Raw genomic sequence first — 54678 nt, 5'->3', positions numbered from 1 at the left:
GAAGACGGGCAGGATGATCGTGAAGAGGGCGCTCATGCGGCGGGGGGAAGATCGGGGGTCAGGGCGGTCGTCGTGATCTGCAGCCCGTCATGAGCGGGGGTGACATGGGCGGGCGTCGTGGCGGCGACCGTGGCATAGTCCATGTCGATATGCATGTTGGTCAGGATGGCCTGCGGGCTGCGCGACCGGGCGATCCAGTCCAGCGCCAGCGCCAGATGCGCGTGGCTGGGATGGGGCTGGGGGCGCAGCGCGTCGCAGATGAAGACCGGCGCATCCTGGATCAGCGGCCAGGCGGGCTCGGGGATGGCCGAGACGTCGGGCAGGTAGACGAGGCCGCCGATGCGGAAGCCCAGGGCCGTGATCTCTCCGTGCTGGACGCGGAAGGGGATCAGGGTGACGGGGCCGCCGGGGCCGTCGACGGTGATGCGCCCGGTGATCGGGTGCAGTTCGCAGATGGGGGGATACTGGCTGCCCTCGGGCGTCTCGAAGACATAGCCGAAGCGGGTGGTCAGCGCGTGGGCCGTGGGCGCGTCGGCATGCAGCGGCAGGATGCGGCGGGCGTTGAAGACCATCTGGCGCAGGTCGTCGATGCCGTGGACATGATCGGCATGGGCATGGGTATAGACGACCGCGTCCAGCACCGCCACGTCCGCATCCAGCATCTGCGGCACAAGATCGGGGCCGGTGTCGATCAGCACCCGGGTGGTGCCTTGGGGGCCGTCGCGCTCGATGAGCAGGGAGCAGCGGCGGCGGCGGTTGCGGGGATTGGCGGGGTCGCAATCGCCCCATCGGTTGCCAAGGCGCGGCACGCCGCCCGAGGATCCGCAGCCCAGGATGGTGGCGCGCAGCGTCGGGCCGCTCACCGGGCGGCCTTGGGAAAGAGGCGGTCGAAATTCGCCTCGGTCCGGGCGGCGAAATCGAGCAGGGCCAGCCCGAAGACCTGCGCGCCCACGGCCGCCGTGTGGGCGACATAGGCGGGCTCGTTGCGGCGCCCGCGATGGGGGGGCGGGGCCAGGTAGGGGCTGTCGGTTTCCACCAGGATGCGGTCCAGCGGCGCGGCCTTGAAGATGTCGCGCAGGTCCGAGGATCGCGGGAAGGCGGCGATGCCCGACATGGACAGATAGAAGCCCAGATCCAGCGCCGCCTGCGCCAGGGCCGGCGACGAGCTGAAGCAGTGCATCACGCAGCCATAGGCCCCGGCGCGATGTTCCTCGGTCAGGATGCGGGCCATGTCGTCATCCGCGTCGCGGGCATGGATGATCAGCGGCAGGCCGGTCACGCGCGCGGCCTCGATATGGATGCGCAGGCTGTCCTGCTGCAGGGCGGCCGTCTCGGCGGTGTAGTGATAGTCGAGGCCGGTCTCGCCGATGGCCACGAATTTCGGGTGATCGGCCAGGGCCACCAACTGGTCCAGCGTCGCCATGGGCTCGTCGGCCACGCTCATCGGGTGGGTGCCGGCGGCGTAGAAGACGCCCGCATGCGCCTCGGCCAGCGCGCGCACCTGGGGTTCCTGGCGCAGCCTGGTGCAGATGGTGACCATCCGGGTCACCCCCGCCGCATGGGCGCGGGCGATCAGCGCATCATGTTCGCCGTCGAAATCGGGGAAATCCAGATGGCAATGGCTGTCGGTCAGCGACAGGGGGGTCGCGTCGTGCATCGGTCATCCCTTGTGCGGCGGTGCGGCCTGGGCAGGCGGCAGCTGCGCCAGTTCCAGGACCATATCCATCACCAGCGCGGCAGGGTCAAGGTTGACCGCCCGGCCCGTGCGGGCGCGCGCCGACAGCCGGGCCTGCGCCTCGGCCCAGATCCGGGCGGCGCGGTCGTCGGGGGACAGCCGGGCCATCAGCGCGCCCTCTCCCTTCGCCGCCTGCGGCAGGGGGGCGCCCATCAGCCCGGCGCGCGCCATGCGGGTGAGGAAGCGGTCCAAGACCGTGATGGTCAGATCGAAGGGATCCCCGTCCGCGCCCGCCCGCCCCGCCGCCGCCTCGGCAAAGCGCGACGCGGCCAGCCGGTCCATCCGGGGCAGGGTGGCGAAAAGGTCCACCAAGTCCTGATAGCGGTCCAGCCCCCCCTGGCCCGCCAGCCGCAGTGCCTCGCCCACCGAGCCGTCCGACAGGGCCGCCAGCGCCTCGGCATCCTCGTCGATGCCCATGTCCGACAGGATGCCCGCCATCTGGCGCGGGGCCAGCGGCGTCAGGCGCAGGGTCCGGCAGCGCGAGCGGATCGTGGGCAGAAGGCCCGCCGGTTGATGCGCGATCATCAGGATCAGCGCGTCCTTGGGCGGTTCCTCCAGCACCTTCAGCAGGGCATTGGCGGCGGCGGTGTTCATGTCGTCGGCGGCATCGATGATGGCGACGCGGCGTCCGCCCTCGGCCGCCGAGAGGTGGAAGAAGGACAGAAGGCGGCGGATCTCGTCCACGGTGATCTCGGCCCGCAGGCGCCCGGCCTTGTCGTCCCAGGGGCGGCGGATCAGCTGCAGGCGCGGCTCGGACAGGGCGCTGATGCGCCGCACCTCGGGCGCCTCCCGGTCGACCGACAGATCGGCACTGTCGGCTCCGGCCAGAAGCCAGCGCGCGATGGCCCAGGCCAGGGTCGCCTTGCCCACGCCGCGCGGCCCGGTCAAAAGCCAGGCGTGGTGCAGGCGACCCCCGCGCGCGGCCTCGGTGAAGGCGGCGATGGCCGTGTCCTGTCCGATCACGCGGGGCGCGTGGCGCGGATGGGGGGCGCCGGGCACGCGGTCGGGTTCGGGAATGTCGGGGGCGTCGGTCTTCATGGGGCGGGCGTCACAGGGCGGCGCGGATGCGGGCGGCGACCTGATCGGGCGTGCCCGCGCCGTCGATCAGGCGCACCCGGTCGGGATATTCCCGAGCCAGCGCCCGAAACCCGGTGGCGAGGCGTTCCTGAAACCCAAGCCCCAGGCTTTCGAAGCGGTCCTCGGCCCCGCCGCGCGCCGCGCCGCGCAGCAACCCGGTGGCCGGGTCGATGTTGATGACGAAGGTCCGGTCGGGCTCGATGCCGATCATCAGACCATGCAGCCGGTCGACCAGATCCCGCAGATCGCCCCGCGCGGCGCCCTGATAGACCCGGGTGCTGTCGGCAAAGCGGTCGGTGACGACGGTGTGGCCTGCCGCCAGCGCGGGACGGATGGTGCGTTCCAGATGGTCGCGGCGGGCGGCGGTGAAGAGCAGGCATTCAGTCTCGGGCGACCAGCGTTCGCCCGCGCCCTCGACCAGAAGGCGGCGGATCTCCTCGGCGCCCGGGCTGCCGCCGGGCTCGCGGGTCAGCACGACATCGCGGCCCTCGGCGCGCAGGGCCTCGGCCAGAAGCCGGGCCTGGGTGGACTTGCCGCAGCCGTCGATGCCTTCGAAGCTGATCAGCATCAGCCGGTGACGGCGCTGATCGCGCGCTGGCCCAGCTGCATCACGGCGCCGCGCAGGCGGCCGACGAACCCGGCCTCGGGCACGTCCGAGGCGGCGAGCAGGGGCGTGACCGTGTCGGGGCGGCCGGGAACGGTGACCACCAGCCGCGCGACCTCGTCGCCCTGCGCGATGGGCGCGGGGATCGGGCCGTCATAGACGACCTCGACCCGGACCTGATCGCGCAGGGCGATCGGCACCAGCACGTTGACGCCATTCTCGGTCGTCAGGCCCACCCGCGTCTCGGTGCCCAGCCAGACCGGCGCCTCCAGCACCGTCTCGCCCGCCGGAACCAGCCGGTTCATGGCGAAATCGCGAAAGGCCCAGTTGACGATGCGTTCGGACTCCTCGGCCCGGGCGCGCTCGCTCTCCAGCCCCGAGATGACGAAGACGACCCGCCGCCCGTCCTGGATGGCCGATCCGACCAGGCCATATCCCGCCTCCTGCGTGTGACCGGTCTTGAGCCCGTCGGCGGTCCATTCGCCGGTGCCAAGCCGCAGCAGCGGGTTGCGGTTGTTCGCGTTCGAGGGCACGCGGCCCTTGTAGGTGTATTCGGTCATCGCGAATTTTTCGTAGAGTTCGGGAAATTCGCGGATCATGTAGGCGGCCAGCACGCCCAGATCATGCATCGACATGCGATGCTCGGGGTCGGGCCAGCCGGACGAATTGGTCAGGTTCGTCTGCGTCATCCCCAGCTGGGCGGCGCGCTCGGTCATCTGCCGGGCAAAGGCCTCTTCCGATCCGGCCATGCCCTCGGCCACCACCACGCAGGCATCGTTGCCGGAATTGACGATGATGCCGTGGATCAGATCTTCGACCGAGGGACGGTCGGCGGGTTCGACGAACATCTTCGAGCCGCCCATCCGCCAGGCCTTGACCGAGACGGGAAAGGTGCTCTCCATCGTGTAGCGCCCGTCATGCAGCGCCTCGAACAGCATGGTCAGGGTCATCAGCTTGGACATCGAGGCGGGGGGCAGGGGCACATCCGCGTTCTTTTCCATCAGCACGGTGCCGGTGGCCACGTCATAGACCCAGGCCGAAGTTGCGGCGGTCTCGAAGGCGCGGGCGGGGGCGGCCAGGGCCAGCGCGGCGGCGAGCCAGATCAGGAATGCGCGCATGAGATGTCCCTCTGCCTGTGTGGCGGCCTGTTTCGTCGATGGTTACATCAAGCCCCGCGCTCCCGCAACGCGTGCAGACCGGGCGCGCCCAGAATTGATCAGCCGCCCACGGCCTCGCGCCAATGCCTGCGGCAGAGCGAGACATAGGTCTCGTTGCCGCCGACCTGCACCTGCGCGCCGCGGGTGACGGCCTCGCCCGCGGCGTCGCGGCGGATGACCATGGTGGCCTTGCGCCCGCAATGGCAGATGGTGCGCACCTCGCGCAGCGTGTCGGCCAGCGCCAGCAGCGCGGTCGATCCGGGGAACAGCGCGCCCCGGAAATCGACGCGCAGGCCATAGCACATGACGGGGATGCCCCGATCGTCGACCACCCGGGCCAGCTGCCAGACCTGCTCGGGGGTCAGGAACTGGGCCTCGTCCACGAAGACGCAGGCGGGCTGCGGCGTGGCGGCGGCGATCAGCGCGTCCAGATCCGAGGCGCTGTCGAAGGTCATCGCCGCCTCGGCGATGCCGATCCGGCTGGCGATGCGGCCCATTCCGGCCCGGTCGTCCAGGGCGGCGGTCATCAGCAGCACCTCCATCCCGCGCTCGCGATAGTTGTAGGCCGCCTGCAGCAGCAGCGTGCTCTTGCCCGCGTTCATCGTGGAATAATGGAAATAGAGCTTGGCCATGACGCCGCCGCTTACCCGCCCGCCAAGATCGCGACAAGCAAAAGCCGCCGGAATGTCCTCCCGGCGGCTTCTTCTTTGTTCAAATACCCAAAAGGGCGTCGACGTTGCGCAATGCTCAGGCCATGCGGCTCTTGGGTGCGCGCGAGGGGCGGCGTGCGGGACGCCGGCCGGCGCCGGCATCCATGGGCTTGCCGCCCATCGGCTTGCCGCGTCCGCGCTGCGGCCCGCCGGGCGAACCGGCAGCGGCAGCGGCGGCGGCCGAAGGCACCTCTCCGCCGATCACGGGGATGGTGTTCTTCATCGCCTTCTCGATGGCGCGCAGCTCACCCAGCTCGGCGGGCGAGCAGAAGGCCACGGCGCGACCGTCACGGCCCGCCCGCGCGGTCCGACCGATGCGGTGGACATAGTTCTCGGGCACGTTGGGCAGGTCATAGTTGTAGATGTGGGCCACGTCCGGGATGTCCAGGCCGCGCGCCGCCACGTCGGTCGCGACCAGCACCTTGGTCTCGCCCTTGCGGAAGGCCTCCAGGGCGCGCTCGCGCTGGCCCTGCGATTTGTTGCCGTGGATCGCGGCGACCGCGAAGCCCCAGCTGTCCAAGAGCTTGGCCAGCTTGTCGCAGCCATGCTTGGTGCGGCCGAAGACCATCGCCATTTCCTGCGTGTGCTTGGACATGTACTCGGCCAGCAGCTTGGCCTTGTCGCCCTGGGTGACGAAATGCACGCCCTGCTCGATCTTCTTGGCGGCCTGACCCGGGGGGTTCACGGCGACCTTCAGCGGGTTCGTCAGGTAGGTGTCGGACAGCTCCGACATCAGTTTCGGCATGGTGGCCGAGAACATCAGCGTCTGACGCTCGCGCGGCAGCATGCGGGCGATCTTGCGCAGCGTGTGGATGAAGCCGATGTCCAGCATCTGGTCGGCCTCGTCCAGCACCAGATAGGTGGTGGCCTCGAGGCTGATGGCGCGACGCTCGATCAGGTCCATCAGGCGGCCCGGCGTCGCGATCAGCACGTCGACGCCGCGCGACAGGCGCTCGGTCTGGGTGTTGATCGAGGCGCCGCCCACGACGCGGAACGACCGGATCGGCGTGCCCTCGGCATAGGCGTCGATGTTCGTCGCGATCTGGGTGGCCAGTTCGCGGGTCGGCGCCAGGATCAGCGCGCGGCAGGTCCTGGGGTCGGGCTTCTTGCCATAGTTGATCAGGCGGGTCAGCATCGGCAAGCCGAAGGCCGCCGTCTTGCCGGTGCCGGTCTGGGCCAGACCCAGCACGTCACGCCCGTTCACGATGGCCGGGATGCCCTGTTCCTGGATCGGCGTGGGCGTGGTCAGGCCCATCGCGATGATGTTGGCGTTGATGCGGTGGTCGATGCCCATGTCGGCGAAGGGGCCGACGGTGACGGGTTCGCGGGCCGGGGCGCTGCGGCCCTCGTTGGAATAGCCCGCATGGGGGGCGCGGCTCGGCGTGGATTTGCCGCCACGGTTCGGGCGGCGACGGGTGTTGTTCTGTTCCATGAAAATCTTTCGTCCCCCGCATCCCTCGTATCGGATGCAAAGGCAGGGGCCACGCATCTGGGGGCGCGGCTCGTGGCAGGGGTGCAGGCGTGATACGAGGATGCCTGCTGCCTCCCCGCGTGAATGGGAAACTGGAATGAGTGTCGGCGTCGGTCGGGCAGGGCCCGTGGCTGCTCACGCGGCAGTTGACGGCGATGGGGGACAGATGGGGCAGACGGGCGCAAAAGTCAAGCGCCAAGCGCGGCGCCGCCCGGCAGGCAGGGGGGGGCCTTTCGGCAGATGGGGCCTCAGCGCGACAGGATGATGCCGATCACCACCATCATCAGCCCGATGGTCGAGGCCGCCAGCGCCGCCATGTTCACCGCCAGCACGCCGCGCATCTTCACACGCAGGGCGGCGTCGTCGATCCCCCGGCGGCGGGCGCGGGTGACGGTCAGGATGCACCAGACCAGGCCCGCAAGGCCGGCCAGGGTCAGGGCGGCTCCGACCCAGATGATCAAGTCGTAGGTCGTCATGGCAGGCTCCGTGATGAAGGGGTGGCGCGCGCCTGTCCCCTAGCGGCGATTGCACCGCGCAACAAGACCGCCTAACAGGCAGGCCGAACCGACAGGAAGGGATTTCTTTGATGCAGGACGACAAGGCTTACGGAGTCGCAGCCGACGAGCTGCGCCAGTTCATCGAGCAGTTCGAGCAGCTGGAGGCCGAGAAGAAGGACATCGCCGAGCGCCAGAAAGAGGTCATGGCCGAGGCCAAGGCCCGGGGCTATGACACCAAGGTGATGAAGCAGATCATCGCCCTGCGCCGCCGCGACAAGGACGACATCGCCGAGGAAGAGGCGATCCTGGACATGTACAAGGCCGCCCTCGGCATGGTCTGAGGCCCTCAGGGGTCTGACGTCGGGCGAATTGCCGGGTCGGGCCGCCCCGCCCGGCGATGCGCCTCTGCGGACTGCCCCGTCTGCGGACTGCCCCGGAATCAGGGCAGGATGAACTCCACCCCCGGCAGGACCGCGATCTCGGCCACGTCCGAGCGATAGGTCTCGGTCACCTGGTCGACCAGATCCTGGGTCCAGCCGGGCAGGTCGATCTCCTGATCCAGGGAGTCGGGCAGGGCATGGTCGCGCAGCAGATCGGCATGCAGCCGGCGGCGCTGCGCGATGTCCATCTGGTCGCGGTCGGCCATCGTCTCGCGCAGCGCGGCGATTCCCTTGTCGTCCAGCAGATCCTGCAGGAAGCCCAGGCCCCCGGTCAGCGGCACGTCATGGGGAAGGTCGCCCGTCAGGCGCACCACTTCGGGCCAGATCAGCGGCACGTCCTCGTGGCACCACAGCACCACGCGGCGTCCCTGCGCCGCCTGCAGCAGCCGGTGGATGGCATCGCGCCAGCGCAGCTCCAGCGGATGGCATCCCTGCATCAGGTCGTCATATCCGTTGCCGCTGAACTGCGGCAGCACCTCGGCCAAAAGCGTGGCGGGATTGCGGATCGCCAGGAAGAATTCGGTCTGCGCCGAGGGGAAGAGCTGCGCCAGGGCCGCCGTGCGCGCCCCGATCTTGGGATAGAGGCCGGTGCGCCCCACCGCCCGGCCCGGCGCCCCCTGGAAGGTCCAGGTCGACATGACCACGCGCGACGGATGGTCGCTGTCGAGGATCGCGTCCAGCATGATCTCTTCCATCTCGGGCGTCGCGGTGCCGCCGTCGAGCGAGCGCAGCGCATCGTCGAAGACGCTCTTGTGGCGTTCGGGAGGGACGACCTCGGTGCCGGCCATCTGCAGCCGGGCCTTGTTGTCCAGAAGGGTCTTCAGCAGCCGGTCGCCGTCGGTGCCGTGCACCCCCATGTGGAATACCATCTGCATCGCTGTCCCCGTTTCTTATTTCTTGGCGGTCGTGCCGGTTGCCGGCCCTGCCGGTCGCTCGCGCGCAGATTACGCCTCCGGCGTGGACAGTCAAACCGCTTTGGCATATCGCCGGCCCATGACCCGGACCGCGCCAGACCCGTCCCGCAGCGCCCATGCCGATCACGCCCTGCGCCAGGGCGGCGGGCGCGGCTGGTCGCTCGCCGCGGTGCTGGTGGCGGGGCTGGTCCTGCTGCCGGTCCTGTCGGTCGCCTGGCTGGCGCTGAATCCCACGGACAACATCTGGCCGCATCTGCTGTCGACCGTCATGCCGCGCTATTTCGGCAACACGGTCGCGCTGGCGCTTGGCACGGGGCTTCTGGCCGCCGCGATGGGCACCGGATCGGCCTGGCTGGTCAGCATGTACGATTTCCCGGGGCGCGGCGCGCTGCAATGGCTGCTGCTGCTGCCGCTGGCGGTGCCCGCCTATATCGGCGCCTATGCGCTGGCCGATTTCCTCGACTATTCCGGCCCCGTCCAGATCGCCCTGCGCGGCTGGTTCGGATGGGAGACGGCGCGCGACTACTGGTTCCCCCGCATCCGCTCTATCGAGGCTGCGATCGTGGTGCTGGCGGCGGCGCTTTACCCTTACGTCTATCTGCTGACCCGCGCGGCGCTGCATGAACAGTCCGGCAGCGCCTACGAGGTCGCCCGCGCGCTTGGCACCGGCCCCTGGGGACTGTTCGCGCGCGTGGGCCTGCCGCTGGCGCGTCCGGCCATCGTCGCGGGCAGCGCCATCGCGATGATGGAGGCGGTCGCGGATTACGGGGTCGTCAGCTATTTCGGCGTGCAGACGCTGAACACCGGCATCTTCACCACCTGGCTGGAGCGTCGGAATGCCGGCGGGGCCGCGCAGATCGCCTGCGCCATGCTGGCCCTGATCATGGTCCTGGCCCTGTGGGAGCGATTCGCGCGCAGGCGCGCCCGCTATCACCAGAGCGCCCGCCAGCCGCGCCCGATCCAGCGCCAGAGGCTGCGCGCCCTGCCGGGGCTGGCGGCGACGCTGGCCTGCGCGCTGCCCTTCGCCATCGGCTTCGTGCTGCCGGTGGCGGTGATCGCGACCTATGCGGCCTCCTATCCGCAGGGCTGGCTGTCGCCGGGGCTGGTGCGGGCGGCATGGCACACGGTCTCGCTTGGCGGGGTGGCGGCGGTGCTGACCGTCGGGCTGGCGCTGGTCATGGTCTATGGCGCGCGGCTGTCGGGCAGCGCGCTGCCACGCCTGCTGATGCCGGTGACGACCATCGGCTATGCCGCGCCCGGCGCGGTGCTGGCGGTGGGGCTGCTGATCCCGCTGGCGGCGCTGGACCACAAGGTCGCGGATGGCTGGCTGGCGCTGACCGGCACCGATCCCGGGCTGATCGTGACGGGCACCGGCACGGCCATCGTGCTGGCCTATCTGGTGCGCTTCTTCGCCATCGGGCAGGGGGCCATCGACGCGGCCTTCACCCGGGTGCCGCCCTCGCTGCCGATGGCGGCGCGGTCCCTGGGACGCGCCAATGCGGGCGTGCTGCGCGCGGTCTATCTGCCGATGATGCGCGGATCGGTGGGGGCGGCGCTGCTCCTGGTCTTCGTCGATTGCGTCAAGGAGCTGCCCGCCACGCTGCTGCTGCGCCCCTTCAACTTCGAGACGCTCGCCACCCGCACGCACGAGCGTGCCAGCCTGGAGGATCTGGGCAATGCCGCGCCCGCCGCGCTGCTGGTGATGGCGGTGGGGCTGCTGGCGGTGGCGCTGCTGGCGCGCACCAATCTGGGCGGGGGCGGGGCCCCCAGGGGCCACGCGTGACTTGCGCAAAGGCGCCTCTCGCGGTAACGGATCGGACATGCCGGCTTAGCTCAGTGGTAGAGCGTCTGATTTGTAATCAGGGGGTCGGGGGTTCAAATCCCTCAGCCGGCACCAAGTTTTCCCTTGCATGGTTAATCGGGTGGCGTTACTAAGCGGTGGCTACGTTAAATTCTCTGCATCCTGTCTGGTTCTGCCTTCAGTCTGCTTTGTTAATCTGACGGCCAAGCCACTGCATTCTGCGGGTGGTAACTTAGACAGGAGATCTCACGATGGCCAACGGCACCGTGAAATGGTTCAACAGCACCAAAGGCTTCGGCTTCATTCAACCGGAAGGCGGCCGTCAGGACGTTTTCCTGCACATCTCGGCTCTTGAGCGCGCGGGCCTGTCGGCTCCGGCCGATGGCCAGAAAGTGACGTTCGAGCTGGAGCGTGGCCGTGACGGTCGCGAATCGGCCACCAACGTGCAGTTCGTCTGAACCGACGCTGATTGCGAGCTAATGGAAAGGGCTGCCCTCGGGCGGCCCTTTTTGCTGTCTGCCGTCCGGGCAGGCGGATGGGTCGATTCTGCCTGTGCATGCGGGCTTGAGTTGCCCCGGGCTTTCGCCTAGCAGGGCGGCATGAAAATCCTTTTCCTTGGCGATGTGATGGGCCGTGCGGGCCGTCGGGCGATCACCGAACGGCTGGCGGGCCTGCGGGCGCGGCTGAAGGCCGATCTGGTGATCGTGAACGCGGAAAACGCCAGCGGCGGGCGAGGGGTCACCGCCGGTCACGCGCAACTGCTGCTGGAGGCCGGGGCCGATGCCCTGACCTTGGGCGATCATGCCTTCGATCAGAAGGACATGCTGACCTTCATCGAGCGCGAGCCGCGCATCATCCGGCCCCTGAACTTCGCCCGCGAGGCGCCGGGGCGCGGCCATGCCATCATCAGCGACGGGCGCGGGCGCAAGGCGCTGATCGTGCAGGCCTTGGGGCAGGTGTTCATGTCGCGGCCCTATGACGATCCGTTCTCGGCGCTGGACGGGGTGCTGCGCGCCCATCCTCCGGGCGGGATGGTGCAGGCGGCGCTGGTCGACATCCATGCCGAGGCCACCAGCGAGAAGATGGCCGTGGGCCATTTCTGCGACGGGCGCGCCAGTCTGGTCGTGGGCACCCATACCCATGTGCCCACCGCCGACACGCAGATCCTGCCGCGCGGCACCGCCTTCCAGAGCGATGCCGGCATGTGCGGCGACTATGACAGCGTCATCGGCATGGACAAGGCCGAGCCCCTGCGCCGCTTCATCACCGGCATGGCCCGCGACCGCTTCACCCCGGCCGAGGGCGAGGCGACCCTGTCGGGCGTGCTGGTCGAGACGGACGACCGCACCGGGCTGGCGCGCAGCGTCGTGCCGGTGCGCGATGGCGGGCGGCTGGCGGGAACGCATCCGGCCTGACATCGTCGGTGAACGCCCGGGAATACCGGCTTGCGGGACCTAGGCAGGGCCGGGTCTGCACCCGGAAGTAACCCATCCGGTTCAGTCCTTTCGAAGGTCAAGATCAGGGCATTTGCGCTCTGCTGCACCTGCGAAGACGGCTTGCGGCGCGTCGGGGTTCCGGCGCAGAGTGCCCCGATGCGGCAGGGACCGTGGCAGGATAGAGTTTTGAATGTTCGGATTTGAATTGACCGGGACGACCAGCGCGGTCGTCACCATCTTCATCATCATCGCGATGCTGACCCTGTTCATCCGCGAAACCTATCCCCCCGAGGTCACCGCCATCATCGGTGCGGTCACGCTTCTGTCCCTGGGCATCCTCGATACCGACGCCATCGCCGGGGTGCTGTCGAACTCGGCGCCTTGGACCATCGCCTTCATGTTCATCATCGTCGGCGGCCTGGTTCGGACCGGGGCGCTGGACTGGATCGGCCAGCGGGCGGCGCGCCATGCCGGGGCCCATCCGATGCTGACGCTGGCCTCGGTCTCGGTCCTGGTCTGCGTGATGTCGGCCTTCGTCAACAACACGCCGCTGGTCGTGGTGATGATGCCGATCTTCATGCAGCTGGCCAAGGAGATGGGCAAATCCCCCTCCAAGCTGCTGATCCCGCTGTCCTATCTGTCGATCCTGGGCGGCACGATGACGCTGATCGGCACCTCCACGAACCTGCTGGTGGACGGCGTGGCCCGTTCCGCGGGGATGGAGCATTTCACCATCTTCGAGATCACCTGGGTGGGCCTGCCCATGGCGATCGTGGGCGTAACCTATCTGCTGATCTTCGCCCCCCGCCTGCTGCCCGACCGCGATTCCATGTCGCAGTTGCTGTCAGGACGCAGCAAGATGAAGTTCTTCACCGAAGTGGCGATCCCCGAGGGCTCGGCCTTGGTCGGGCGGGGGCTGGACGGGGTCGACATCTTCGCCCGCGACAGCGCCCGGGTGATCGACGTGCTGCGCGGCGACGCCTCGCTGCGCCGCGACCTGCCCGCCGTGCGGCTGGAAGAGGGCGACCGGGTCGTGCTGCGCACCCCCATGTCCGAGGTGCTGGGCCTGCAGACCCACAAGGACCTGCGCATGGTCGACAAGCTGTCCTCGGTCGAGACCTCGACGGTCGAGGTGCTGATCACGCCGGGCTGCCACATGGTCGGGCGCAGCCTGGGATCCATGCGTCTGCGCCGCCGCTATGGCGTCTACGTGCTGGCGGCGCATCGCAAGAACCAGAACATCGGGCGGCAACTGGACGATCTGGTCGTGCGCGTGGGCGACACGCTGCTGCTGGAGGGCGCCCCGGCCGACATCCAGCGTCTGGCCAGCGACATGGACATGGTCGAGGTCAATGCGCCCTCGGACCGCGCCTATCGCCGCAGGCATGCGCCCATCGTGGTGGCGGTGCTGCTGGGCGTCGTTGTGCTGTCGGCCTTCGAGGTCGCGCCGATCCTGCTTCTGTCCTTCATCGGCGTGGCGGTCGTACTGGGCACGCGCTGCATCGATGCCGACGAGGCGCTGTCCTTCGTGGACGGGCGCCTGATGGCGCTGATCTTCGCGATGCTCGCGGTCGGCGCGGGGCTGGAGAACAGCGGCTCGGTGCAGCTGATCGTGGACCGCATCGCGCCCTGGATGGTCACGCTGCCGCCCTGGGCGCTGGTGCTGGCGGTCTACATGCTGGCCACCACCCTGACCGAGACGGTGACGAACAATGCGGTCGCGGTCATCGTGACGCCGGTGGCGATCAGCCTGGGCCTGACGCTTGGCGTCGATCCGCGCCCGCTGGTCGTCGCGGTGATGATGGGGGCCAGCGCCAGCTTTGCCACGCCCATCGGCTATCAGACGAACACGCTGGTCTATGGACCGGGCGGCTATCGCTTTGCCGACTTCATCAAGGTCGGCCTGCCGCTGAACCTGCTGATGGCGGTGGTGGCGGCGATCGTGATCCCGCTGGTCTGGCCGCTGCACGGATAGGTTCCCCGCAACCGCTTGCCGCAGCCGCAATGCTGCCATGCAGCATCGTCGGTTGTGATCTTCGCCCCAAAGTCCGATCTAGGGTACAGGGGAGGAAACGGCCTTTCTCGTGCAAGGAGTTTCCGCAATGGCTACCATCGCTTCTGTCGACCGCCCGTCCAATGGTTTTTCGGGCGCAGCCCTGCTGGCGCCGTTCCGCGCCGTGGGACGTTTCATGATCATGCTGGCCGAAGCCAGCCCGCAGATGAAGGCGCTGAACCGCCTGAGCCAGCTGTCCGACCAAGAACTGGCGGCCAAGGGCCTGACGCGCGACGGCGAAGTCCGTCGCATCCTGGGCGGCTCGGCTGCCCTCTAAAGACCGGACGACATCCTGTCGACCTGCTGATCGCGGCCCCCTCGGGCCGCGTTTTGCATGTCGGGCCCCTGCGTCACAGCGGCCAGACGATCAGCAGCAGCGGCACGGCCACGACCATCACGATGATCTCCAGCGGCAGGCCCATGCGCCAGTAATCTCCGAAGCGGTAGTTGCCCGGCCCCAGGATCAGCGTGTTGTTCTGGTGCCCGATGGGCGTCAGGAAGGCGCAGGAGGCCGCGACCGCCACGCCCATCAGGAAGGCGTCGGGTTGCACCTGCAGCTGCTCGGCCAGACGGATGCTGACCGGGGCGGCGATGATCGTGGTGGCGTTGTTGTTCAGCACGTCCGACAGGCACATCGTGCCCCCCATCAGGATCACCAGCGCGACCCAGGCCGGATAACCCTCGGTCAGGCGCGCCAGTCCCCCGGCGATCAGGGCCGAGCCGCCAGTGGCGTCCAGCGCCAGCCCAAGCGGGATCATCGAGCCCAGAAGCACGATCACCGGCCAGTCGACATGGTCGTAAAGCTCGTGGACCGACAGCACCCCGAACAGCACATAGGCGATGATCACGCAGCCAAGCGCGATGGGCATGGTCGTCAGATCGAAGGTGGCGGCCAGGACGGCCAGCGCGAAGAGGCCCACCGCCGCACGCATGTGACGCTCGCGCTGCACGGGCAGGCTGCCGCCGTCCAGGCGCAGCAGGCCGGTCGCGGCCAGAAGATCGGCCACCCGGCTTTCCGGCACCAGGATCAGCAGCATGTCGCCCGCGCGCAGATCCTGCCGCGCCAGCCCGCGCCGCAGGGCCACGCCGTCGCGGCGCAGCCCGATCAGCACGCTGTCATGGCGGTTGGCCAGCCCGAAGCCCTGCGCCGAGCGACCCGCGATCTGGGCCGCGACCGAGACGAGGCATTCGATCAGTTGCTGGCCCTCGGCATCCTTGCGGGCGCGCGGCTCCTGCCTGCCGTCGGGAAAGGCCAGGTTCGAGGTCGAGCGGAACTCGTCCAGAGCGCCCGGGGTGCTGCGCAGGATCAGGATGTCGCCATCCTCCAGCACCTGATCGTCCAGCGGGCCCTCCACCTCCTGCCCGTGCCGGACGAGGCCGGTGATGCGCACGCCCGCGCCCGCCGCCTCGGCCCGGGCCTCGCGGATGGTGCGGGCGGCGGGCAGGCTGGCCTCGGTCACCACCAGGCTGGTGACATAGCGGCGCTGGCGGCTGTCGGCCTCGGTGCCGGCCTCTCCCTCGTCGGGGCGCGGGATCAGCCGCCAGCCGATCAGCGCGATGAAGGCCAGACCCGCCAGCGCCACGGCCCCGCCCACCGGCAGGAAGTCGAACATGCGATAGGGCTCGCCCAGCACATCGGCGCGAAAGCCCGAGACGATCAGGTTGGGCGGCGTGCCGATCAGCGTCAGCATGCCGCCGAGGATCGTGGCGAAGGCCAAAGGCATCAGCGTCAGCCCCGCCGCACGGCCCAGCTTGCGCCCGGTCTGCAGGTCGACGGGCATCAGCATGGCGAGCGCCGCGATGTTGTTCATGAAGCCCGACAAGAGCGCGCCCACGCCCCCGAACAGCAGGATATGCCCGGTCGTGCCGCGGTCGCGCCCCGACATAAGCCGCGTCAGCCGCGCCACCGCGCCCGACCGCGTCAGCCCCGCCGTGGCGATCAGCACCAGCGCCACGATCAGCGTCGTCGGGTTGCCGAAGCCCGAGAAGGCCTGCGCCGAGGGCACCAGCCCCAGAAGCACCGCCGCCATCAGCCCGGCAAAGGCCACCAGATCGTAGCGGAAGCGTCCCCACAGCATCAGTCCCACGATCACGCCCAAGAGGGCGAACAGCATCATCTGGTCGGTTGTCATCATGTCCCTTCGGTCCGAAATCGGAGCCTTTGCGTCGAACGCGGCCCGGGTCTTTCCGGTTCGTCTTGCGATGGGGGGGGCGGCTGGACTAGAAGCGCCCGACACTCCTCATTTTTACCGCATGACGAAGGACGACCCGACATGGCAGGTCATTCCAAATGGGCCAACATCCAGCACCGCAAGGGCCGGCAGGACAAGCTGCGGTCCAAGCTGTTCTCGAAGCTGGCCAAAGAGATCACCGTCGCCGCCAAGATGGGCGATCCCGATCCCGAGAAAAATCCCCGCCTGCGCATGGCCGTCAAGGAGGCCAAGGTCAAATCCGTCCCCAAGGACGTGATCGACCGCGCCATCAAGAAGTCGCAGGGCGGCGACGCGGAAAGCTATGACGAGATCCGCTACGAGGGCTATGGCCCCAACGGCATCGCGCTGGTGGTCGAGGCGATGACCGACAACCGCAACCGCACCGCGTCCAACGTGCGCAGCTACTTCACCAAGTCGGGCGGCGACATGGGCCAGACCGGATCGGTCAGCTTCATGTTCGACCGGGTGGGCGAGATCGTCTATCCGGCATCTGCGGGCGATGCCGACACGGTCATGCTGGCCGCCATCGAGGCGGGCGCCGACGATGTGGAGAGCGACGACGAAGGCCACTGGATCTATTGCGCGGACACGGCGCTGAACGAGGTCTCGGCCGCGCTGGAGGCCTCCCTGGGAGATGCCGACACCGCCAAGCTGATCTGGAAGCCGCAGGCCCCGACCGAGGTGACCGATCTGGAGACCGCGCAGAAGCTGATGCGGCTGATCGACACGCTGGAGGATGACGACGACGTGCAGACCGTGACCGGGAATTTCGACATTTCCGAAGAGGTCGCGGCGCAGTTGTGAGGGCTGGGAACCGGGGCTCTGCCCCGGACCCCGGGATATTTCTGCCAAGATGAAAGGGGGAGGCCGCGTCTGTAAGGGGCGCGGCTCTCGTGGGGGCTTGCGTCCATGGGGAAAACCCGACAATTGCAGATGATGCAGATGGAACCTCACACGCGCCGCGATCTGGTTGGCATGGGCTGGATGCTGGTGACGGGGCTGTGCTTCGTCGGCGTCAACACCATCGTGCGCGGGCTGGAGGGGGCGCTGCCGGCGGCGCAGGCGGCCTTCATCCGGTTTCTGTTCGGGCTGGTCTTCCTGGCCCCGGTGATCCTGAGCGCCCTGCGGGGTGGGTTTCCCCGCGATGTGTGGGGGATGTTCGCGCTGCGCGGCGTGCTGCATGTGGTGGCGGTGGTGGCGTGGTTCTATGCCATGTCGCGCATCACCGTGGCCGAGGTGACCGCCATCGGCTTTCTCAACCCGATCATCGTGACCCTGGGGGCGGCGCTGTTTCTGGGCGAGCGGCTTGCGGCGCGGCGCATGATCGCGGTGGGCGTCGCACTGATGGGCGCGCTGATCGTGCTGCGCCCGGGGCTGCGCGAACTGGATCCCGGGCATCTGTCGCAGGTCCTGGCCGCGGTCGCCTTCGGAGCCTCCTATCTGGTGGCCAAGCAGCTGTCGGGGCGGGTGCCGGCCTCGGTGGTGGTGGCGATGATGTCGCTGACCGTGTCGATCGGGCTGGCGCCGCTGGCCATCGCGCAATGGGTGCCGCCGACCTGGGCGCAGCTGGGCTGGCTGGGGCTGGTCGCGGTCTTCGCCACGGCAGGGCATTACACGATGACGCGGGCCTTCGCCGCCGCGCCCTTGGCGGTGACGCAGCCGGTGACCTTCCTGCAGCTGGTCTGGGCCAGCCTGGTGGGCGTGCTGGTCTTTCACGAGCCGATGGACGGGTGGGTGCTTCTGGGCGGCGGTCTGATGATCGGGGCGATCAGCTATATCACCTGGCGCGAGGCGAGGGTCCGGGCGCGGACCATCACCCCCGCCGTGGGCGCCACCAAGGGCTGAGGGCGGGGAACCGCGCCCCGCGCGCCGGGGTTCGCCCCCCGCAACCCATGACGGAGGACGAGATGGCATCGCAGGACGACACCTGGAGCGACTGGCAGGAGCTGGTCAACATGACCCCGACCGAACTGAAGGACTGGCTGGAGACCGAGGACAGCAAGTCCGTCGGCGATACCGGCGGCGAGGGCGAAAGCACCGGCCACAAGTCGGGCCGCCATATCTTGCGCATCAAGGACAAGAAGAAGGCCGACCTGTCCGAGGACGACTGGTCGCACATGGCCAAGGTCAATGGCTATATCAAGCGCCATCTGGCGCAGGGCGGTCCTGACAAGGACAAGGCGCACAGCGACTGGCGCTTTTCCCTGATGAACTGGGGCCATGATCCGATGAAGTGACCCTGGCCCCGGCCCGTCAGCGGTTCGGCCAGAGCGGCGCGTGGCGGTTCACGTCCTTGTAAAGCAGGTAGCGGAACGGCCCCGGGCCGCCCGCATAGCAGGCCTGCGGGCAGAAGGCGCGCAGCCACATGAAATCGCCGGGCCCGACCTCGATCCAGTCGCGGTTCAGGCGGTAGACGGCCTTGCCGTCCAGCACGAAGAGGCCGTGCTCCATCACATGCGTCTCGGCGAAGGGGATCGAGCCGCCGGGCTTGAAGGTCACCACGGTGATGTGCATGTCGTGGCGCAGATCGGCGGGGTCCATGAAGCGGGTCGTGCCCCAGGCCCCGTCCGTGTCGGGCATCATCGAGGGCGCGATGTCTTGTTCCTGCACCACGATGGGGTCGGGCCGTTCAGTGCCAGCTGCCGGCTGCCAGCGCTTGCGCCACCAGTGAAAGCCCGCAGGCCCCGCCGTGCGGTTGCGCACCCGCCAGGGCGTACCGGGCGGGATATAGGCGAAGCCGCCGGGGGTCAGCAGATGCTCGGTCCCGTCGATGACCACCTGCATGTCGCCGCCGGTGACGAAGATCGCGTGCTGGATCTGGGGGTCGTCATCGGGGGTGTCGCTGCCGCCCCCCTCGGCCAGTTCGACGATGTACTGGCTGAAGGTCTCGGCAAAGCCCGACAGGGGGCGGGCCAGCATCCAGAAGCGCATGCCCTGCCAGCCGGGCAGATAGCTGGTGACGATGTCGCGCATGACCGTGCGCGGGATGACCGCATAGGCATTGGTGAAGACCGCCGTGTCGGTGGTCATGCCGGTCTGGGGCGGCAGGCCCGCCACGGGGCCGGCATAGCGGATGCGGGCCGGGGTCGCGTCCTCGGCGGGCAGTTGCGCGATGTCGCCGGTGGGGGCGCCTGCGGGGCCGGTCTGGGTCATGCGAGAAGATCCTTGAGGCGGAGGGTGGCGATGCGGATCACCTGAGCCTCGGCGGTGGCGCGTTCGGTCGCGGTGTCGTTGTCCAGGCGGGTCTGCATGGCCGACAGGATGCCCGCCTTGTCATGGTCGCGCACCGCGATGATGAAGGGAAAGCCGTGGCGCGCGACATAGGCGTCGTTCAATTGCGTGAACCCGGCGCGCTCCGCGTTGGTCAGCGCGTCGAGCCCGGCGCTGGCCTGTTCGGCGCTGCTGTCCTCGGTCAGGCGCCGGGCCATCGCCAGCTTGCCCGCCAGATCGGGATGGGCGCGCAGGATGCCAAGCCGCTCCTCGTCGCCGGCCTGTCGGAAGATCTGCGCCATGCGGGCGGCCAGCCCTTGGGCGCTGTCATGGACGGCGCCCATCTCGGCGTCCCAGACCCGTTCGGCGATGACGGGCGAATGTTCGTAAACCCCGCCGAAGCGGGCGACGAAATCGGCACGCGCCATCTGCGAGGGGCGGGTGCGGGGCCGATAGGGATGCTCCTCGGCCCAGTGGCGCGCGATGTCCAGGCGCGAGGCGAACCAGACGCCCTCATGCGCGCGGGCATGATCCAGGAAGCGCTGGATGGCCATCGCACGGCCGGGCCGGCCCGCCAGGCGGCAGTGCAGGCCGATGGACATCATCTTGGGCGCCCCCGCCGCACCCTCGGCATAGAGCATGTCAAAGCTGTCGCGCAGGTAGTCGAAGAAATCCGTGCCGGTGCCGAAGCCCTGGCCGCTGGAAAAGCGCATGTCGTTGGCGTCCATCGTATAGGGCACCATCAGCTGCGGGCGGTCCTTGTGGACATGCCAATAGGGCAGCTCGTCCGCGATGGTGTCGGCCAGATAGGCGAAGCCGCCTTCCTCGCAGCCAAGCGCCACCGTGTTCATCGAGGTGCGGCCCTGATAGAAGCCGTGGGGGCGCTGGCCGGTGACGGCGGTGTGTAGCGCCACGGCCTGCGCGATGTGGTCGGCCTCGACCTCGGCGGGCACGTTGCGATAGTCGATCCATTTCAGCCCGTGGGTGGCGATTTCCCACCCGGCGGATTGCATGGCGGCGACCTGTTCGGGGCTGCGCTCCAGCGCGGTGGCCACGCCGTAGACGGTGACGGGGATGTCCTTCAGCAGCCGGTGCATCCGCCAGAAGCCCGACCGCGCGCCGTAATCATAGATCGATTCCATGTTCCAGTGCCGCTGGCCGGGCCAGGGCTGGGCGCCGATGATCTCGGACAGGAACGCTTCGGAGGCGGGGTCGCCATGCTCGATGCTGTTCTCGCCGCCCTCCTCGTAATTCAGCACGATCTGAACCGCGATGCGGGCGCCACCCGGCCAGCGGGGATCGGGGGTGGTTTCGCCATATCCTCGCAGATCGCGGCTGTAGCGCATCGAAGTCCCCTTTGAGCCATAGGTCGTGACGCTGCCAGAAAAGCGCGCAGCGCGGGCGACGGCAAGCAGGCAGACGCCGCATTCTGTATCAAGGAAACCGCAAAGATCCCACTGCTTTTCAATCGAGCATTGAAAGACTTGCGGGCGGGCGGGCATTGTCGCACAGGCCCGACGGGCCCAGGCTGCCGCGCAAAGGCAGCCCGACAAGGCCGCTGCCAAAGGGGGGGTCATGGACCGTTACTTCAAGCTGTCGGACAAGGGAACCAGCGTCAGGACCGAGGTGATCGCCGGCATCACCACCTTCCTGACGATGGCCTATATCATCTTCGTCAATCCAGACATCCTGGCCACGACCGGCATGGACCGGGACGCGGTCTTCGTGGCCACCTGCTTGGCGGCGGCCCTGGGATCGCTGATCATGGGGCTCTGGGCCAACTGGCCCATCGGCATGGCGCCGGGCATGGGGCTGAACGCCTTCTTCGCCTTCACGGTCGTGGGCATGATGGGCTTCACCTGGCAGCAGGCGCTCGGGGCGGTGTTCATCAGCGGCCTGATCTTCCTGTTCCTGTCGGCCACCGGCATCCGGCGCTGGCTGATCGCGGGGATCCCGTCTTCCATGCGCAGCGCCATCGCCGCGGGGATCGGGCTGTTCCTGGCGATCATCGCGCTGCAATCCTCGGGGATCGTGGTGGACAGCCCGGCCACGCTGGTGGCCTTGGGCGACCTGACGCAGACCGGGACGCTGCTGACCATCGCGGGGTTCTTCGTCATCGTGGCGCTGGACGCGCTGAAGGTGACCGGCGCGATCCTGATCGGCATCCTGGTGACCACGCTGGCCGCTATCGCGCTTGGCGTCAGCCAGTTCGGCGGCGTGGTGTCGATGCCGCCCTCGATCGCGCCGACCTTCCTGCAGATGGACCTGATGGGCGCGCTGACCTTCGGCATCGTGCAGGTGGTGCTGGTGATGGTGCTGGTCGAGGTCTTCGACGCGACCGGCACGCTGATCGGGGTGGCCAAGCGCGCGGGCCTGCTGACCGAGGGGCCGACTCACAAGAACCCCGCTTTGGGCCGCGCGCTGATGGCCGATTCGACGGCGATCACGGCGGGGGCGCTGCTGGGCACCTCGTCCACCACGGCCTATGTCGAAAGCGCCTCGGGGGTGCAGGCCGGGGGCCGGACCGGGCTGACGGCGGTGGTCGTGGGCGTGCTGTTCCTGGCGGCGATGTTCTTCGCCCCGCTGGCGGGCGCGGTTCCGGCCTATGCCACGGCGCCGGCGCTCCTGTATGTCGCCACGCTGATGGTGCGCGAACTGTCCGAGGTCGCTTGGGACGACGTGACCGAGGCCGCGCCAGCGGTCCTGACGGCCATCGCCATGCCCTTCACCTATTCCATCGCCAACGGGCTGGCCTTCGGCTTCATCAGCTATGCGCTGATCAAGCTGCTGACCGGCCGCGCCCGAGAGGTGCATGCCGCGACCTGGATCATCGCCGCGATGTTCGTGGCGAAATACACGTTCTTCGGCGGCCATTAGGGGCTCAGGGCGTCTGGCCGCCCATCGCCTCGGTCAGGCTGGCGGCGGCGGCGGCCACCACCGCGCCCAGGGTCTTCACATGCTCGGCCGCGATCCGGTGCGCGGGGCCGCTGACCGAGACCCCGGCCACCGCCTCGCCCGACAGGTCGAAGACCGGGGCGGCAATGCAGCGCATGCCGCGCGTGCGCTCCTCGTCGTCGAAGGAGAAGCCGCGATGGCGGATGCGCGCCAGATCCGCCATGAGCGCCTGGCGGTCGGTCAGGGTGTTGTCGGTGAAGCGCGCCAGCGGCGCCTCGCCCTGCAGCGGACCCGTGGCGCCGCCCGCCGCTCCGAAAGCCAGAAGCGCCTTGCCGATCCCCGAGGCATGCAGCGGCGAGCGGGTGCCCGGCGGAAAGAAGGCGCGGATCGTCTCGGTCGTCTCGACCTGGCTCAGGAACAGCACGGCGTCGCCCTGCAGGATGCCAAGGTTCGCCGTCTCTCCGGTATGGTCCATCAGCATGCGCAGGATCGGGCGGGCGCGTTCCACGATCCCCGAGCGGCGCATGAAGGCCGAGCCCAACCGGAAGGCCTGCGGGCCGATGTTCCAGGCCTGGGTCGCGGGATCGCTTTCCACCATGCCGCGCGTGGCCAGCGTGTGCAGGACGCGGTGCACGGTCGAGGGGGGCTGGGCCGCATGTTCGGCCACCTCGGAGAGCGTCAGGCCGGGACGGGCGGCCAGCAGGTCCAGGAGGTCCAGCGCCCGGTCCAGCGCCTGCACGGTGCCGGGCAGGACGGGCTGGGCCGGCACCTTGGGCGGGCGGCCCCGGCGGCGGGTCGGATCGGCCATGCTGCCTCCGTTGACGATGCTGCCTTGTCGTGACGGCGAACATCGCCCCGCACAAGGGGGAAAATCCCGCGAGACGGGCGGTTTTTCGGGGGCGGCGGGTAGGACCGCTGCCCAATCCTGCGGCAGCGATGGGTGCGGGACAGGGGCAAGCGGGAAAAGCATTTCCGATCGGCGCGCGGGGGTCTTAGCTGGGCACCATCGGGACCGGGGCAGTGCGGACGCACAGGCGGGTTGCGGGCGATTGTCCACGATCCCTATAGACTGCCTTGCGATGCCCGTGGCTCGATTGCCGGCCGGAAGCGGGTATCACGGGGAAAACGCAGCAAGGGAGAGCCGCGATGCCGGGCTATCTGACGACCCATGTTCTGGACACCGCCCGGGGCGCCCCCGCCGCCGGTATGGAGGTGGTGCTGAGCCGCCTTGACGGCGACACGCGCCAGGAACTGGCCCGGATGCTCACCAATGCCGACGGGCGCACGGACGCGCGCATCCTGCCCGAGGAGGCCTTCGCCCCCGGCACCTACGAGCTGGAATTCCACGCCGGCGCCTGGATGGATGCGACGGGGGTTCCCGCCGAAAGCCCGCGCTTTCTGGACGTGATCCCGATCCGCTTCGGCATGTCGCAAAACGATCACTACCACGTGCCGCTGCTGGTCTCTCCCTTCGGCTATTCGACCTATCGGGGCAGCTGAGATGATCCCGGAAACCGTCATCCTGTGGGAGTGGCTGGCCTTCGCCGTCCGCTGGACCCATGTCATCACCGCCATCGCCTGGATCGGCTCGTCCTTCTACTTCATCGCGCTGGATCTGGGCCTGCAGAAGGCGCCCGGCATGCCCAGGGGCGCGCATGGCGAGGAATGGCAGGTCCATGGCGGCGGCTTCTACCATGTCCAGAAATACCTGGTCGCGCCCGAGCGGATGCCCGAGCATCTGACTTGGTTCAAATGGGAAAGCTATGCCACCTGGCTGTCGGGCGCGGCGCTGCTGATGGTCACCTATTGGGCGGGCGCGAACCTGTACCTGATCGAGCCCGCCAAGGCCGATCTGGCCATCTGGCAGGGCATCGCGATCTCGGCCGGGTCGCTGGCCCTGGGCTGGCTGATCTATGACGGACTGTGCAAGTCGCCCCTGGGCAACCGGCCCACGGTGCTGATGGGACTTCTGTTCGTGGCGCTGGTGGCGATGGGCTGGGCCTATGACCAGATCTTCACGGGCCGGGCGGCGCTGCTGCATCTGGGGGCCTTCACCGCGACGATCATGACCGCGAACGTGTTCCTGATCATCATGCCCAACCAGCGCATTGTGGTGGCCGACCTCAAGGCGGGCCGGGCGCCCGATCCGAAATACGGCAAGATCGCCAAGCTGCGGTCCACCCACAACAACTACCTGACGCTGCCCGTGATCTTCCTGATGCTGTCGAACCATTACCCGCTGGCCTTCGCCAGCCAGTACAACTGGCTGATCGCGGCGCTGATCTTCCTGATGGGGGTGACGATCCGGCATTTCTTCAACACCATGCACGCGCGCAAGGGCTATCAGTGGTGGACCTGGGCCGTGACGGCGATGCTGTTCATCGGGATCATGTGGCTGTCGGCTTTGGGCGTGAACCAGGACAGCTATGACGAGGCGATGGCCCGCCCGCTGACGCCCATCGAGGCGCGCTTTGCCGAGGGCCCGGGCTTTGACGAGGCCGCCAATGCCGTGATCGGCCGCTGCTCGATGTGCCACGCCCGCGAGCCGGTCTGGGAGGGGATCCACCACGCCCCCAAGGGGGTGCTGCTGGAGACGCCCGCCGACATCGCCCGCGCGGCGCGCGACATCTATGTCCAGGCAGGGCTGACCGACGCGATGCCCCCCGCCAACATCACCGGGATGGAGGAGGACGAGCGCGACCTGATCCTGCGCTGGTTCCGGCAGGTCGGCGCATCCGCGGTCGCGGGGCTGTAGGCGCCGGTCAGGGCAGCGGTCAGAACAGCGGGCGCAGTTCCCGCACCGCGTGATCGGCGAAGAGCCGCACCTTGGGGTCCTGCAGCCGCCGATGCGGGGTCAGGCAGCCGAACTGCGCGGGCAGGGGGCGGTGATCGGCCAGCACCTCGACCAGCCGCCCCGCCGCCAGATCCTCCGCCACGTCGTAGCGCGGGCGGTTGGCGATTCCGTGCCCGTCCAGCGCCCAACCCGTCAGCACGTCGCCGTCATCGGTGTCGAAGCGCCCCTGCACCATCATCTTGCGCGGCCCCTCGGGCGTCTGCAGGGTCCAGAAATATTCCGGGCTGCGGGGATAGCGCAGCAGCAGGCAGTTGTGGCCTGCCAGATCGTCGGGGCCCTCGGGCGTGCCCTCGCGCGCCAGATAGGCGGGGGCGGCCACCAGCACGCGCGGGCAATCCGCGATCTTGCGCCATTTCAGCGCCGAATCCGCGGGCTCGCCCAGGAAGAAGGCCAGGTCGATGGCGTCCTCGACGATGTTGACGTTGCGGTCCGACAGGCGCAGCCGGATCTCGACCCCGGGATTGGCGGCGCAGAAGGGCGGGACCAGCGGCGCGATCAGCCGCCGCCCCAGCCCCAGGGGCGCGGTCAGCCGGATCACCCCCTGTGGACGCCCCGAAAAGCTGCCGATCAGCGCCTCGGCCTCGTCCAGCGTCTCGATCACCCGGCGGGCATGGTCATAGAAGGCGCGCCCGATCTCGGTCGGCATCAGCTTGCGCGTGGTGCGGTTCAGCAGCCGCAGCCCGAAGCGATTTTCAAGATCCTTGATACGATTCGAGGCAACTGCCGGGGAAAGGCGCAGATCCCTGCCTCCGGCGGTGATCGAGCCCAGTTCGACCACCCTCACGAAGACGCGCAGGCTTTCCAGATAGGACATGAGGGTGGCCCGCTTTCAATGAGACGTGTAAAGTCTTCTATGCCGCGCCCGATTTCGCAACCATCCATTTCCGCCTAGCATCGGGACCAAGCGAGGAAGGATCACCATGACCCAGCTGCGGTTTCTGCTGAACGACCAAGAGGTCGCCCTGACCGAGGTGGGCGCGTCGGACACGCTGCTGGACCATCTACGGCTGGCCCGCCGCCTGACCGGCACCAAGGAGGGCTGCGCCGAGGGTGATTGCGGCGCCTGCACCGTGCTGCTGGGCCGCCTGACCGGGGCCGGGCTGGTCTACGAGCCGGTGAATGCCTGCATCCGGCTGCTGGCGTCCTGCCACGCCACCCATGTCGTCACCATCGAGCATCTGCGCGGCCCCGAGGGCGGGCTGCATCCCGTGCAGGCCGCGATGGTCGAGCATCACGGCAGCCAATGCGGCTTCTGCACGCCGGGCATCGTCATGGCGCTCTATGGTCTGTGGATGACCGACCCGCAGGCGGACGAGGCCGCCATCGAGCTGGCGCTGCAGGGCAATATCTGCCGCTGCACCGGCTATCAGCCGATCATCACCGCCGCGCTGGCCGCAGGCGCCGCCGGGGGGCAGGCGCAGGACGCTCTGGCCTGCGAACGCGCGGCGGTCACCGCCCGGTTGGCCGGCATGGCGGGCGGGCGGATCACACTGGCGCGCGGCGCCGACCGCGCCATCATCCCCTCGGACGCCGACGATCTGGCGCAGGTCCTGCTGGCCGAGCCGCAGGCCACGCTGGTCGCGGGCGGCACCGATGTCGGGCTGTGGGTGACCAAGTTCCTGCGCGACATCAGCCCCGCCGTCTTCATCGGCCATCTGATGAAGGACATCTCCGTCGCCGGGGACGAGATCCATCTGGGCGCCGGCGTGACCTATTCCGAGGCCGCCCCCCTGATCGCCCGCCACATCCCGGAGGCCCATGACTACTGGCTGCGGATCGGCGGCTGGCAGGTGCGCAACATGGGCACGATCGGCGCCAATATCGCCAACGGCTCGCCCATCGGGGACACGCCGCCGCTGCTGATCGCGCTTGGCGCGCGGATCGTGCTGCGGCGCGGGGACGCGCGGCGCGAGCTGCCGCTGGAGGCGTTCTTCCTGGATTACGGCAAGCAGGACCGCGCGCCCGGCGAGTTCGTGGAACGAATCGTCATCCCGATCCGGGAAGGCGCGCGCATCGCCGCCTACAAGATCACCAAGCGCCATGACAGCGACATCACGGCGGTGGCGGCGGGCCTCTGCCTCGAGGTGCAGGACGGGGTGATCACCGACGCCCGGCTGGCCTTCGGCGGCATGGCCGCCACCCCCAAGCGCGCCCGGGCCGCCGAAGCTGCGCTGCAGGGCCAGCCCTTTGCGGAAAGCAGCTTCGACGCCGCCGCCCGCGCGCTGGCGCAGGATTTTACGCCGCTGTCCGACATGCGCGCCAGCGCCGATTACCGTGCCTTGGTGGCGCGCAACCTGCTTCGCCGCTTCTGGCTGGAGCAATCCGATCCCGGCCTGCCCGTGCGGCTGCGCCAACCCGTAGGAGCCTGAGGCCATGAAGGACGACAGGACCGCCATCCGGGGCCTCGCCCATCAGGATCAGGCCCATGACAGCGCCATCAAGCATGTCACCGGCCGCGCCGATTACACCGACGACCTGACCGAGCCAACCGGCACCATCCACGCCTATCTGGGCCTGTCGGGCTGCGCGCATGGACGCATCACGGGCAGCGATTTCTCGGACGTGCTGGCGCAGCCCGGGGTGCTGGGGGTGCTGACGGCCGCCGATCTGCCGGGCGTCAACGACGTCTCGCCCAACGGCAAGAACGACGATCCGATCTTTGCCGAAGACGTGGTGCAGTTCTGGGGCCAGCCGGTCTTTGCCGTGGTGGCCGAGACGCGCGACCAGGCCCGCCGCGCCGCGCACAAGGCGCGCATCACCTATGACCCGCTGCCCCATGCGCTGGACCCGATCGCGGCGCGCGATGCGGGCATGGGCTATGTCACCGACCCGCTGACCCTGCGGCGCGGCGATGCGCCCGCAGCCCTGGCCCGCGCCCCGCACCGGATCGAGGGCCGCTTCGCCATCGGCGGGCAGGATCACTTCTACCTCGAGGGTCAGATCGCCCTGGCCATCCCGGGCGAGGATGACGATGTTGCGCTGCATGTCTCGACCCAGCACCCGTCCGAGGTGCAGCACATGGTGGCCCATGTCCTGAACGTGCCCAGCCATTCGGTCGTCGTGAACGTGCGCCGCATGGGCGGGGGGTTCGGCGGCAAGGAAACGCAGATGAACCTCTTCGCCTGCGTGGCGGCGGTGGCGGCCAGGCGCTGGAACCGCGCCGTCAAGATCCGCCCCGACCGCGACGACGACATGATCGCCACCGGCAAGCGCCACGATTTCGTGGTCGATTACGCGGTGGGCTTCGACGACCAGGGCCGCATCCGGGCGGTGGAGGGCGACTGGTACGCCCGCTGCGGCTTTTCCGCCGACCTGTCCGGTCCGGTCACCGACCGCGCGCTGTTTCATGCCGACAACGCCTATTTCTATCCCGACGTCCGCATCAGCAGCCACCCGTTGAAGACCAACACCGTCAGCAACACCGCCTTTCGCGGCTTCGGCGGCCCGCAGGGCGTCATCGTGGCCGAGCGCATGATCGAAGAGATCGCCTACGCCTTGGGTCTGGACCCGCTGGAGGTGCGCAAGCGCAACCTCTATCAGAACGGCCAGCTGACCCCCTATCATCAGGAGGTCACCGACCAGATCCTGCCCCGCATCTTCGACGAGTTGGAGGCCAGCAGCGACTATCATGCCCGCCGCCAGGCCGTGCTGGACTGGAACGCGAAAGGCGGCGTGATCCGCAAGGGCATCTCGCTGGTGCCGGTCAAGTTCGGGATCAGCTTCACCGCGACCTGGTTCAACCAGGCGGGCGCGCTGATCCACATCTACAGCGACGGCTCCATCCACCTGAACCATGGCGGGACCGAGATGGGGCAGGGGCTGAACACCAAGGTGGCCCAGGTGGTGGCCGAGGCGTTCCAATGCGACATCGCCCGCATCAAGATCACCAAGACCACGACCGAGAAGGTCCCCAACACCTCGGCCACCGCGGCCTCCTCGGGGACCGACCTGAACGGCATGGCGGCGCTGGATGCGGCGGACCAGATCAAGGCGCGGCTGGTCGCGTTCGTGGCCGAACGCTGGCAGGTCGCGCCCGGGGACGTGGCCTTCCTGCCGGGCCATATCCAAGCGGGCGATCACCTGATCCCCTTCACCGAGGTGATCCGCGCCGCCTATATGGCGCGCATCCACCTGTCGGCGGCGGGCTTCTACAAGACGCCCAAGATCCACTGGGACCGCGCGACCGGCAAGGGGCGGCCCTTCTACTATTACGCCTATGGCGCGGCGGTGTCCGAGGTCTCGGTCGACACGCTGACCGGCGAATATGTCATCGACCGCACGGATGTGCTCCATGACGTGGGCCGCTCGCTGAACCCGGCGCTGGACAGGGGCCAGGTCGAAGGCGCCTTCGTGCAAGGCGCGGGCTGGCTGACCATCGAGGAACTGTGGTGGTCCCAGCAGGGGCAACTCAAGACCCATGCCCCCTCGACCTACAAGGTGCCGCTGGCCAGCGACCGCCCGCGCATCTTCAACGTGGCCTTGGCCGACTGGTCCGAGGCCTCCGAGCGCACGATCAAGCGCTCCAAGGCCGTCGGAGAGCCGCCCTTCATGCTGGGCATCAGCGTCTTCGAGGCGATCAACATGGCCGTGGCCTCGGTCGTCGATTACCGCGAACCCGCGCGGCTGGACGCGCCCGCCACGCCCGAGCGGGTGCTGATGGCGGTCGAGCGGCTGCGCGGATGATCCGCATCCGCATCCGCGTCACTAAGGCGCGCGGCTCGACCCCGCGCGAGGCCGGGGCCTTCATGGTCGTCGGGCCTGAGGCGACCCAAGGCACGATCGGCGGCGGCCAGCTGGAATACATGGCCATCGACCGCGCCCGCCAGATGCTGGCGCGCGGCGAGGCGACCGCAAGCATGGACATCCCCCTCGGCCCCGAGATCGGCCAGTGCTGCGGCGGCCGCGTCACCCTGACGCTGGACCGCGAGGCGCCGACGCCGTCCGCCCATCCCGATGCGCTGATCTTCGGCGCGGGCCATGTCGGCCGGGCCTTGGCGCGGGCCCTGGCCCCGCTGCCGCTCACCACCACCCTGATCGACAGCCGCCCCGAGGAACTGGCCCGCGCCACCGGCCCGACCCTGCTGAGCGCGCTGCCGGAATCGATGATCCGCAGCGCCCGCCCCGGCACCTCGGTCCTGATCGTCACCCATGACCACGCGCTGGATTTCCTTCTGGCCGCCGAGGCCCTGTCCCGCCGTGATCTGCCCTATATCGGCATGATCGGCAGCGCCACGAAACGCGCGCAGTTCGCCCGCTTCGCCGCCGCGCGCGGCCTCGACCCCGCCCCCCTGACCTGCCCGATCGGGGCGGGCTTCAGCCATGACAAGCGCCCCGAACTCATCGCCGCCTTCACCGCCGCCGAGCTGATGGCCCGCCTCACCACTTCTTCTTTGAAAAAATACCCATGCAACAGCTGATCCGGGGCCGCGTCCTCGACTTCCATGCCGACCCCCAGGACACCGACGACAACCACCGCTTCTGGGAAGACGGGGCGATCCTGATCACCGACGGGGTCATCACCGCCCGAGGTGATCACGCCCAGATGACGCGCGAGGGCCTGATCCCGGACGGCACCCCCGAGGTCGACCACCACCCGAACCTGATCCTGGCGGGCTTCATCGACCCGCATATCCACTTTCCGCAGGTGCAGGTCGTGGCCAGCTGGGGCGCGCAGCTTCTGGACTGGCTGAACGACTACACCTTCCCCGAGGAGGCGCGCTTTGCCCGGCAGGGCCATGCCCCCGCCATGGCCGGGGCCTTCCTGGACCTGCTGACCGCGCATGGCACCACCACGGCGGTGGCCTTCTGCTCGGTCCACAGGCAGTCGGCCGAGGCGCTGTTCGCTGCCGCCCATGCGCGCGACATGGCGATGGTGGCGGGCAAGGTGATGATGGACCGCAATGCCCCGCCCGAGGTGCTGGACACCCCCCAGCAGGGCTATGACGACAGCCGCGCCATGATCGAGGCCTGGCACGGCACGGGCCGTCAGCTTTATGCGATCACCCCGCGCTTCGCCATCACCTCCTCCCCCGAACAGCTGCAGATGGCGGGCCAGCTGGCCACCGACTATCCCGATTGCCACATCCAGACCCACCTCTCCGAGAACCGGGCCGAGATCGACTTCACCTTAAGCCTCTATCCCAAGGCCCGGGATTATCTGGATATCTACGACACTTATGGCCTTCTGGGCCCGCGCACCCTGCTGGGCCATTCCATCCACCTGGAACCCCGAGAGATCGCCCGCATGGCCGAGACCGGCAGTCGCGCGGTCTTCTGCCCGACCTCGAACCTCTTCCTCGGCTCGGGGCTCTTCGATGCGGGCGGGCTGCGGGCGGCGGGGGTGACCAGCGGCATCGCCACCGATATCGGCGGCGGCACCAGCTATTCGATGCTGGCGACCTTGGCCGAGGGCTACAAGATCCTGCAGCTTCAGGGCCAGAGCCTGCACCCGCTGGCGGCCTTCCACTGGGCCACGCGCGGCAATGCGCTGGCCTTGGGGATGGAGGACCAGATCGGCACCCTGGCGCCGGGCAGCATGGCCGATCTGGTCGTCCTGGACGCCCGCGCCACGCCCGCCATGGCGCTGAGGATGGAGCGCGCCCGCACCCTGGCCGAGGAACTGTTCATCCTGCAGATCATGGGCGACGACCGCGCCGTGGCGCAGACCTATGTCGCGGGCCGGGCGCAGAAACCCGCCGCCTGACGCCCGCCGACCGGCAAAAACACCGGTCCCGTGCCTTTCGGCTTGCCCCGCGGCACGCCTTCCTCGACAGTCAGGAAAAAACGAGGGACGGGCAGTCATGAGACGATTTTCCACAGCGCGCGCCGTCGCGGCGCTGTCGGCCGTGCTGCTGGTCCTGACGGGCTGCGGCGATTCCGGCTTTGGCCGCAAGCGGCTCAACCCGCAGTCCTGCATGGAGCGGGCGATCTTCTTCGAGGCCAACCGCTCCAGCCGCGACGGGATGATCGCGGTGGGCAGCGTGGTGATGAACCGTGTCGCCTCGGACCAGTTTCCCGACACGGTCTGCGAGGTCGTGGGCCAGAAGAACCAGTTCGCGCCGGGCGTGCTGTCGCGCCCCATCGATCTGGACCGCGTCCCCGACGTGCGCCGTGCTGCCAGTGCCGTCCTGCGCGGCGAACGCCATCCGCGCATCGGCAATGCGATGTTCTTTCACACCCATGGCCACCGCTTCCCCTATGACAACATGCATTACGTGCTGGTCGCGGGCGGCAACGCCTTCTACGAGAAGCGCCGCAGCCATCTGGTGACGCAACCCGTCCCGCCCGCCCCGATCGAGCAGGGCCGCTTCCGCTGAGCCTCGGGCGGCGCTGCGGCCCTTTGGCGCGGCACGGCCTCCCGCCGATCCGCCGCACCTCCCTAGGCCGGGCCGGGGCTTCACCCCGGTCGCGAAGGCCGCTAGAAGAGGGCGACCGGGCCTGTGCCCGGACCCCATCCCGTCCGTTTCGAACCCCCGAAAGGCGCATCTCATGCCCGACGACCTGCCCAACAGCTTCACGACCGGCCCCGACGAGCAGGGCCGTTTCGGCATCTATGGCGGCCGGTTCGTCAGCGAGACGCTGATGCCGCTGATCCTGGAGCTGGAGGCCGAATACGAGCGCGCCAAGACCGACCCCGCCTTCTGGGCGCAGATGGACGATCTGTGGACGCATTACGTGGGCCGCCCCAGCCCCCTCTATTTCGCGGAACGCCTGACCGAGAATCTGGGCGGCGCCAAGATCTACATGAAGCGCGACGAGCTGAACCATACCGGCGCGCACAAGATCAACAACGTGCTGGGCCAGATCCTGCTGGCGATCCGCATGGGCAAGACCCGCATCATCGCGGAGACCGGCGCGGGCCAGCATGGCGTGGCCACCGCCACCGTCTGCGCGCGCTTCGGGCTGAAATGCATCGTCTACATGGGCGCGCACGACGTCGAGCGTCAGGCGCCAAACGTCTTCCGCATGCGCCTGCTGGGCGCCGAGGTGATCCCCGTGACATCGGGTCGCGGCACGCTGAAAGACGCGATGAACGACGCGCTGCGCGATTGGGTGACCAATGTGCGCGACACCTTCTACTGCATCGGCACGGTCGCGGGCCCGCATCCCTATCCGGCCATGGTGCGCGATTTCCAGTCGATCATCGGCAAGGAGGTCCGCGAGCAGATCCTGCCGCGCGAGGGGCGCCTGCCCGACACGATCATCGCGGCCATCGGCGGCGGCTCGAACGCGATGGGGCTGTTCTATCCCTTCCTCAACGATCCCGAGGTCCGCATCATCGGCGTCGAGGCCGGGGGCAAGGGCGTCGACGACCGGATGGAGCATTGCGCCAGCCTGTCGGGCGGGCGCGCCGGCGTGCTGCACGGCAACCGCACCTACCTGCTGCAGGACGAGGACGGCCAGATCCTGGAGGGCCACTCGATCAGCGCGGGCCTCGATTATCCCGGCATCGGGCCGGAACATGCCTGGCTGAAGGATATCGGCCGGGCCGAATATGTCAGCATCACCGATGACGAGGCGCTTGGCGCCTTCCAGCTGTGCTGCGCGCTGGAGGGCATCATCCCGGCGCTGGAGCCCGCCCATGCGCTGGCCCATGTCATCAAGATCGCCCCGGACCTGCCCGCCGACCATCTGATCGTGATGAACATGTGCGGGCGCGGCGACAAGGACATCTTCACCGTCGCCAAGCATCTGGGCTTCGACATGAAGATCTGAGGGCTGATGGGGGTGGCCTGACGCTGCCCCCTCGGGCTTATCTGGTCGCCGGCACAGCATGGCGCTGCAGCAGCTCCAGCGGCACGATGTCCAGCGCGCGCTTGTGCGTGGATTCCAGCACCACATGCGGGGCCGCGAATTCCTGTGCCGCCTGCAGGAAGCGGCTGGCGCAGAGGCACCAACGCTGCCCCGCCTTCAGCCCCGGAAAGCCGAATTCCGGGCGCGGCGTGGTCAGGTCGTTGCCCAGATAGCGCGACATGGCCAGGAATTCCTCGGTCAGCACGACGCAGACCGTGTGACTGCCGCGGTCCTCGGGGCCGGTGTCGCAGCACCCGTTGCGATAGAACCCGGTCACGGGCCGGGTCGAGCAGGGCTGCAACTTTTCGCCCAGGACGTTCACCGACGGCTGCATGAGCGTTTCCTTCTGCACCAGATCATCACCTGAACAGGGTAGGCCGCAGAGGCCGCCGGGGGAAGGGGGGACGCTGTCACATCTGCTGGGGCTGCCAGCGGATCCAGCGCCCGTGGAAATCCGCGCGCCCAAGCGCCCAGTGCCGCCGCTGCCCGTCCCACAGCGTCAGCCGCAGGGCCGCGCCCTCGCCGCCATCGGCCTCCATCTCGACATGGGCCAGGGGCGCCTCGGGGGTGGCGGCGGCGCCTGCGCGGGCAAGGGCCGCCTGACACATGGCGCGGGTCGCAGGCGGGAAATACTGCGCGGCGATGGTATGAAAGACCATCGTCAGCACCCCCGGCGCGGGGCGAGCCAACTGGTCCGTCAGCCAATCCCCCGCATCGCCCCGGTCCACCCGGGGCGGATCGCGTCGCGCCAGATCCAGCGCGGCATCAAGCCGCTGCCGTCGCGCCGTCTGGTCGGCCCAGCAATAGGCTCTCAGCCGCAGCCCGTCCCGGTCCGGGTCCAGCGGGTTCAGATCGACGCCCCGACGGCTGGCGACCTCCAAGATGCCCTGCGGCAGATCGCCCTGCCAGTCGGGGGTCAGCACCACCCCCTCGGCCCCGTCCAGCAGGTGATAGAGGTCGAAATTCAGGTTCAGCCCCGCCGAGGCGCCCAGCTCCCGCAGCCGCAGCGGCAGCGGCGCGAGGCCCCGCAGGAACCGCGCCGCCCCGATCAGCGCGGCCGAGCGTGCGACCTCGTTGGTCTGGGGCGGGCTGTCCAGCCAGCCGAGGATCGCGGCCCGATGGACGTGCAGCATATCCTCCAGCAGGGGGTTCGGCACCTCTGCCGCCGCATAGGCCTGGGCCAGATCGGGCGCGGCTCCGGTCAGCACCAGCGCATGCAGCGCCCCGCAGAGGCGCAGCGGCACCGAATCCGCCGAGGAGGACGGATCGCCCGGCCAGTCCAGCACCCGCGCGGCCAAGGGGCCGCCCACGGCCTTCAGCCGGTCCGGCAGGCTGCGGCACAGTGCCGCCGTCAAAGGAGAGCCCAGCCCGGCGCAGGCGCGGGCCTGATCGCGAAAGGCGTCCCGGACCCTGTCGTTCATCTGAACCGGTCGGTCAGGGCGCGCAGGCGGTCGGCGAGGCTGGCGGGCTCCTCGGGGGGCGCAGGCTTGGGGACAGCGGGCTTGGGGGCAGCATCGGGCGCACCAGGCGCCGGGCGGGGCGCCTTGGCGGCGGGCGCCTCGCTGCCGCTGTTGCGGGCGGGCGCGACGCGGTTCGCGACCGCGTTCTGGAACCGCCCGCCGTCACCCATGGCCAGCGCCACCGCCCCGTCCGAGATGCCGCGCAGCAGGTCATCCAGCCCGTCCTGTTCGGCCTTGGCAAAATCGGACAGCACATAGGGCGCCACCTTGTCCTTGTGCCCCGGATGCCCGATCCCCAGCCTGACGCGCCCGTAATCCGGCCCCAAATGCTGGTGGATCGAGCGCAGCCCGTTATGCCCCGCATGCCCGCCGCCCTGCTTGACGCGGGCCTTGCCCGGCACCAGATCCAGCTCGTCATGCAGCACGATGACCTCGGCGGGGGTCAGTTTCAGATAGCGCATCGCCTCGCCGACCGACTGTCCCGACAGGTTCATGAAGGTCTGCGGCTTGAGCAGCGTGACCCGCGTCTCGCCAAGCCGCCCCTCGGCGGTCAGTGCCTGGAAGCGGGGGCGCCAGGGGCCGAAGCCGTGATCCTCGGCGATGCGGTCCAGCGCCATGAAACCGATATTGTGACGATTTGCCGCATATTTTGCACCGGGATTGCCCAAGCCCACGATCAGTTTCACGCCTGCCTCCTGACGACCCCGGGGGGTCGTTTTTCGTTCCATCCCTTGCGGCTGACCTTGCTGGTTACTAAGACTCTGTCAACCTATCGCGGCTAAGACAGGGGTTCACGCCCGGACGAATCGCGGCACCAGGACGAACAGGCAAGGACAGACCATGAGCGATCCGGCAGAATTCTACATGAACAACCTCGTTCCCATGGTGGTCGAACAGACCTCTCGCGGGGAACGGGCCTATGACATCTTCTCGCGCCTGCTGAAGGAACGGATCATCTTCGTCTCGGGCCCGGTCCATGACGGCATGTCCACGCTGATCTGCGCGCAGCTTCTGTTCCTCGAGGCGGAGAACCCGTCCAAGGACATCAGCATGTACATCAACAGCCCCGGCGGCGTGGTGACCTCGGGCCTGTCGATCTATGACACGATGCAGTACATCCGCCCCCGCGTGTCCACGCTGGTGGTGGGGCAGGCGGCCTCCATGGGCTCGCTGCTGCTGGCGGCCGGCGAAAAGGGCCTGCGTTATTCGCTGCCCAACAGCCGGGTGATGGTGCACCAGCCCTCGGGCGGGTTCCAGGGCCAGGCGACCGACATCCTGATCCATGCGCGCGAGACGGAAAAGCTCAAGCGCCGCCTGAACGAGATCTATGTCACCCATACCGGCCGCACCCTGACCGAGGTCGAGGAGGCGCTGGAGCGCGACCGCTTCATGACTGCCGAGGAGGCCAGGGACTGGGGCCTGATCGACGAGGTCGTGGCCCCGCGCGGCAAGGCCGAGGCAGGCGACAAGAAATAGGCGCCTTGGGGATTGTGACGGGCCGGGCGGCCCCGTAACATGGCGGAAATGACCTGCGGCGGCCGATCCGTCGCAGGAAACCGAAGATGCGGCGCGCGGGACCCTCGATCCGCCGCCGCCCGCAGCGCGGTTTTGCGCGGCGGCAGTGAAGGAAGTGGACGATGGCGAACCAGTCCGGCAACGACAGCAAGAACACGCTCTATTGCAGCTTCTGCGGCAAGAGCCAGCATGAGGTCCGCAAGCTGATCGCGGGACCGACCGTCTTCATCTGCGATGAATGCGTCGAGTTGTGCATGGACATCATCCGCGAGGAGACCAAGTCCAGCGGCCTGAAATCCGGTGACGGCGTACCCACCCCCCGCGAGATCTGCGGCGTGCTGGACGATTACGTGATCGGCCAGGAACATGCCAAGCGGGTCCTGTCGGTGGCGGTGCACAACCACTACAAGCGGCTCAACCACGGCTCCAAGACCGATATCGAGCTGTCCAAGTCCAACATCCTGCTGATCGGCCCCACCGGCTGCGGCAAGACGCTGCTGGCCCAGACCCTGGCCCGCATCCTGGACGTGCCCTTCACCATGGCCGATGCGACGACCCTGACCGAGGCCGGCTATGTCGGCGAGGATGTCGAGAACATCATCCTCAAGCTGCTGCAATCGTCGGAATACAACGTGGAACGCGCGCAGCGCGGCATCGTCTATATCGACGAGGTCGACAAGATCACCCGCAAGTCCGACAACCCCTCGATCACCCGCGACGTGTCGGGCGAGGGCGTGCAGCAAGCCCTGTTGAAGATCATGGAGGGCACGGTCGCCAGCGTTCCGCCGCAGGGCGGGCGCAAGCATCCCCAGCAGGAATTCCTGCAGGTCGATACGACGAACATCCTGTTCATCTGCGGCGGCGCCTTTGCGGGGCTCGACCGGATCATCGCGCAGCGCAATGCCGGTACGGCGATGGGCTTCGGCGCGGCGGTCAAGGAAAAGGACGATCGCGGCGTGGGCGAGCTGTTCAAGGAACTCGAGCCCGAGGATCTGCTGAAATTCGGCCTGATCCCGGAATTCGTGGGCCGCCTGCCGGTCATCGCCACGCTGACGGACCTGGACGAGGATGCGCTGATCATCATCCTGACCAAGCCCAAGAACGCGCTGGTCAAGCAGTACCAGCGGCTCTTCGATCTGGAAGGCGTGCAGCTGACCTTCACCGAGGATGCGCTGACCGCCATCGCCAAGCGCGCCATCAAGCGCAAGACCGGCGCGCGCGGCCTGCGCTCGATCATGGAAGAGATCCTGCTGGACACGATGTTCGAACTGCCGGGTCTGGGCAGCGTCGAAGAGGTCGTCGTGAACGAGGAGGCGGTCGAATCGACCACCGCCAAGCCGCTGCTGATCCATGCGGAAGCCAAGAAGGGAAGCGCCTCGGCCGGGTGATCCCGGCCCTGGTCGTCCGGTCCGGCTGACGGCTGGACCTTTGCGCGGAACCGGGGCATATCCCGGGGATCATCCTGCTGAAAAGGGTCCTGTCGATGTCGTTTCTGCTGCGCTTTCTGACCTGGTGGAACAGCCAGACGCTCAACACCCAGTTCTGGACCTGGCGGCACGGCGTCCGTGTGGGTGAGGATGGCGCGGGCAACGTCTTCTACCAGACCAAGGACGGCAAGCGGCGGTGGGTGATCTATGGCGCCGAGGCCGAGGCCAGCCAGATCACGCCGGAATGGCATGGCTGGCTGCATCACACCTGGGCCGAGCCGCCGACCGAACTGGCCGTGCCGCGCAAGGCTTGGGAACAGCCCCACAAGTCCAACCAGACCGGCACGCCCGGGGCCTATGTGCCCGCCGGATCGCTGTACCGCGCACAGCCTGCGCCGCGCAGCGACTATGACGCCTGGCGTCCCGAATAGCATGTCCGCGACCGGCCTTCACCGGGGCGAGGCGCGGGCCGAACTGATCGCCGGGGCGCTGGTTCTGGCCGTGGCAGTGGGCTTTCTGGGCTGGGCCGCGCAGGGCCGCTGGAGCGCCACGACCGGCTATGACGTCACCGCCTCGTTTCCGGATGTGGACGGCGTCTCGGTGGGAACAGAGGTGCGGCTGGCGGGCGTGCGGATCGGGCGGGTCAGCGACATCCGCCTGAACCCGCAGACCTATCTGGCGGATGCCGTGCTGACGATCCCCGGGGATATCGTGCTGCCGTCGGACAGTGCCGCGCTGATCCAGTCGGACGGGCTGCTGGGCGGGGCCTATATCCAGTTGCAACCGGGCGGCAGCCCCGACGATCTGGGCCCCGGCGACGAGATCGAGGATGTGCAGGGCGCCGTCAGCCTGCTGCAGCTGATGCTGAAATTCGTCGACAGTCAGTCGGGCGACGAGGTCGTTCCGTGATTTTCGCCGTGATCCGTGCCGCGCTGTGCGTGGTGCTGCTGTCCGGCCCCGCCTTGGCGCAGGACACCGTCCGGGCCCAAGGCGCGATGCTGCGGGGACTGGACAAGGTCTCGGGCCGCACGATCGACCTGCCGCTGCAGGTGGGCGAGGCGCAGCGCTATGGCCGGCTGGAGATCCGCTTGGGCGAGTGTCGCTATCCGGCGGGCGATCCCAGTTCGGATGCCTTCGCCCAGCTGACCATCACCGACCTGCGCCAGAACGCCACGGTCTTCAGCGGCTGGATGATCGCCAGCGCGCCGGCGCTGTCGGCGCTGGACGATGCACGCTACGATGTCTGGGTGATGTCCTGCCAAAGCTGATCGGCCGGGGGCAGGGGATGGGCGCGGAAGTCGGCCGTGCGACGCAGCGCCTCTGACAGGCGTGCGCGATAGGCGCCGCGCGGGATCTCGACCCCGCCCATGCTGGCCAGATGCGGCGTCAGGAACTGCGTGTCGAACAGCGTGAAGCCGCAGCGCGCCAGATGGGCCGAGGTCCAGAGCAGCGCCATCCGCGATCCGTTCCGCCGCGCCGAGACCATCGATTCCCCGAAGAACGCGCCCCCCAGGGTGACGCCGAAGATCCCCCCGGCAAAGCGGCCCTCGTGCCGGATTTCGATCGCATGGGCATGGCCCAGCCCGTGCAGCGCGCTGTAGAGGCTTGCCAGCGGCACGTTGATCCAGGTCGCCTCGCGATCCGCACAGGCCGCCACCACGCCATCGAAATCGCCGTCTAGATGCGCCGACCAGCCACCCCGCCGCAGATCGCGCCGCAGCGAGCGCGCGGCATGGATGCCGCCCACCGGCAGGACGCCGCGCAGGGGCGGGTCGAACCAGTGCAGGCGGTCATCCTCGGCGCTGTCGGCCATCGGGAAGATGCCCCGGGCATAGCCGCTCAGCAATTGCGCGGGCGTCAGCATCGACGCCTACGCGTAATGCTGCGCCAGCCAGCGTTCCAGCCAGTGGATCGAATAGTTGCCCGACTGGATGTCCGGCTCGGCCAGCAGGTCGCGGAACAGCGGCACGGTGGTGTCGACCCCGTCCACGATCAGCTCGCCCAGGGCGCGCGACAGGCGGGCCAGCGCTTCGGGACGGTCGCGGCCATGCACGATCAGCTTGCCGATCAGGCTGTCGTAATAGGGCGGGATCGCATAGCCCTGATAGAGCGCCGAATCCATCCGCACGCCCAGGCCGCCTGGCGCATGATACTGGGTGATCCGCCCGGGACAGGGCGAGAAGCCCGGCACCTTTTCGGCGTTGATGCGCACCTCGATCGAATGGCCGTTGATGACCAGGTCCTCCTGATGGAACTCCATCGGCAGGCCGGCGGCGACGCGGATCTGCTGGCGGACCAGGTCCACGCCGAAGATCGCCTCGGTCACCGGATGCTCCACCTGCAGGCGGGTGTTCATCTCGATGAAGTAGAACTCGCCGTCCTCGAACAGGAACTCGATCGTGCCGGCGCCGGAATAGCCGATCTTGGCCACGGCATCGGCGCAGACCTTGCCGATGCGGGCGCGCTGCTCGGGGGTGATGGCGGGGCCGGGGGCCTCTTCCAGCACCTTCTGGTGGCGACGCTGCAGCGAGCAGTCGCGCTCGCCCAGATGCACCGCGCGGCCCTTGCCGTCGCCGAAGACCTGGATCTCGATATGGCGGGGGCGCTGCAGGTATTTTTCCAGATAGACGTCGGGATTGCCGAAGGCCGCCTTGGCCTCGGCCCGCGCCGAGCGGAAGGCGACGTCGAGGCCGGACTTGTCCAGCGCGACCTTCATGCCGCGCCCGCCGCCGCCAGCGGTGGCCTTGACGATGACCGGATAGCCAATCTCGGCCGCGACGCGGAACGCCTCGTCCACATCGTTCACGCCGCCGTCACTGCCGGGCACGCAGGGGACGCGAAGCGCCTTCATCGTGTCCTTGGCGGTGATCTTGTCGCCCATGATGCGGATATGCTCGGCGCGCGGGCCGATGAAGGTGATGTCATGATCTTCCAGCATCTGCACGAAGCCGGCGTTTTCGGACAGGAAGCCGTAGCCCGGATGGATCGCCTGCGCGCCGGTGATCTCGCAGGCCGAGATCAGCGCGGGCATCGACAGGTAGGACAGCGCGGAGGACGGCGGACCGATGCAGATCGATTCGTCGGCCATGCGGACATGCATCGCGTCGGCATCGGCGGTGGAATGGACCGCGACCGAGGCGATGCCCATCTCGCGGCAGGCCCGGATCACGCGCAGCGCGATCTCGCCCCGGTTGGCGATGAGGATCTTGTCGAACATCGGCGTCACTCGACGATCATCAGGGGGGTGCCGAACTCGACCGGGATGCCGTCCTCGATCAGGATGCGCTTGACCGTGCCCGCGCGGGGGGCGGGGATGTGGTTCATGGTCTTCATCGCCTCGACGATCATCAGCGTGTCGCCCTCGGCCACCGTCTGGCCCACGGCCACGAAGGGGGCGGTGCCGGGCTCGGCCGACAGATAGGCGGTACCCACCATGGGCGAGGTCACCGCGCCGGGCAGGCTGGCCGGGTCCTGGGCGCCCGCCGGGGCCGCGACCGTCATCGAGGTCGAGGGGCCGGAGGCGGGCTGGAAGGACGAGCTCTGCTGCTGGGGGGGCTGCGCATAGACGACCTGCTTGCCCTGCTTGGACAGGCTGACCGTCAGGCGGTCGTGCTCGCCATATTCCCGCTTGACCTGGATCTCGGACAGCTCGCTGGCATTCAGAAGTTCGGCCAGCGACCGGATGAAGGCCACGTCGCCCTCGTGATGATTGTCATGGGTGGAATCGTTGCTCATGCCGTCCTCTGCCATCTGTCGGTCTGGCCGCGCCTTGCGCGGCGATTGCGGGGCTTATAGCCCTTGTGGCCGCCCGAGGGGAAGGGTCCGGGGCGGGCATGGGCAAATTGCCTGCCGCGCCGGGGGTGTCAGCCCGTGTCGCGCGACGCCTTTTCGGCCAAGCCCGACACGCCCTCGCGCCGGGCCAACTCGGCCTCGACATCGGCCAGGGTCACGTCGCGGGCGGCCAGCATCACCAGAAGGTGAAAGATCACGTCCGCCGCCTCGGAGGTCAGGCGGGCGCGATCGCCTCGGACCGCCTCGATGATCGCCTCGACGGCCTCCTCGCCGAACTTCTCGGCGCATTTCTCGGGGCCCTTGGCGAGAAGCTTCGCGGTCCAGCTGCCGTCGGGGTCGGCGGACTTGCGGGCCTCGACGGTGGCGGCGAGGCGGTGCAGCGGGGTCATGTCAGCCTCATCGGGATGCCGGCGGCGGCCATGTGGGCCTTGGCCTCGGCGATGGTGTGGGTGCCGAAATGGAAGATGCTGGCCGCCAGCACGGCGCTGGCATGGCCCTCGGTCACGCCCTCGACCAGATGGTGCAGCGTGCCGACCCCGCCCGAGGCGATGACCGGCACGTTCACCGCATCGGCGATGGCCCGCGTCAGGGGCAGGTTGAAGCCCGAGCGGGTGCCGTCTCGGTCCATCGAGGTCAGCAGGATCTCTCCGGCGCCCTTGGCCTCGACGATGCGGGCGAAATCGACGGCGTCGATGCCGGTCGGCTTGCGCCCGCCATGGGTGAAAATTTCCCACCGGCCCGGCGCCACGGTCTTAGCGTCGATGGCCACCACGATGCACTGGCTGCCGAAGCGGTCGGCGGCGGCGGCCACCACATCGGGATCGGCCACGGCGGCGGAATTGAAGCTGACCTTGTCGGCCCCGGCCAGCAGCAGCGCGCGCACGTCCAGATGGCTGCGCACGCCGCCGCCCACGGTCAGCGGCACGAAGCATTGTTCGGCCGTGCGGGTGACCAGATCGAACATGGTGCCGCGGTTCTCGTGGGTGGCGTGGATGTCGAGAAAGCAGATCTCGTCGGCGCCGGCGGCATCATAGGCGCGCGCGGCCTCGACCGGGTCGCCGGCGTCGATCAGGTCGACGAAGTTGACGCCCTTGACCACGCGGCCATCGGCCACGTCGAGGCAGGGGATGATGCGGGTCTTGAGCATCGGGAATGCGCCTTTGGCTGGGGCTGTCCGGCAGGGGTCTAGCGCAGAGCGCGCGGCAGGGCCAGAGGGGGGCCAGCCCCCCATCGCGCGAAGGGCGCGATCCCCCCCGGGATATTTGTGCCAAGATGAAAGGGTCAGGCGAGGGTCCGAAGCGCCTCGCGCAGGTCGAGGGCGCCGTCATAGAGGGCGCGGCCCGAGATGGCGCCGGCGATGATCCGCGTCTCGGCCAGGGCCTTGAGGTCCTGCAGCGAGGAGACGCCGCCCGAGGCGATCACCGGGATGGTGACGGCGCGGGCCAGGGCTTCGGTGGTGGGGATGTTGGGGCCGCCCATCGCGCCGTCGCGGTCGATATCGGTGTAGATGATCGCCGCGACCCCGGCATCCTGGAAGCGGCGAGCGAGATCCGTGGCATCGATGTCGGTTTCCGTCGCCCAGCCCCGGGTGGCCACGCGGCCCTTGCGGGCGTCGATGCCGACCGCGATGCGGCCCGGGAAGGCCTCGGCGGCGTCGCGCACGAGGTCCGGGTTCTCGACCGCGACGGTGCCGAGGATCACCCGGGTCAGGCCGCGGTCCAGCCAGGATTCGATCGTGGCCATGTCGCGGATGCCGCCGCCCAGCTGGGTGGGAATGGTGGTGGCAGCCAGGATCGCCTCGACGGCGGCGGCGTTCACGGGCTTGCCCTCGAAGGCGCCGTTCAGGTCGACCAGATGCAGCCATTCGGCGCCGGCATCCTGGAAGGCGCGGGCCTGCGCCGCCGGGTCACTGCCAAAGACGGTGGCGGCCTCCATGTCGCCGCGCAAGAGGCGCACGCAATTGCCGTCCTTGAGGTCGATGGCGGGGTAGAGGATCATGGCGCGGCTCCGGAGGTCCTGGGGGTCAGCCCTCCTTTGCCATGGGGGGGCCGGGCACGGCAAGGGGCGGACCTGACGTCACGCTTGCCCGACGGGCCCGCGCCCGCGCAATCTGGCCCCATCCTGAGGAGGAGAGATCATGCGTCACGTCATTGCGGCCACCGTGCTGCTGCTGTCTGCGGGGGCGGCGGCGGCCGACCCGATCGAGGGGCTGTGGCAGACCCAGCCCGACGAGGGGGCCTTTGCCCATGTCACCGTGGCCCCCTGCGGCGGGGCGTTCTGCGGCACGATCGCGCGGACCTTCCGCGACGGGGCCGAATATGCCTCGCCGAATGTCGGGCGCCAGATCGTCATCGACATGGTTGCGCAGGGGGGCGGCGCTTACACGGGCCAGGTCTGGCGGCCGTCCAACGACAAGATCTATGCGGGCAAGGCCGCCCTTTCGGGCGACCGGATGAGCCTGTCGGGCTGCATCGCCGGCGGGCTTCTGTGCAGCAGCCAGACCTGGGTGCGGCTGCCCTGACGGCGACGGAAGCGTGATCGGGCGCGGGGCGAACCCTGCCCGCCCCCGTGCGTTCTCTCGGCCCCAGAGGATCGAAAGGACCGCGACATGCCGATGATTTCCGCCCCGGATGGCACCCCGCTTTACGTCAAGGACTGGGGCGAGGGCCGCCCCGTCGTCCTGATCCACGGCTGGCCCCTGAATGCCGACAGTTGGGAGGTGCAGGCCCTGGGTCTGGCCGAGGCCGGGCACCGGGTCGTCAGCTATGACCGCCGGGGTTTCGGCCGGTCGGGGCAGCCTTGGTCGGGCTATGACTATGACACGATGGCCGGCGATCTGGCGGCGGTGATCGAGGGGCTGGACTTGACGGATGCGGCCCTCGTGGGGTTCTCGATGGGCGGCGGCGAGGTCGCGCGGTATTTCTCGCGCGGCGAGGCGGGCCGGGTGTCCAGGGCGGCGTTCATTTCGTCCGTGGCGCCGGGGCTGCTGCACTCTGACGCCAATCCCGACGGCGCCCCGGCGTCGCTGTTCGAGGAGATGCGCGAGGGGCTGCGCAAGGACCGCCCGGCCTTCCTTGCGGATTTCTTCAAGCAGTTCTACGGGCAGGGCGTGTTCAGCGGTGGAGTCAGCCAGGCTGCGCTGGACTGGACGCAGGGCATGGCGCTGATGGCCAGCCCGCGCGCCACGCTGGAATGCGTGACGGCCTTCGGGATGACCGACTTCACCGCCGATGTGGCGCGCATCTCGGTGCCGACGCTGGTGATCCACGGGACCGGCGACAAGATCGTGCCCATCGACGCCACCGCCCGCCGCATGACCAGGATGGTGCCGCAGGCGCAGCTGATCGAATATGACGGTGCGCCGCATGGTCTGGGCGTGACCCATGCCGAGCGGCTGATGGACGATCTGAAGGCCTTCCTGGCCTGATGGCGCGACCGGGGCGCGTGGGGATCACCCGCCCGCCCCGGTTGTCACATTGCGCCTATTCCGCCGCCTGCGCCGCGCGCCACTGCGAGACGCAGGGGATCTTGTCGCGGTCGCAACGGTCCGCATAGCGGCGCGCGATGTCCTGCACCTCGGCCATCAGCCCGTCGGCCAGCCGGATGGGCTGCAGGCCCAGGTCCAGAAACCCGTCATTCACGACATGCAGGTCGTTCTCGTCCGCCTCGTTGCGGGGGTTGGGAAGATGGGCGATCTCGGTGCCCGTCCGGGCGGCGATCATCTGCGCCAGATCGCGGATGCGGTGCGTCTCGGTCATCTGGTTCAGGATCCGCACGCGCTCGCCTTGCGCGGGTGGGCTGGCCAAGGCCAGTTCGATGCAGCGGCAAGTGTCCTGGATATGGATGAAGGCGCGGGTCTGGCCGCCCGTGCCATGCACCGTCATCGGATAGCCGATCGCCGCCTGCATGAGGAAGCGGTTCAGCACCGTGCCGTAATCGCCGTCGTAATCGAAGCGGTTGATCAGCCGTTCGTCGCGGCGCGTCTCGTCGGTCTGGGTGCCCCAGACGATGCCCTGATGCAGGTCCGTGATCCGCAGCCGGTCGTTCTTGTTGTAATAGAAAAAGAACAGCGCATCCTGGGTCTTGGTCATGTGATAGATGCTGCCGGGATTGGCCGGGTAGAGGATCTGCTGGCTGTGCGGGCCGTTGGCGGTCTGCACGGTGACGTCAAGGTAGCCCTCGGGGATCTTCATGCCCGCCGTGCCATAGCCGTAGACGCCCATCGTGCCCAGATGGACCAGGTGGATGTCCTGCCCTGATTCGACGATGGCGGCCAGGATGTCGTTCGTGGCGTTCAGGTTGTTGCTGACGGTATAGCGCTTGTGGCGCGCGGATTTCATCGAATAGGGCGCGGCGCGCTGTTCGGCGAAATGGACGACCGCGTCGGGGCGCTCCTCGGCCAGAAGCGCCAGCAGGCGGTCGTAATCCTGCCCCACGGTCAGATCGACGCTGCGGATCTGGCGCCCCGTCAGCTCGGCCCAGGCCCGCAGGCGGGTGCCCAGGGGGCGGATGGGGGTCAGCGAGCCGACCTCCAGCTCGATGTCGATCTTGCGGCGCGAAAGGTTGTCCACGATCACGACCTCGTGGCCGCGCGCGGACAGGTGCAATGCGGTGGGCCAGCCGCAAAAGCCGTCTCCGCCCAGAACGATGATCTTCATGAGATGCCTTGTGACCAAACGACCCAATTCATTCGGATCAATATCCGGACCGGGGGCCGCAGGCCAGCCCCGCAGCGGCGACCGACACCGAACCGTCACGAGGCAGGCGGCATTCAGCCGGTGTCGGTCTCGCGCATGTTGGTCATGTGGACCGAGATGGCGTCTTCCAGATTGGGATAATAGGTCAGCTTGCCGTTCTCCAGCACCGCCCCGGCATGGCAGGTCTTGCGCAGCATGCCCATGGAATGGGACACGACGATGGCGCCCGACTTGGACATCCGCTCGTTGAAGACGCGGTTTGACTTGGCCTTGAAGGCGGCGTCGCCCACGGCCGAGACCTCGTCGACCAGATAGGTGTCGAAGGGCACCGCCATGGACAGCCCGAAGGCGAGCCGCGATTTCATCCCCGAGGAATAGGTGCGCAAGGGCAGCTTGAAGTGATCGCCCAGCTCGGCAAAATCCTGCACGAAGAACAGGAGTTCGTCCGTATCGATGCCGTAGACGCGGGCGACGAAGCGGCAGTTCTGCTCTCCGGTCAGCTCGCCGTTGAAGGATCCGGCAAATCCCACCGGCCAGCTGATCGTGCCGGTCGACAGGATCTTGCCCGACGAGGGCAGCATCGCCCCCGAGATCATCCGCAGCAGCGAGGATTTCCCCGCCCCGTTGCGGCCCAGAAGCGCGATGGCCTGACCCGAGGGAAAGGTGGCGGTGATGTCGTCGGCCACCACCTTGCGCTTGCCGTTCAGCCGGTAGGTCTTGGAGATGTTCTGCAGATGGATCATCGCCGGTCGCGCAGGCTGTAGAAGATCAGGCTGCCGATGATCCAGAAGACCATCAGGAAACCGGCGATCATCAGCATCAGCTTTTCGCGCTCGGGGAACTCGGCCTCCTGCGCCAGGGTGGGGCGGATATAGGGGGCCAGGTAGCGCGACTGGCGCACCGCCTCGGAGCGGGCCGATTCGAAGCTGGCCAGGGCCGCGGCATAGGCGGTCTCGGCGAACTGGCGGTCGGCGGCCAAGATCTCGTATTGGCCGACCACCTCGGACAGCGCCACCTCGCCGCCGGTCGAGCCGAACTTCTGGCGCTCGGCATCGATCTGCTCGCGGATGATCTGGATGCGCAGCTCGGTCTGGCTGATGCGCGGATCGTCGGGCTGGGCATTGGCCTGCAGCAGGCCAAGTCCGACCAGCTGCTCGGCCAGCTGCTGCTGCAGCGAGGTGACGACGCCGATCTGGCCCTGCACGTCGGCCACCGGATCGACCAGCTGATAGAGGTTGCGGAACTCGGTCACCGACTGGCGGGCCTCGCGCAGCATCTCCTGCGCCCGCTCAAGTTCGGCGCGGGCATAGCGCAGCGCATCCTCGCGGGCGATGTCGTTCAGCTCGTTGATCAGGATGCCGCCTTCTTCCAGGATGGCGGTCGCGATGTTCTGGGCATCCTGCGGCGCGAAGGCCAGGATGCGCAGGTCGATCATGCCGGCGTCGTAATGGATGCGGACCTTGCGGTCCCATTCGCGGACCAGCCCCTCCAGCGCGGCACCGCCCTGAAAGCCGAAGATCGGATCGCCGGGCGCCTTGGACCAGACCTCGCGCAGATCGATGCGGGCATTGACCCGCTCGACCAGATCGCGGCTCTGGATGAACTTGAAGAGAATGTCGGTGTCGCTGGTCGAGCTGGAGGTCACGCCCACCAGCGATCCCAGCCCGCCCAGCACGTCGCCCGCACTGGGGGCGGATTCGCTGCGCACCGAGAAGCCGACATAGGAGGCATACTGGTCCGAGGCGCGGGTATAGACATACCAGCCGCTGAGCAGGATCGGCAGGATCACCACCAGCACGAAGCTGAGCGCCATGCCCCAATGCCGCGATTTCAGCGCCGCCGGACTGGCCGGGGGCAGGACGGGACGGGCCAGCGCCGCGTCGATCCGGGCCTGCATCTGCGGGTCGGGACGCTTGGGCTTGCCGGGGCCGGGCCGGGCCGGGGGCGCGCCGGCGGGCGCAGGTGCCGCGGCGGGCGCGGCGGCCGGACGGGCGGGGGGGACAGGAGCCCCCGCCGGCGCGGGGGCGGCCGGACGGGCGGGCGGGACGGGGGGCGCGGTCTGTGCGGGCGCCTCCGGCGCCGCAGGCGAGGTCGGGTCCCGGCCTTCGGCGGGTGGCGATGACGCGGCAGATGCGCGGTCACCGGCCGGTCGTTGGTCGCGCGATGTCTTGGGATCGATGGCCGACATGCGTTTACCCCGCCTGTCATGTTGAACTTGTGCCGGTCCTCATACATAAGCGCAGGGAACTATTCCAGCACTGATCCTGTGCCAGGTTCGTGAGCTTCGCACAGGCGTCCCGGCAAGGCCCGACCATGACCCAACCCCCCTCCGCGCCTCCCTCCCAGGTTCCGCTGCCCCAGGCCCGCCCCGCATCGGGTCCGCGCACCCTGAAGGAAGTGCGCAAGCATCGCCGCTTCGCCAGCCTGCGCGCCATCGGGGCGCTGATCCTGCGCGAGATGCAGACCAGCCACGGGCGCCAGGCCGGCGGCTATTTCTGGGCCATCGCCGAGCCTGCGGGCGGCATCGTGCTGCTGACGATCATCTTCTCGGTGGCCTTCCAGGTGCCTCCTTTGGGCACCAGCTTTCCGATGTTCTACGCGACCGGCATGGTGCCCTTCCTGGGCTATCTGGACATGTCGGGCAAGGTGGCGGGGGCGGTGCGCTATTCGGCGGCGCTGCTGGCCTATCCGGCGGTGACCTTCATGGACGCGCTGCTGGCGCGGATCGCCTTCAACTCGATGACCCAGATCATGGTGGCGACGGTCATCTTCGTGACCATCTACGTCACCGGAGACACCCGCACCGATCCCCAGATCGACCAGATCGCCATCGCCATCGCGATGATGCTGATGGTCGGGGCGGGCGTGGGGGTGATGAACTGCTTCCTGTTCGAGGCCTTCAGCTTCTGGCAGCCGCTCTGGTCGATCTTCATGCGGCCGTTCTTCCTGCTGTCCTGCATCTTCTTCATGTTCGACGATGTGCCACAGCCCTATCAGGACTGGCTGTGGTGGAACCCGCTGATCCACATCATCGGCCAGATGCGCGCCGCCTTCTATCCCGGCTATACCGGCGACTATATCAGCCATGTCTATGTCTTCGGGCTGGGGCTGGGGTTGTTCGCCCTGGGCCTGATGCTGCTGGCACGCTATCACCGCGACCTGCAGAACAGCTGACCCGACGCGCCCCCCTCAGCCGCGCGGGTCGATCAGCCGGGCCAGCACCGCCTCGCGGGTGATGCGCCCGCCGCCCTCGACGGGCAGGGCCGCGCGCCCGGCCAGGAGGTCCATGACCGCGCGCACCGGCATGTCGCGGGGCACGGGCGGGCCCTCGGCCGCGCCCGGTTCGGCCACATCCTCGGCGGTCAGCACGCCGAGCGGATTCATGTGGGCCACGAAATCGGCGACGTAATCGTTCACGGGGTTCGCGATGATCTGGCGCGCGGTGCCGATCTGGACGATGCGCCCCCCCTCCATCAGCGCGATGCGGTTGCCCAGCTTGAAGGCCTCGTCCAGATCGTGGCTGACGAAGATGATGGTGCGCCCGGTCTTGGCCTGCAGCTCCAGCAGCTCGTCCTGCAGGCGGGCGCGAATCAGCGGGTCCAGCGCGCTGAAGGGCTCGTCCATCAGCAGGATTGGCGCCTCGGTCGCGAAGGCGCGGGCCAGGCCCACGCGCTGCTGCATGCCGCCCGACAGCTCACCCACCTTGCGGTCGGCCCATTCGGTCAGGCCGACCGTGTCCAGATGCTGGTCGACCTTGGCACGGCGGTCAGGCGCGGACATGCCCGCCAGTTCCAGCCCCAGGCCCACATTCTCGCGCACGCTGCGCCATGGCAGAAGACCGAAGGCCTGGAACACCATCGCCACGTCGCGCAGGCGGATGTCGCGCAGAGCCTTGGCGCCGGCGCCGGTGACACTGACCATCTCGCCGCCCCGGCGGATGCGCACCTCGCCCCGGCAGACATGGTTCAACGCATTGACCCCGCGCAGCAGCGTCGACTTGCCCGAGCCCGACAGGCCCATCAGCACCAGGATCTCGCCCGTCGCCACCGACAGGCTGCAATCATGGACGCCCAGGACCTGCCCCGTCTCGGTCTTGATCGGGCCGCGGTCCAGCCCCTCGTCCATCAAGGGCAGGGCGCGTTCGGGGTGATCGCCGAAGACGATGCAGACCCGGTCGAATTCGACGGCATTCGCGGTCATTTGCGGTTCTCCATGCGCAGCATCCGGTCCAGCAGGATGGCCACGACGACGATGACGATGCCCGATTCGAAGCCGAGCGCGGTGTTCACGCTGTTCAAGGCCCGCACCACCGGCACGCCCAGGCCCGAGGCCCCGACCAGCGCCGCGATCACCACCATCGACAGCGACAGCATGATGGTCTGGTTCAGGCCCGCCATGATCTGCGGCAGGGCGCTTGGCAGCTCGACCTTCCACAGCAGCTGGCGGGGGGTGGCGCCGAAGGCGGTCGCGGCCTCGGTCAGCGCCGGGGGGGTCGATGCGATCCCCAGCTGGGTCAGGCGGATCGGCGCGGGCAGCACGAAGATGACCGTGGCCAACAGGCCCGGCACCATGCCGATGCCGAAGAAGACGATGGCCGGGATCAGGTAGACGAAGGTCGGCAGGGTCTGCATCAGGTCCAGCACCGGGCGCATCCAGTCGTAGAGGCGCGGGCGGTGGGCTGCGGCGATGCCGATGGGCACGCCCACCCCCATGCAGACCAGACAGGCCGACAGGACCAGCGTCAGCGACTGCATCATCTCGGTCCAGTAGCCCTGATTGAGGATGAACAGCAGGCCCACCCCCATCAGCACGCAAGGGCCCGCCCGCCGCTGCAGGGCAAAGGTCAGCGCCATGGCCAGCGCGATGAAGAGGAAGGGATGCGGCGCCTCCAGCCCGGCCAGGATGGCGTCGATCAGCGCCTCCATCGCGACCGAGATCGCGTCGAACAGCCCCGAGGCATTGGCGTTGAGCCAGTCGAACAGGGTCTTGGCCGTGCGCCCCACGGGGATCTTGTTGTCGGTGACCCATCCGGTCAGCTGTTCCATGCGGCGCTCCTGCCTGTGCGGTCGGTCCGACCCCGGCGCGGGTCTGCGCGCCGGGGCCCAAGGGATCAGTCGGCAAGCGCCGCGGCAAGCGCGGATTGCGGATCGTTGCCGTCCACCGTGGTCACGCCCTCCAGCCAGGGGGTCGCGGCCTCGGGGTTGTCGGCCAACCAGCCGCGCGCGGCGGTCATCGGGGCCTGCCCGTCATTCAGGATCGCGCCCATCACCTCGTTCTCCATAGCCAGGGTGAATTCCAGGTTCTGCAGGAACTGCCCCAGATTCGGGCATTCCGCGACATAGCCCGCGCGGGTGTTGGTGCGCACCTCGGCGCCGCCCAGATCGGGGCCGAAGATCTCGTCGCCGCCGGTCAGATAGGTCATGTCGAACTGCGCGTTCATCGGATGCGGCTCCCAGCCCAGGAAGACCACCGGCTCGTCGCGGTCCGAGGCGCGCTGCACCTGCGCCAGCATGCCCTGCTCGCTGGATTCGATCACCTCGAAGGTGCCCGTCTCGAACTGGTTCATCGCCACCATCTCCAGCAGCAGGCGGTTGCCGTCATTGCCGGGCTCGATGCCATAGATCCGGCCGTCCAGCGCCTCCTGATGGGCGGCGAGGTCGGCGAAATCGGCGATGCCCAGATCGGCGCCCGCCTGGTTGGTGGCCAGAGTGTATTTCGCCCCGGTCAGGTTGGTGCGCACCGTGTCGACCGTGCCCTCGTCGCGATAGGGGGCGATGTCGGCCTCCATCGTGGGCATCCAATTGCCCAGGAAGACATCGACATCGTCGGTGGCCAGCGCCGTATAGGTCACCGGCACCGACAGGATGCGGGTCTGCGTGGCATAGCCCAGGGCCTCAAGCACGGTCGAGGCCAGCGCCGTCGTCGCGGTGATGTCGGACCAGCCCACATCGGAAAACACCACCTCGTGGCACTGCTCGGGCTCGGCGGCCTGCGCGGGCAGGGCCATCGCGGCGCCCAGGGCTGCGGCACAGGCGGCCAGAGACATCGGCCGGGAAGGGATCGGGCGGCGGGAAAGGATCATCAGCAGGCTCCCTGTTCTTGATTGGTCAGTCAATTAACGCTACATGGAAACGGCAAAGCAACAGAAAACCATCCGTCACAGGGGCGAACATGCCGAAACTCGGGGCCGAGCCTATCCGAAAAGCAGCGTTAATCAACGCCGCCATCGCCGAGGTGGGGCGCGCGGGGTCGCTGGACGTGACCGTGGCGCAGATCGCGCGGCGGGCCGGCATGTCTCCGGCGCTGGCGCATCACTATTTCGGATCCAAGGACCAGATCTTTCTGGCGGCCATGCGCTTCATCCTGCGCAGCTATGGGCAGTCGGTCCATGACCGGCTGCCGGGGCAGGGGCCGCGCGGGCGGCTGGACGCCATCGTGCAAGCCAGCTTCGCGCCGCAGAACTTCCAGCGCGAGACGGTCAGTGCCTGGGTGAACTTCTACGCGCTGGCTTTGACCTCCGAGGCGGCGGCGCGGCTGCTGCGGGTCTATCACCGGCGGCTGCGGTCGAACCTGATCGTGGCGCTGCGCGGGCTGACCGGCCATCCCGAACAGACCGCCGACACGCTTGGCGCCCTGATCGACGGCGTCTACCTGCGCGCCGTTCTGACGCCGGGGCCGACCGACGCGGAGGCCGCCCAGAATACCATCATGACCTATCTTGAGGAGGCCCTCGCATGAGCCTATCCGCCCAGCCCCCCGCCAGCCTGTTCATCGACGGCCAGCCCGTCGAGGGGCAGGGCGCGGCGCTGCCCGTCCGCTATGCCTATACCGGCGAGGTGATCGCCACGCTGCACGAGGCCACGACCGATCAGGTCGCCGCCGCCTGCACCGCCGCCCGCGCGGCCGGCCCGGCCTGGGCCGCGCTGGCCCCGGTCGAGCGTGGCCGCATCCTGGGCCGCGCCGCCGCGATCATTCTGGCCCGCAACGACGAGCTGGCTTGGCTGGAGACGCTGGACACCGGCAAGCCCATCTCCGAGACGCGGGTCGCCGACTGGCCCTCGGGCGCCGCGTGCCTGGAATATTTCGCCGGGCTGGCGGCGACGCTGACCGGGCAGATGATCCCGCTTGGCGCTGACTGGGCCTACACCCGGCGCGAGCCTTTGGGCGTGTGCGCGGGCATCGGCGCGTGGAACTATCCCAGCCAGATCGCCTGCTGGAAGGCCGCGCCCGCGCTGGTCATGGGCAACACGATGGTCTTCAAGCCCTCCGAGGAAACGCCTCTGGGTGCCCTGAAACTGGCCGAGATCTTCATCGAGGCGGGGATGCCGCCGGGCGTCTTTAACGTCGTGCAGGGGCGCGGCGAGGTGGGCGCGGCGCTGGTCACCAACCCGGACGTGGCCAAGGTCTCGCTGACCGGATCGGTGCCGACCGGGCGCCGCGTCTATGCCGCCGCCGCAGACGGGATGCGCCATGTCACGATGGAACTGGGCGGCAAGTCGCCGCTGATCGTCTTTGATGACGCCGATCTGGAGGATGCGGTCAGCGCGGCGATCCTAGCGAATTTCTACAGCTCGGGGCAGATCTGCTCGAACGGCACGCGGGTCTTCCTGCAGGAGGGAATCAAGGAGGATTTCCTCGCCCGCCTGGCCGAACGTGTGCAGGCCGTCCACATGGGCGACCCGCTGGACCCGGCCACGACCCATGGCCCGATCATCAGCCCGGCGCAGGCCGAGAAGATCCGCGCCGCCATCCGGGCGGGGCAGGCGGCGGGCGCGCGGCTGGTCTGCGGGGGGGTGGGCGAGGGCGCCTTCATCCCGCCCACCGTCTTTGCCGATGCCACCGACGACATGTCCATCGCCACCGACGAGATCTTCGGCCCGGTCCTGACCGCGCTGAGCTTCGTCGACGAGGCCGAGGCGGTGCTGCG

At 68.6% G+C, this 54678-nt stretch carries 58 protein-coding genes and 1 tRNA gene (2 of these 59 running past the window's edge); 29 read left to right on the top strand and 30 right to left on the bottom strand.

The genetic code is table 11. The annotated features are described in order from the left end of the window. The 9 genes from FA743_RS02730 to FA743_RS02690 all read right to left on the bottom strand — a co-directional run. On the bottom strand, positions 1–36 hold the start of the coding sequence (locus tag FA743_RS02730) for an AEC family transporter (protein ID WP_136884320.1). 909 nt of this gene lie to the left of the window's left edge; 36 of the gene's 945 nt are visible here — the first part of the coding sequence; its start codon is at positions 34–36; its stop codon lies beyond the left edge, outside the window. After that, positions 33–863, bottom strand: coding sequence for an MBL fold metallo-hydrolase (locus FA743_RS02725; RefSeq protein WP_136884319.1), 831 nt, complete (start codon positions 861–863; stop codon positions 33–35). The genes FA743_RS02730 and FA743_RS02725 overlap by 4 nt, the downstream gene beginning before the upstream one ends. Then, complete coding sequence (locus FA743_RS02720) at positions 860–1657, bottom strand: TatD family hydrolase (RefSeq protein ID WP_136884318.1); 798 nt, start codon at positions 1655–1657, stop codon at positions 860–862. The genes FA743_RS02725 and FA743_RS02720 overlap by 4 nt, the downstream gene beginning before the upstream one ends. Positions 1658–1660: 3 nt before the next feature. After that, on the bottom strand, positions 1661–2773 hold the full coding sequence (locus tag FA743_RS02715; RefSeq protein WP_136884317.1) for a DNA polymerase III subunit delta': 1113 nt from the start codon (positions 2771–2773) through the stop codon (positions 1661–1663). A gap of 10 nt (positions 2774–2783) precedes the next feature. Next, positions 2784–3380, bottom strand: coding sequence for a dTMP kinase (tmk, locus tag FA743_RS02710; protein ID WP_136884316.1), 597 nt, complete (start codon positions 3378–3380; stop codon positions 2784–2786). Beyond that, positions 3380–4534, bottom strand: coding sequence for a D-alanyl-D-alanine carboxypeptidase family protein (locus FA743_RS02705; protein WP_136884315.1), 1155 nt, complete (start codon positions 4532–4534; stop codon positions 3380–3382). Before FA743_RS02705 ends, tmk begins: the two co-directional genes overlap by 1 nt. Positions 4535–4632: 98 nt before the next feature. Next, a complete protein-coding gene (locus FA743_RS02700) occupies positions 4633–5205 on the bottom strand; it encodes a thymidine kinase (protein WP_136884314.1) in 573 nt (190 codons plus the stop codon). A 115-nt stretch (positions 5206–5320) separates the two neighbouring features. Next, positions 5321–6715 carry a DEAD/DEAH box helicase gene (locus FA743_RS02695; protein WP_136884313.1) on the bottom strand — a complete coding sequence of 465 codons (1395 nt, stop codon included), beginning with the start codon at positions 6713–6715 and terminating at the stop codon, positions 5321–5323. Positions 6716–7002: 287 nt separating this feature from the next. After that, positions 7003–7230 (bottom strand): hypothetical protein, encoded by a 228-nt coding sequence (locus FA743_RS02690; protein ID WP_135312359.1) that lies wholly within the window; start codon positions 7228–7230, stop codon positions 7003–7005. A gap of 110 nt (positions 7231–7340) precedes the next feature. On the opposite strand from FA743_RS02690, the gene FA743_RS02685 reads away from it, so the two are divergent. After that, positions 7341–7592, top strand: coding sequence for a DUF2312 domain-containing protein (locus tag FA743_RS02685; protein ID WP_136884312.1), 252 nt, complete (start codon positions 7341–7343; stop codon positions 7590–7592). A gap of 98 nt (positions 7593–7690) precedes the next feature. Here FA743_RS02685 and FA743_RS02680 read toward each other — a convergent pair whose 3' ends face one another. Then, positions 7691–8566, bottom strand: coding sequence for a hypothetical protein (locus FA743_RS02680; protein ID WP_136884311.1), 876 nt, complete (start codon positions 8564–8566; stop codon positions 7691–7693). Between the two features lie 118 nt (positions 8567–8684). On the opposite strand from FA743_RS02680, the gene FA743_RS02675 reads away from it, so the two are divergent. The 6 genes from FA743_RS02675 to FA743_RS02650 all read left to right on the top strand — a co-directional run bounded on the left by FA743_RS02675 (position 8685) and on the right by FA743_RS02650 (position 14172). Then, positions 8685–10388: an ABC transporter permease gene (locus FA743_RS02675; protein WP_136884310.1), complete on the top strand. Its 1704-nt coding sequence runs from the start codon at positions 8685–8687 to the stop codon at positions 10386–10388. Positions 10389–10427: 39 nt separating this feature from the next. Then, a tRNA-Thr gene (locus tag FA743_RS02670) sits at positions 10428–10502 on the top strand. Positions 10503–10657: 155 nt separating this feature from the next. After that, entirely contained in the window at positions 10658–10864 is a 207-nt protein-coding gene (locus FA743_RS02665; RefSeq protein ID WP_042248736.1) for a cold-shock protein, read from the top strand. A gap of 141 nt (positions 10865–11005) precedes the next feature. Then, positions 11006–11821, top strand: coding sequence for a TIGR00282 family metallophosphoesterase (locus tag FA743_RS02660; protein ID WP_136884309.1), 816 nt, complete (start codon positions 11006–11008; stop codon positions 11819–11821). Positions 11822–12032: 211 nt separating this feature from the next. Beyond that, on the top strand, positions 12033–13817 hold the full coding sequence (locus FA743_RS02655; RefSeq protein ID WP_136884308.1) for an SLC13 family permease: 1785 nt from the start codon (positions 12033–12035) through the stop codon (positions 13815–13817). Between the two features lie 127 nt (positions 13818–13944). Then, positions 13945–14172 (top strand): hypothetical protein, encoded by a 228-nt coding sequence (locus FA743_RS02650; RefSeq protein WP_135312364.1) that lies wholly within the window; start codon positions 13945–13947, stop codon positions 14170–14172. 73 nt (positions 14173–14245) lie between these two features. On the opposite strand, the gene FA743_RS02645 is transcribed toward FA743_RS02650, so the two are convergent. Then, a complete protein-coding gene (locus tag FA743_RS02645; RefSeq protein ID WP_136884307.1) occupies positions 14246–16027 on the bottom strand; it encodes an SLC13 family permease in 1782 nt (593 codons plus the stop codon). Positions 16028–16168: 141 nt separating this feature from the next. On the opposite strand from FA743_RS02645, the gene FA743_RS02640 reads away from it, so the two are divergent. The 3 genes from FA743_RS02640 (at position 16169) to FA743_RS02630 (ending at position 18345) form a co-directional block, all read left to right on the top strand. Further along, positions 16169–16912 carry a YebC/PmpR family DNA-binding transcriptional regulator gene (locus FA743_RS02640; protein WP_136884306.1) on the top strand — a complete coding sequence of 248 codons (744 nt, stop codon included), beginning with the start codon at positions 16169–16171 and terminating at the stop codon, positions 16910–16912. 138 nt (positions 16913–17050) lie between these two features. Further along, on the top strand, positions 17051–17953 hold the full coding sequence (locus FA743_RS02635; RefSeq protein WP_246054799.1) for a DMT family transporter: 903 nt from the start codon (positions 17051–17053) through the stop codon (positions 17951–17953). Positions 17954–18015: 62 nt separating this feature from the next. Further along, positions 18016–18345: a DUF3140 domain-containing protein gene (locus tag FA743_RS02630; RefSeq protein WP_425467158.1), complete on the top strand. Its 330-nt coding sequence runs from the start codon at positions 18016–18018 to the stop codon at positions 18343–18345. A gap of 16 nt (positions 18346–18361) precedes the next feature. Here FA743_RS02630 and FA743_RS02625 read toward each other — a convergent pair whose 3' ends face one another. After that, positions 18362–19138, bottom strand: coding sequence for a bifunctional allantoicase/(S)-ureidoglycine aminohydrolase (locus FA743_RS02625; protein WP_246054811.1), 777 nt, complete (start codon positions 19136–19138; stop codon positions 18362–18364). A gap of 119 nt (positions 19139–19257) precedes the next feature. Further along, entirely contained in the window at positions 19258–20664 is a 1407-nt protein-coding gene (gene puuE, locus FA743_RS02620; protein WP_136884303.1) for an allantoinase PuuE, read from the bottom strand. Positions 20665–20893: 229 nt separating this feature from the next. Here puuE and FA743_RS02615 point away from each other — a divergent pair, with 229 nt between their 5' ends. After that, positions 20894–22195: an NCS2 family permease gene (locus FA743_RS02615; RefSeq protein ID WP_136884302.1), complete on the top strand. Its 1302-nt coding sequence runs from the start codon at positions 20894–20896 to the stop codon at positions 22193–22195. A 4-nt stretch (positions 22196–22199) separates the two neighbouring features. Here FA743_RS02615 and bhcR read toward each other — a convergent pair whose 3' ends face one another. Then, entirely contained in the window at positions 22200–23021 is an 822-nt protein-coding gene (bhcR, locus tag FA743_RS02610; RefSeq protein ID WP_136884301.1) for an HTH-type transcriptional regulator BhcR, read from the bottom strand. A 338-nt stretch (positions 23022–23359) separates the two neighbouring features. Between bhcR and uraH the strand changes: the two genes are divergently transcribed. Both uraH and FA743_RS02600 read left to right on the top strand, forming a co-directional pair. Then, a complete protein-coding gene (uraH, locus tag FA743_RS02605; RefSeq protein ID WP_136884300.1) occupies positions 23360–23713 on the top strand; it encodes a hydroxyisourate hydrolase in 354 nt (117 codons plus the stop codon). Between the two features lies 1 nt (position 23714). Beyond that, a complete protein-coding gene (locus FA743_RS02600; protein WP_425467157.1) occupies positions 23715–24968 on the top strand; it encodes a urate hydroxylase PuuD in 1254 nt (417 codons plus the stop codon). A gap of 19 nt (positions 24969–24987) precedes the next feature. On the opposite strand, the gene FA743_RS02595 is transcribed toward FA743_RS02600, so the two are convergent. Next, entirely contained in the window at positions 24988–25881 is an 894-nt protein-coding gene (locus FA743_RS02595) for a LysR family transcriptional regulator (RefSeq protein ID WP_136884299.1), read from the bottom strand. Positions 25882–25987: 106 nt separating this feature from the next. Here FA743_RS02595 and xdhA point away from each other — a divergent pair, with 106 nt between their 5' ends. The 6 genes from xdhA to trpB all read left to right on the top strand — a co-directional run bounded on the left by xdhA (position 25988) and on the right by trpB (position 33782). Beyond that, the gene (gene xdhA / locus FA743_RS02590; RefSeq protein WP_136884298.1) at positions 25988–27436 is read left to right on the top strand and encodes a xanthine dehydrogenase small subunit; all 1449 of its coding nucleotides are present in this window, start codon (positions 25988–25990) and stop codon (positions 27434–27436) included. A gap of 4 nt (positions 27437–27440) precedes the next feature. Beyond that, on the top strand, positions 27441–29750 hold the full coding sequence (gene xdhB / locus FA743_RS02585; protein WP_136884297.1) for a xanthine dehydrogenase molybdopterin binding subunit: 2310 nt from the start codon (positions 27441–27443) through the stop codon (positions 29748–29750). Continuing rightward, positions 29747–30484 (top strand): xanthine dehydrogenase accessory protein XdhC, encoded by a 738-nt coding sequence (gene xdhC, locus FA743_RS02580; RefSeq protein WP_136884296.1) that lies wholly within the window; start codon positions 29747–29749, stop codon positions 30482–30484. The genes xdhB and xdhC overlap by 4 nt, the downstream gene beginning before the upstream one ends. Continuing rightward, on the top strand, positions 30472–31770 hold the full coding sequence (guaD, locus tag FA743_RS02575; RefSeq protein ID WP_136884295.1) for a guanine deaminase: 1299 nt from the start codon (positions 30472–30474) through the stop codon (positions 31768–31770). The genes xdhC and guaD overlap by 13 nt, the downstream gene beginning before the upstream one ends. A 97-nt stretch (positions 31771–31867) precedes the next feature. Further along, positions 31868–32383: a cell wall hydrolase gene (locus FA743_RS02570; protein ID WP_136884294.1), complete on the top strand. Its 516-nt coding sequence runs from the start codon at positions 31868–31870 to the stop codon at positions 32381–32383. A 172-nt stretch (positions 32384–32555) separates the two neighbouring features. Next, positions 32556–33782, top strand: a complete 1227-nt coding sequence (gene trpB, locus FA743_RS02565; RefSeq protein WP_136884293.1) for a tryptophan synthase subunit beta — start codon at positions 32556–32558, stop codon at positions 33780–33782. A 37-nt stretch (positions 33783–33819) separates the two neighbouring features. On the opposite strand, the gene FA743_RS02560 is transcribed toward trpB, so the two are convergent. The 3 genes from FA743_RS02560 to pth all read right to left on the bottom strand — a co-directional run bounded on the left by FA743_RS02560 (position 33820) and on the right by pth (position 36006). Next, the gene (locus FA743_RS02560; RefSeq protein ID WP_136884292.1) at positions 33820–34194 is read right to left on the bottom strand and encodes a DUF2237 family protein; all 375 of its coding nucleotides are present in this window, start codon (positions 34192–34194) and stop codon (positions 33820–33822) included. 76 nt (positions 34195–34270) lie between these two features. Beyond that, positions 34271–35281: a DUF2332 domain-containing protein gene (locus FA743_RS02555; RefSeq protein ID WP_136884291.1), complete on the bottom strand. Its 1011-nt coding sequence runs from the start codon at positions 35279–35281 to the stop codon at positions 34271–34273. Continuing rightward, positions 35278–36006 (bottom strand): aminoacyl-tRNA hydrolase, encoded by a 729-nt coding sequence (pth, locus tag FA743_RS02550; protein ID WP_136884290.1) that lies wholly within the window; start codon positions 36004–36006, stop codon positions 35278–35280. Before pth ends, FA743_RS02555 begins: the two co-directional genes overlap by 4 nt. A 154-nt stretch (positions 36007–36160) precedes the next feature. Between pth and FA743_RS02545 the strand changes: the two genes are divergently transcribed. The 5 genes from FA743_RS02545 to FA743_RS02525 all read left to right on the top strand — a co-directional run bounded on the left by FA743_RS02545 (position 36161) and on the right by FA743_RS02525 (position 39530). Further along, positions 36161–36796: an ATP-dependent Clp protease proteolytic subunit gene (locus FA743_RS02545; RefSeq protein WP_136884289.1), complete on the top strand. Its 636-nt coding sequence runs from the start codon at positions 36161–36163 to the stop codon at positions 36794–36796. A gap of 161 nt (positions 36797–36957) precedes the next feature. Next, a complete protein-coding gene (gene clpX / locus FA743_RS02540) occupies positions 36958–38223 on the top strand; it encodes an ATP-dependent Clp protease ATP-binding subunit ClpX (protein ID WP_136884288.1) in 1266 nt (421 codons plus the stop codon). 95 nt (positions 38224–38318) lie between these two features. Continuing rightward, a complete protein-coding gene (locus FA743_RS02535; RefSeq protein ID WP_136884287.1) occupies positions 38319–38693 on the top strand; it encodes an NADH:ubiquinone oxidoreductase subunit NDUFA12 in 375 nt (124 codons plus the stop codon). A 1-nt stretch (position 38694) separates the two neighbouring features. Continuing rightward, positions 38695–39171, top strand: coding sequence for an outer membrane lipid asymmetry maintenance protein MlaD (mlaD, locus tag FA743_RS02530; RefSeq protein WP_136884286.1), 477 nt, complete (start codon positions 38695–38697; stop codon positions 39169–39171). Beyond that, positions 39168–39530, top strand: coding sequence for a DUF2155 domain-containing protein (locus FA743_RS02525; protein ID WP_246054798.1), 363 nt, complete (start codon positions 39168–39170; stop codon positions 39528–39530). Before mlaD ends, FA743_RS02525 begins: the two co-directional genes overlap by 4 nt. Here the strand turns inward: FA743_RS02525 and aat are convergent. From aat to hisA, 6 genes are all read right to left on the bottom strand, one after another. Further along, entirely contained in the window at positions 39497–40126 is a 630-nt protein-coding gene (gene aat, locus FA743_RS02520) for a leucyl/phenylalanyl-tRNA--protein transferase (protein ID WP_136884285.1), read from the bottom strand. The two genes, FA743_RS02525 and aat, sit on opposite strands and share 34 nt — an antisense overlap. Before the next feature lie 6 nt (positions 40127–40132). Then, positions 40133–41479, bottom strand: coding sequence for an acetyl-CoA carboxylase biotin carboxylase subunit (gene accC / locus FA743_RS02515; protein ID WP_136884284.1), 1347 nt, complete (start codon positions 41477–41479; stop codon positions 40133–40135). A gap of 5 nt (positions 41480–41484) precedes the next feature. Further along, positions 41485–41997 (bottom strand): acetyl-CoA carboxylase biotin carboxyl carrier protein, encoded by a 513-nt coding sequence (accB, locus tag FA743_RS02510; protein WP_246054797.1) that lies wholly within the window; start codon positions 41995–41997, stop codon positions 41485–41487. A gap of 128 nt (positions 41998–42125) precedes the next feature. After that, positions 42126–42443 carry a phosphoribosyl-ATP diphosphatase gene (locus tag FA743_RS02505; protein WP_136884282.1) on the bottom strand — a complete coding sequence of 106 codons (318 nt, stop codon included), beginning with the start codon at positions 42441–42443 and terminating at the stop codon, positions 42126–42128. Further along, the gene (hisF, locus tag FA743_RS02500; protein WP_136884281.1) at positions 42440–43201 is read right to left on the bottom strand and encodes an imidazole glycerol phosphate synthase subunit HisF; all 762 of its coding nucleotides are present in this window, start codon (positions 43199–43201) and stop codon (positions 42440–42442) included. Before hisF ends, FA743_RS02505 begins: the two co-directional genes overlap by 4 nt. A 134-nt stretch (positions 43202–43335) precedes the next feature. Further along, a complete protein-coding gene (gene hisA / locus FA743_RS02495) occupies positions 43336–44052 on the bottom strand; it encodes a 1-(5-phosphoribosyl)-5-[(5-phosphoribosylamino)methylideneamino]imidazole-4-carboxamide isomerase (protein WP_136884280.1) in 717 nt (238 codons plus the stop codon). 139 nt (positions 44053–44191) lie between these two features. On the opposite strand from hisA, the gene FA743_RS02490 reads away from it, so the two are divergent. Continuing rightward, positions 44192–44575, top strand: coding sequence for a DUF2147 domain-containing protein (locus FA743_RS02490; protein WP_136884279.1), 384 nt, complete (start codon positions 44192–44194; stop codon positions 44573–44575). An 87-nt stretch (positions 44576–44662) separates the two neighbouring features. Continuing rightward, positions 44663–45481 carry an alpha/beta fold hydrolase gene (locus FA743_RS02485; RefSeq protein ID WP_136884278.1) on the top strand — a complete coding sequence of 273 codons (819 nt, stop codon included), beginning with the start codon at positions 44663–44665 and terminating at the stop codon, positions 45479–45481. A gap of 55 nt (positions 45482–45536) precedes the next feature. On the opposite strand, the gene FA743_RS02480 is transcribed toward FA743_RS02485, so the two are convergent. The 3 genes from FA743_RS02480 to FA743_RS02470 form a co-directional block, all read right to left on the bottom strand. After that, the gene (locus FA743_RS02480; RefSeq protein ID WP_136884277.1) at positions 45537–46712 is read right to left on the bottom strand and encodes an NAD-dependent epimerase/dehydratase family protein; all 1176 of its coding nucleotides are present in this window, start codon (positions 46710–46712) and stop codon (positions 45537–45539) included. Positions 46713–46825: 113 nt separating this feature from the next. Next, on the bottom strand, positions 46826–47494 hold the full coding sequence (locus tag FA743_RS02475) for an ABC transporter ATP-binding protein (RefSeq protein ID WP_136884276.1): 669 nt from the start codon (positions 47492–47494) through the stop codon (positions 46826–46828). Further along, complete coding sequence (locus tag FA743_RS02470) at positions 47491–48939, bottom strand: KpsE/RkpR family capsule polysaccharide export protein (protein WP_246054796.1); 1449 nt, start codon at positions 48937–48939, stop codon at positions 47491–47493. The genes FA743_RS02475 and FA743_RS02470 overlap by 4 nt, the downstream gene beginning before the upstream one ends. Positions 48940–49064: 125 nt before the next feature. Between FA743_RS02470 and FA743_RS02460 the strand changes: the two genes are divergently transcribed. Continuing rightward, a complete protein-coding gene (locus FA743_RS02460; RefSeq protein WP_136884274.1) occupies positions 49065–49925 on the top strand; it encodes an ABC transporter permease in 861 nt (286 codons plus the stop codon). Positions 49926–49940: 15 nt separating this feature from the next. Here the strand turns inward: FA743_RS02460 and choV are convergent, their stop codons facing one another. From choV to choX, 3 genes are all read right to left on the bottom strand, one after another. Continuing rightward, the gene (gene choV, locus FA743_RS02455) at positions 49941–50951 is read right to left on the bottom strand and encodes a choline ABC transporter ATP-binding protein (RefSeq protein WP_136884273.1); all 1011 of its coding nucleotides are present in this window, start codon (positions 50949–50951) and stop codon (positions 49941–49943) included. Beyond that, positions 50948–51796, bottom strand: a complete 849-nt coding sequence (gene choW / locus FA743_RS02450) for a choline ABC transporter permease subunit (protein ID WP_136884272.1) — start codon at positions 51794–51796, stop codon at positions 50948–50950. Before choW ends, choV begins: the two co-directional genes overlap by 4 nt. Positions 51797–51861: 65 nt before the next feature. After that, positions 51862–52797 (bottom strand): choline ABC transporter substrate-binding protein, encoded by a 936-nt coding sequence (gene choX, locus FA743_RS02445; RefSeq protein ID WP_136884417.1) that lies wholly within the window; start codon positions 52795–52797, stop codon positions 51862–51864. Between the two features lie 125 nt (positions 52798–52922). Here choX and betI point away from each other — a divergent pair, with 125 nt between their 5' ends. Then, a complete protein-coding gene (betI, locus tag FA743_RS02440) occupies positions 52923–53489 on the top strand; it encodes a choline-binding transcriptional repressor BetI (protein WP_136884271.1) in 567 nt (188 codons plus the stop codon). Continuing rightward, positions 53486–54678, top strand: partial view of a betaine-aldehyde dehydrogenase gene (gene betB / locus FA743_RS02435; RefSeq protein WP_136884270.1) — the 5' portion only. The gene runs 253 nt beyond the window's last position; 1193 of the gene's 1446 nt are visible here — the first part of the coding sequence; the start codon lies at positions 53486–53488; the stop codon falls past the right edge of the window. The genes betI and betB overlap by 4 nt, the downstream gene beginning before the upstream one ends.

The organism is Paracoccus gahaiensis, from assembly GCF_005048225.1.
GTDB classification, from domain to species: domain Bacteria; phylum Pseudomonadota; class Alphaproteobacteria; order Rhodobacterales; family Rhodobacteraceae; genus Paracoccus; species Paracoccus gahaiensis.
This window is presented reverse-complemented; position numbering and strand designations above follow the sequence as displayed.

Coding starts and splice junctions, on each gene's coding strand:
- FA743_RS02720 (WP_136884318.1), bottom strand. CDS start 1,657: ATGCACGACGCGACCCCCCTGTCGCTGACCGACAGCCATTGCCATCTG.
- FA743_RS02715 (WP_136884317.1), bottom strand. CDS start 2,773: ATGAAGACCGACGCCCCCGACATTCCCGAACCCGACCGCGTGCCCGGC.
- tmk (WP_136884316.1), bottom strand. CDS start 3,380: ATGCTGATCAGCTTCGAAGGCATCGACGGCTGCGGCAAGTCCACCCAG.
- FA743_RS02705 (WP_136884315.1), bottom strand. CDS start 4,534: ATGCGCGCATTCCTGATCTGGCTCGCCGCCGCGCTGGCCCTGGCCGCC.
- FA743_RS02700 (WP_136884314.1), bottom strand. CDS start 5,205: ATGGCCAAGCTCTATTTCCATTATTCCACGATGAACGCGGGCAAGAGC.
- FA743_RS02695 (WP_136884313.1), bottom strand. CDS start 6,715: ATGGAACAGAACAACACCCGTCGCCGCCCGAACCGTGGCGGCAAATCC.
- FA743_RS02690 (WP_135312359.1), bottom strand. CDS start 7,230: ATGACGACCTACGACTTGATCATCTGGGTCGGAGCCGCCCTGACCCTG.
- FA743_RS02685 (WP_136884312.1), top strand. CDS start 7,341: ATGCAGGACGACAAGGCTTACGGAGTCGCAGCCGACGAGCTGCGCCAG.
- FA743_RS02680 (WP_136884311.1), bottom strand. CDS start 8,566: ATGCAGATGGTATTCCACATGGGGGTGCACGGCACCGACGGCGACCGG.
- FA743_RS02675 (WP_136884310.1), top strand. CDS start 8,685: ATGACCCGGACCGCGCCAGACCCGTCCCGCAGCGCCCATGCCGATCAC.
- FA743_RS02665 (WP_042248736.1), top strand. CDS start 10,658: ATGGCCAACGGCACCGTGAAATGGTTCAACAGCACCAAAGGCTTCGGC.
- FA743_RS02660 (WP_136884309.1), top strand. CDS start 11,006: ATGAAAATCCTTTTCCTTGGCGATGTGATGGGCCGTGCGGGCCGTCGG.
- FA743_RS02655 (WP_136884308.1), top strand. CDS start 12,033: ATGTTCGGATTTGAATTGACCGGGACGACCAGCGCGGTCGTCACCATC.
- FA743_RS02650 (WP_135312364.1), top strand. CDS start 13,945: ATGGCTACCATCGCTTCTGTCGACCGCCCGTCCAATGGTTTTTCGGGC.
- FA743_RS02645 (WP_136884307.1), bottom strand. CDS start 16,027: ATGACAACCGACCAGATGATGCTGTTCGCCCTCTTGGGCGTGATCGTG.
- FA743_RS02640 (WP_136884306.1), top strand. CDS start 16,169: ATGGCAGGTCATTCCAAATGGGCCAACATCCAGCACCGCAAGGGCCGG.
- FA743_RS02635 (WP_246054799.1), top strand. CDS start 17,051: ATGGAACCTCACACGCGCCGCGATCTGGTTGGCATGGGCTGGATGCTG.
- FA743_RS02630 (WP_425467158.1), top strand. CDS start 18,016: ATGGCATCGCAGGACGACACCTGGAGCGACTGGCAGGAGCTGGTCAAC.
- FA743_RS02625 (WP_246054811.1), bottom strand. CDS start 19,138: ATGACCACCGACACGGCGGTCTTCACCAATGCCTATGCGGTCATCCCG.
- puuE (WP_136884303.1), bottom strand. CDS start 20,664: ATGCGCTACAGCCGCGATCTGCGAGGATATGGCGAAACCACCCCCGAT.
- FA743_RS02615 (WP_136884302.1), top strand. CDS start 20,894: ATGGACCGTTACTTCAAGCTGTCGGACAAGGGAACCAGCGTCAGGACC.
- bhcR (WP_136884301.1), bottom strand. CDS start 23,021: ATGGCCGATCCGACCCGCCGCCGGGGCCGCCCGCCCAAGGTGCCGGCC.
- uraH (WP_136884300.1), top strand. CDS start 23,360: ATGCCGGGCTATCTGACGACCCATGTTCTGGACACCGCCCGGGGCGCC.
- FA743_RS02600 (WP_425467157.1), top strand. CDS start 23,715: ATGATCCCGGAAACCGTCATCCTGTGGGAGTGGCTGGCCTTCGCCGTC.
- FA743_RS02595 (WP_136884299.1), bottom strand. CDS start 25,881: ATGTCCTATCTGGAAAGCCTGCGCGTCTTCGTGAGGGTGGTCGAACTG.
- xdhA (WP_136884298.1), top strand. CDS start 25,988: ATGACCCAGCTGCGGTTTCTGCTGAACGACCAAGAGGTCGCCCTGACC.
- xdhB (WP_136884297.1), top strand. CDS start 27,441: ATGAAGGACGACAGGACCGCCATCCGGGGCCTCGCCCATCAGGATCAG.
- xdhC (WP_136884296.1), top strand. CDS start 29,747: ATGATCCGCATCCGCATCCGCGTCACTAAGGCGCGCGGCTCGACCCCG.
- guaD (WP_136884295.1), top strand. CDS start 30,472: ATGCAACAGCTGATCCGGGGCCGCGTCCTCGACTTCCATGCCGACCCC.
- FA743_RS02570 (WP_136884294.1), top strand. CDS start 31,868: ATGAGACGATTTTCCACAGCGCGCGCCGTCGCGGCGCTGTCGGCCGTG.
- trpB (WP_136884293.1), top strand. CDS start 32,556: ATGCCCGACGACCTGCCCAACAGCTTCACGACCGGCCCCGACGAGCAG.
- FA743_RS02560 (WP_136884292.1), bottom strand. CDS start 34,194: ATGCAGCCGTCGGTGAACGTCCTGGGCGAAAAGTTGCAGCCCTGCTCG.
- FA743_RS02555 (WP_136884291.1), bottom strand. CDS start 35,281: ATGAACGACAGGGTCCGGGACGCCTTTCGCGATCAGGCCCGCGCCTGC.
- FA743_RS02545 (WP_136884289.1), top strand. CDS start 36,161: ATGAGCGATCCGGCAGAATTCTACATGAACAACCTCGTTCCCATGGTG.
- clpX (WP_136884288.1), top strand. CDS start 36,958: ATGGCGAACCAGTCCGGCAACGACAGCAAGAACACGCTCTATTGCAGC.
- FA743_RS02535 (WP_136884287.1), top strand. CDS start 38,319: ATGTCGTTTCTGCTGCGCTTTCTGACCTGGTGGAACAGCCAGACGCTC.
- mlaD (WP_136884286.1), top strand. CDS start 38,695: ATGTCCGCGACCGGCCTTCACCGGGGCGAGGCGCGGGCCGAACTGATC.
- aat (WP_136884285.1), bottom strand. CDS start 40,126: ATGCTGACGCCCGCGCAATTGCTGAGCGGCTATGCCCGGGGCATCTTC.
- accC (WP_136884284.1), bottom strand. CDS start 41,479: ATGTTCGACAAGATCCTCATCGCCAACCGGGGCGAGATCGCGCTGCGC.
- accB (WP_246054797.1), bottom strand. CDS start 41,997: ATGAGCAACGATTCCACCCATGACAATCATCACGAGGGCGACGTGGCC.
- FA743_RS02505 (WP_136884282.1), bottom strand. CDS start 42,443: ATGACCCCGCTGCACCGCCTCGCCGCCACCGTCGAGGCCCGCAAGTCC.
- hisF (WP_136884281.1), bottom strand. CDS start 43,201: ATGCTCAAGACCCGCATCATCCCCTGCCTCGACGTGGCCGATGGCCGC.
- hisA (WP_136884280.1), bottom strand. CDS start 44,052: ATGATCCTCTACCCCGCCATCGACCTCAAGGACGGCAATTGCGTGCGC.
- FA743_RS02490 (WP_136884279.1), top strand. CDS start 44,192: ATGCGTCACGTCATTGCGGCCACCGTGCTGCTGCTGTCTGCGGGGGCG.
- FA743_RS02485 (WP_136884278.1), top strand. CDS start 44,663: ATGCCGATGATTTCCGCCCCGGATGGCACCCCGCTTTACGTCAAGGAC.
- FA743_RS02480 (WP_136884277.1), bottom strand. CDS start 46,712: ATGAAGATCATCGTTCTGGGCGGAGACGGCTTTTGCGGCTGGCCCACC.
- FA743_RS02475 (WP_136884276.1), bottom strand. CDS start 47,494: ATGATCCATCTGCAGAACATCTCCAAGACCTACCGGCTGAACGGCAAG.
- FA743_RS02470 (WP_246054796.1), bottom strand. CDS start 48,939: ATGTCGGCCATCGATCCCAAGACATCGCGCGACCAACGACCGGCCGGT.
- FA743_RS02460 (WP_136884274.1), top strand. CDS start 49,065: ATGACCCAACCCCCCTCCGCGCCTCCCTCCCAGGTTCCGCTGCCCCAG.
- choV (WP_136884273.1), bottom strand. CDS start 50,951: ATGACCGCGAATGCCGTCGAATTCGACCGGGTCTGCATCGTCTTCGGC.
- choW (WP_136884272.1), bottom strand. CDS start 51,796: ATGGAACAGCTGACCGGATGGGTCACCGACAACAAGATCCCCGTGGGG.
- choX (WP_136884417.1), bottom strand. CDS start 52,797: ATGTCTCTGGCCGCCTGTGCCGCAGCCCTGGGCGCCGCGATGGCCCTG.
- betI (WP_136884271.1), top strand. CDS start 52,923: ATGCCGAAACTCGGGGCCGAGCCTATCCGAAAAGCAGCGTTAATCAAC.